Genomic DNA, 44,177 nt, shown 5'->3' with positions numbered 1-44,177 from the left:
TATTAAAAGAAGTTGAAATTATTCAACGATAATCTTTTTAGTAAAGGTTCTAGAACCGTCATTTACATTTAATAAATACATTCCAGATTCAACATTTCCTAAATTAATAGTTTCATTGAATGCTCCTGAGTTGTTATATCCTTTAGTGTAAATTGAACGTCCTCGAATATCAAATAACTCTAAAGTTACGTTATTAGATTCCGACTTAAATTTCACATTAAACTCACCATTGTTAGGGTTTGGATAGATAGAGAAACTGTTTTCTAAAGCGAAATCGTCAGTACCTAAAGTAGTTGTACATAATTCGATAGACCAGTCGTTTATTGTTCCTGTATTGCCTCCTGCAAAATCAACAGCAGCTATATTCCAATCTCCAGCTGTTGTTAAGTTGTTAAAGACACCTAAAGTGGCAGCTGGGGTATAAACACCAATTATATTATCACCACAAACAATAGGAGCTGCACCATCGACGAATGTTATATCGAAATTAGAATTTCCTGTACACTCTCCAACCCAAACATTAACAAAGGCATTATTTGTTTGTACATCTGGGTGTTGAATTTGTACTAAGACTTCTCCAAGTTCTGGGTGAGTAACATCAACATTAAATTTAATAACAGTTTCACCACCAATAGTAACATCTTCACTAACATTTATAGAATGAAAAACCGGTTGACCTTGTCCTCCTCCTTGAACACCATCTGGAATAGCTAAGGCTATTGCGCCTGATTCGTAAAGATTACAGGTTTCGCTAACTGTTGCATTTAAAGCAAAATCTTTAGTATTAATATTAAAGAATGAATGACCTACAGCCTCAACCATAACTCGGCAAAATGGTGCTACATCACCAGGAACTGTAACATCATAAGAACCATTATTTGGAACATTAGAAGCTAATACTGTATCAAAAGTAACTCCGCCATCTGTAGATAATAAAATATTTACATGCGAAACATTAATTCCTGCTCCTGTTGTGTTTGCAACATCCCAAGTAATTGTTTCAGTAGTTCCGTCGGTCCAACTAATTCCAGCTGAATCTTGCGAAGTTACAACAAATGGCCCTGCATTGTTTGTCCAACTTACAACCATATCATCAAAGTCGTTAGCAGCACCGCCTAGTTTATTATCTCTAACTGTTAATCTAAAGTCAGCTGTTCTCGCAACTGTTGGGACTTTTTCCCAAGTTCCCCCATTAAAACCTAAAGCCACTAAGTCTGATAACTTAGGGAACGTTCTTGTTGGACTAGATGTTGGAAGATAAGACCTAAATAACGGCTCATTGCTGTTCATAGTTGCAGGGTTTGGATAAGCATTAGCTGCATCATTTTCGTCGTATTGTTCCCAACAGTAGGTAAGAGAATCACCGGCATCTGCGTCTGTAGCAGAACCTGTTAATCTGAATGGTGTTCCTTTAGGAAGTAATAAATCGCCACCAGCATTAGCTACTGGAATATTATTTCCGGTTGGTGTTTCAATGTCACAAGATCTTGTTGATACATGAGCTGTAACTTGCTGAATAGAGATAGCGTGAAAATAAGGGTCTGAATGTGCTTGAACATCCGTAGCCCCAGTGATTCCTGCATATCCCATTATTGTAGATCCACTACCTGGTTCCATTTGAGCAATTCCATTTCCTTCTGATTGAAAAGTAAATGTATGACGTCCACCAAATTGGTGACCTAGTTCATGCGCAACATAATCGATGTCGAAACTTACACCTGTAGGGTTTGTACTTGTTGTATAACCACTACCTTTTTGACCAGAAACACACACACAACCAATACATCCTGCATTACCGTTGTTTCCAATACCTGCCATTAAGTGTCCCACATCATAGTTAGCATCTCCAATTTGTGCATCCAAAGCAGCCTGTAAATCACCATTATAATTCATATCAGAATTACCATTATATGGATCTGTATTCGGGTCTAGGTACACCACGTTATCATTATTTGCCACTAACACCATTGTAACGTTAAAATCATTTTCAAAAACAGCATTAACAGTAGTCATTGTATTTACAATAGCTGCATTTACTAATGGTAACGTACCACCATGAAAAGCTGAATACTCTGCACTTACAGACATAGCTAAGTCGAAAGTATGTAAAGTACCATCTGCCGAGGTACTAACTTTATCAGCTAACTCTTCGATACTACTCTCTAAATCCTCTGGAGTAGTACATTCAAAAGGTTGACCTTTGTGGTTGGCATCATTTTTCTTACTAATAGTAATTTTAGATACATCTTCCACACTTGGTTCAATAACTAAAGTTTTACCTTCTGCACCAGAAAGCACAATACCCGACAGGCCTTTGTAAGGAGAAATACTAAATCTTAAATACGCACTAGGTGTATCAATTCCGTATCCAACATATGATCTAATTTGTGGATACTGAGCTTGTAACTCAGGAGCCATAACCGAAGCCTCCTGAATAAAATAGCTTTCTAATTGTCCATCAAGGTTTGGTAATTCTAATACTAAATTGTTAGATAACGCTTTTGAGTTTCCTCTTTGCTCCGCTTTAGACAATTCGCCCATTAATTCGTTAACATCAAATGAATATGTTTGATGGGATTGTAGTGCGTTTTGCTGCCCTTTATTAGTCACTTTTTTAAAGTGATTAGTTTGAGCAACTACCGAAAAGCAAAGCATAAGCATTGCACACGATAAAACATAATGTAATTTTTTTTTCATGGTTTTATTTTCAATTAAATTAATACGGTCTAAATATACTTTGTAAATCGACGATTACAAAGTATAAATAGTTAAAGTACCAATTTCATAGATAAAACAAATCCTAGTAATTAAAGAAAACTGCTTAACAAGCCTAATTCTAATAAGCATTAATAAAAAAACTAAAACACACGAAATCAAAACATTATCATATAAAATTAAAGCTATAGCCTTATTAACACTGCGGTACAGTTATATCCAAAAAAAAAGCGACTTATAATTAAGTCGCTTTTTGGTTTTACTAGTCTAATTTTGGTTTTTCCATTACAAAATCTTCCATAAATTTAGTGGTATAGTTACCCGCTAAATAATCTGGATGATCCATTAATTGTCTATGGAAAGGAATTGTTGTTTTAATCCCTTCAATAACGAACTCATCCAAAGCTCGTTTCATTTTATTTATAGCCTCTTCACGAGTTTGCGCTGTTGTAATCAATTTCGCGATCATAGAGTCGTAATTTGGCGGAATTGAATAGCCAGCATAAACGTGTGTATCTAAACGTACACCGTGACCACCAGGAGCATGTAAGGTTGTTATTCTTCCTGGAGATGGTCTGAAGTCGTTATATGGATCTTCAGCATTGATACGACATTCTATAGAGTGTAATTGTGGTAAATAGTTTTTACCAGAAATTGGCACTCCTGCCGCTACCAATATTTGCTCTCTAATTAAATCAAAATCAATAACCTGCTCTGTAATAGGGTGCTCCACTTGAATACGCGTATTCATTTCCATAAAATAGAAGTTTCTATGCTTATCGACAAGAAACTCTACAGTTCCGGCACCTTCATATTTAATAAACTCGGCAGCTTTAACAGCAGCCTCACCCATTTTTTTACGTAATTTATCGGTCATAAAAGGAGAAGGCACTTCTTCAGTTAACTTTTGATGACGTCTTTGAATAGAACAATCTCTTTCGGATAAGTGACATGCTTTACCTTTAGAATCTCCAACGATTTGTATTTCGATATGTCTTGGCTCTTCTATAAGCTTTTCCATATACATATCGTCATTTCCAAAGGCTGCTTTAGATTCGTGACGAGCAGAATTCCATGCATCTTCTAAATCCTCAGGTTTCCAAACGGCACGCATACCTTTACCTCCACCACCAGCAGTAGCTTTTAGCATTACAGGATAACCTGTTTCTTTAGCGATTTTTTGGCAGTCTTTAAAGTCTTTAATAATCCCTTCACTTCCTGGTACACAAGGCACGCCAGCAGCTTTCATTGTTGCTTTTGCCGAAGACTTATCTCCCATACGTTCGATCATATCTGCAGAAGCACCAATAAATTTAATATTGTTTTCTTCACAGATTTTAGAAAATTTAGCATTTTCAGATAAAAACCCGTAACCAGGATGTATAGCATCTGCATTTGTAATTTCGGCAGCTGCTATAATATTAGACATTTTTAAATATGAATCTGCACTTGGTGGAGGACCAATACATACAGCTTCATCTGCAAATTTAACATGTAAACTTTCGGCGTCTGCAGTCGAATAAACGGCTACAGTTTTAATCCCCATTTCTTTACACGTTCTAATAACACGAAGGGCAATTTCCCCTCTGTTTGCAATTAGTATTTTTTTAAACATAACGTTTTGTTTTAAAAATTTCAAATTCCAATCTTGTTAACAACAAGATCTCATTCCAAAAACTAATTTGGACTTATGGATGTTGTATTGGAATTTTTAAATGGTTATGACGGATCTACTAAAAATAATGGTTGATCAAATTCTACTGGAGAAGAATCGTCTACTAATACTTTAACGATTTTACCTGAAACTTCAGATTCGATTTCGTTAAATAATTTCATCGCTTCAATAATACATAAAACATCACCTTCAGCAATAGTTTGACCTACCTCAACAAATAATGGCTTATCTGGTGATGGTTTTCTATAAAACGTACCGATGATTGGTGATTTTATAGTGATGTATTTAGAATCCTCAGCTGGAGCTGCCGGCGCTGCCTCTACAGGAGCTGCTGCCTGTTGTGGCTGCTGTCCCATGTTTGGCATTTGCATATGCGGCATCTGCGCTGCCATAGGCACTTGTTGTACTATTGTTGTTTCAGAATCAGAACCCGTTTTTATAGTGATTTTAACATCATCGGTTTCTAATTTAACTTCACTCGCACCAGATTTAGCAACAAATTTGATTAAGTTTTGAATATCTTTTAAATCCATAATATTTAGCTATTAAATTTCTTTAGTTGTTTATGTTAAGAATTGTAAGCCCATTTTAAATAAATAGAGCCCCAAGTAAATCCTCCTCCAAAAGCGGCAAACATTAAATTATCGCCTTTTTTAAGTTGTAGTTCGTAATCGTTTAAGAGTAATGGTAAAGTCGCCGAAGTGGTATTACCATACTTATGTATATTCATCATAACCCGTTCTGGGCTGATTTCCATTCTATTGGCAGTAGCATCAATAATACGTTTATTAGCTTGGTGAGCCACCAACCAATCGATGTCCTTTTTATCTAATTTTGTTTTAGCAAGCAGTTTCTCGGCTGCATCGGCCATATTAAAAACAGCGTTTTTAAATACTGTTCGTCCTTCTTGAAAAACAAAGTGTTGTCCTTTTTCTAAAGCTTCTGGAGTTATTGGATAAGACGAACCACCATATGTGGCTTGTAGGAAATTTCTTCCAGAACCATCGCTTCGTAAATATTCATCCTGAAAACCTAACCCTTCTTCATTAGGTTCGAATAATACAGCTCCCGCTCCGTCTCCGAAAATGATACAAGTTGCACGATCTTCATAATTAATCATAGAAGACATTTTATCGGCTCCTATTAATAAGACATTTTTATAGCGTCCTGATTCAATATATGCTGAGGCTGTAGACATACCGAATAAGAAGCTTGAACATGCGGCTTCTAAATCGTATGAAAACGCATTAACCGCTCCAATTTGAGAAGCAGTATAAGCGGCTGTAGAAGCGGCTTTCATGTCTGGTGTAGCTGTTGCAACTATAACCAATTCGATATCTTCAGGATTTATTCCCTTTTTATCAATAAGGTTTTGCGCTGCTTTTATAGCAAGATAAGAGGTTCCAAGTCCTTCGCCTTTAAGAATTCTACGTTCCTTTATTCCGGTTCTCGTAGTAATCCATTCATCGTTTGTGTCGACCATTGTTTCAAGGATTTGATTGGTCAATACATAGTCTGGCACATAGGCGCCTACAGCTGTAATTGCTGCCGATATTTTACTCATACTTTTTAAGTTAATTTGACCTAATGCGTTCAAAATCGTCTAAAAAAGGCGAAATCTTAATAAAATTAAGCTATTCGGGCCAATATTACACAAATAAAGTTGTTTTTAACGCAAAAAGAAAGCTAATAACAAAAAAAACGCTCACAAGTGAGCGTTTTTATGTATGCATGCATAATAAATTATGCCATATTCTCTTCAGACACTGAGTTGTCAATTAAAACTTGACCTCTGTGGTATAATTTACCTTCAAACCAGTGTGCTCTATGATATAAGTGAGCCTCACCTGTAGTTGGGCAAGTCGCAACCTGTGGCGCAGTTGCTTTGTAATGTGTTCTTCTTTTATCTCTTCTTGTTTTCGAGATTTTTCTTTTAGGATGTGCCATTTTCTATTTTATTTATCCGTTAATAGTTTCTTTAATGTATTCCATCGAGGATCTGATTCCTCTTGGTCTTTTTTTATGTCCTTCACTTTTGGACTTAATTCTTCTAATTTATTAAGTATGTCTGAATCTAATGTCCCGTCTTCAACCCCTGGATGAATGCGTTTTAGCGGCAAAGATAACACAATTAATTCGTAAATATATTGCTGAATATTAACCTCGTATTCTCCATGCGGAAGAATAAGAATATCAATATAGTCGTCGTTAAACGCTTCACCAAACTTAACTACTAAATCAAAACTGTTTTCGATTTCTTGGTCGTAAGGCTCGTTGGTAACATCACAATTAATATTTACTGTTCCTGTTACTTCAAAGTGCAATTCTAAAAGCGTCGATTTTTTTACAAAATCTACATCTATTTTTAGATCACTACTATTAAAGTCTTCGTACTCAAAATATTCAAAGAACTCGTTTTTAATTTCATAATCAAAATGATGTTTTCCTTCTTTTAAACCTACAAATGGAATTGTAAACTCTTTCAATGGCTTCATTTTCACATCTATTTTGAGCCTGCAAATATACAATTTTTTATTAATCTAGCAGACTTATAAACATTTTTTTGTTTATATCTTTCTTTTTTCGTTTTGCTAAGGTAATTAGTACCGTTCTTTACACTTAGTGTTTAGGGTTAAATCGTTTACGTTTAGAAACCGCTAACGGATTTTTAGTTAAGGTCGCATACTCACGTCTGTTTTTAAATATATCGATAGCTTTAAACACAGCCTCTTCAAAAGACCCTCCATCGGCCACGCCCTTCCCTGCAATCTCATAAGCCGTACCGTGATCTGGTGAGGTTCTCACCCTATTTAATCCGGCGGTATAATTTACACCTTGTCCGAAAGATAAGGTTTTAAAAGGAATTAATCCTTGATCGTGGTACGATGCAATAACGGCATCAAAACTCTTATAGTTAGAAGATCCGAAAAAACTATCGGCAGCGTACGGTCCGAATACCAATTTTCCACTTTCTTTAATCTTTTGAAGTGTTGGTCGCATTACCGTGTCATCTTCACTTCCAATAACACCATTATCTCCTGTATGCGGATTAATACCTAAGACCGCAATTTTTGGCTTACTGATTCTAAAATCTTGCTTTAACGATTGGTATACTGTTTCAATTTTGCTAGTAATTAGTTCTTCAGTAATATGTGAGGCCACATCTTTAACCGGCACATGGTCGGTTAACAAACCTACACGCAAAGTATCGGTGACCATAAACATAAGGCTATTACCTTCTAATTCTTGATTTAAATAATCGGTATGTCCAGGAAAATTAAATGTATCCGATTGGATGTTGTGTTTGTTTATTGGTGCGGTTACCAATACATCAATCGATTCGTTTTTTAAAGCGGCAGTGGCTTCTGCTAAAGATTTTATAGCATACTCCCCTATTTTTAAATCCTCCTTACCGAATTGAATGGTAACATTCTCTTTCCAACAATTTAAAACATTTAGCTTATTTGGGACTATTTGATCTAGAGAATTTATGCTATGCAGATGTGTTTCTAATTTAAAATGATTTTTCACAAAACTCATTGTTTTTATAGATGCAAATATGACAGGTGTACAAAAATCTAGCATTCTAGAATCTTCGAACATTTTTAAAACAACCTCAGAGCCTATACCATTTAAGTCACCTATAGATATCCCCACTATAATATTTTCTTCTTCCCTCATTAGATTTGATAAGTTTTGTTTGTAATTTTACAGTCGCAAATTTAACGAAATAATACTTTCATTACTATGTTTACCGGAATTATTGAAACCTTAGGGACGATTACAGATTTAAAAACCGACCAACAGAATTTACATATCACTGTGGATAGTGGTATAACTTCGGAATTAAAAATAGATCAAAGCGTGGCCCATAACGGGGTGTGTTTAACGGTGGTAAGCATTTTAGATTCAACCTATACGGTTACCGCTATTAAAGAAACCTTAGATAAAACCAATATTAGCAGTCTTAAAGTTAATGACTCGGTAAATTTGGAGCGCGCCATGAAATTGGGCGACCGATTGGATGGACATATCGTGCAGGGGCATGTCGATCAAACAGCTACTTGTGTAAGTATTGAAGAAACTGCAGGCAGCTGGTTGTTTACTTTTAAATATGATAGTAGCTTAAATAATATCACTATCGAAAAAGGTTCTATTACTGTTAATGGGGTTAGTTTAACGGTTGTAAACTCCAAAAAGGACGCCTTTAGTGTCGCTATAATTCCTTATACCTACGAGCATACTAATTTTAAAACGTTTAAAGAGGGAACGGTAGTAAATTTAGAATTCGATGTGATTGGTAAATACGTGTCACGACTACACAGCTTAAACCATTAAGCTTTTTTGCTTTAAAAAAAGAAATTACTATATAAAATTTTATTACAGCATAGGACACCTACCTGCCTTTAGCGGTGCATTTTATCTAGAATATCTAATACCTCAGCACGTTTTCTTACCGATACCGGTACATTCTCGCCATTTTTTAGCAATAGGTAACCGCCATCCGATTTTATAAACTCGGCGATACATTGCAAATTGATTAAATGACTTTGATGAATTCTTAAAAACTCGTAAGGTTTTAGTAAATCGGCAAAATATTTTAAGGTCTTCGTCACAAATATTTTCTTACCATTATCAAGATAAAATAGAGTATTATTACTATCGGACTCGCAACGTACAATAGTGTCGAGGTTTACAATTATTATTTTATCTAATGTATGTAGCGATATCTTGTCTGGCTTTTTATTTGGCGCTATCAAAGTATCTTTTAAAATAGAAAGCCGTTCTCTATTGGGTTGAATTTGCGAAACCGCGCGGGTAATGGCTTGATCTAAATCCTCGTGAGAATACGGTTTTAAAACGTAATCAATAGCAGCAAACTTAAACGCTTTAATAGCATACTCATCACTAGCAGTGACAAATATAATTTTAGATTTTAAGTCTGGAAAGATCTCTAAAATATCGAACCCCGTACCATCGCCCAACATAATATCTAAAAACAACACGTCGGGTTGTTTTTTTCGCAATACCTTCGCAGCTTCCACAACACTTTGTGCCGTATCGATAATCTCAATATCGGGGAATCGAGAGGTGATATCATGCTTTAAGAGTTGTAATGCATCGGTTAAATCTTCTACGATAATTGCTGTTAGTTTTGCCATATTAGTAATCAGTTTCTAATGGAATTTTAAATGTTATTGTCGTCCCTTTTACGGTACCATCATCATTTTTTACCTCTTCAATTAAAACGGCACCTTCACCCGAAAGTGATTCAATGCGTTCTTTAGTCACCTCGAGAGCCACCGATTGATGATCGGTTTTTGTTTTTTGCTGTTGCGATGTAAAAATACCAATACCATTATCTTCAATCTTACAGTAAAGAAAGTCCGCTGTACTATAAAATGAAATACTCAACTCTCCTGGTTTTTTTCCTTTTAATATACCATGGCGAATGGCGTTTTCAACAAATGGCTGCACCAGCATAGGCGGAATCAAAACCTCTTCAACAGCTATATCTTTATCAACCTTAATACTATATATAAACGGTTTTGAAGCCATAAGTTGCTCAACTTGAATATAATGGTTTAGCGTATTCAGCTCTTGCTCTAAACTTATTGTGTCCTTACGGCTGTTTAATAATGTTTCCCGTAATAAAGTGGCAAAACTATTTATAGTCGTATTCATTTTATCGGGTTGAGCTATAGCCATTGCTTTTATACCGTTAAGGACATTAAAAATAAAATGCGGATTCATTTGCAATCGCAATGCTTTTTGCTCTAGTTCTAACAGGTTGTTTTTTAACTCTAAACGCTCCCACTCCTCTTTATTTTGCTGCTGGAGTCTTTTTACGTATTGATAAGCAATCAGCACGACTATGAGTATTAAAATAGAAACCACCAACACAATAAACCAATTTTTTTTATACAACGGACTCTCTATAAAAAAGCGAAATGACTTGGGTTGACTCGTTATTCCACGTGCATTTCGGGATTGTACAGTAAACTCATAATCTCCATAAGCTAAACCAGAGAAATGTTGAGTATGTTCTTGAGTCCACGAACTGTACGGACTATCATTTAACTTAAACCGGTAATACACCTCTTTAGGATGATTTAAATCTACCGTTTTATAGTAAAAACTAATTTGCGTTTGATCTGGTGTTAACTGAAGGGTTTTATGCTCATTCGTAAACGGTAATCCCCACAAAGAATCTAAAGGTTTATAATTGACTTCGATATCGGTAATAAACAATTGTGGAACACGCTGTGCTGATGCTGTAGTCGAAGGCTGATATTGCGTCAGTCCGTAAATCGCACCAATCCATAAATTACCACTAGCATCTATATCTATAGCATTTAAACAGGTTTCTATTCCTAAAAAGCCATCGTCTCGACCAAAGTGAAAAACATCTTCGATAGTATGACTAGTACTTAATTTAACTTTATCAATGCCGCGTTCACTACCAACCCATAAATACCCTTGATTGTCAAAAATAAGTTGATATATATTTTGGGAATAAAGCGCTTTTTCTCCTTGAAGTTTTTTTAACACCAGGTTGTCATCAATTTCTGTCCACCAAACACCTTTTCCCGAGGTTCCTAGATACAGCGTGTTGCCACTAAACAACAGACTTACAATCTCCGCAGTAGTGTTTAAAACCTTACCTAGACTCGTTACCGTATCGTTTTCTATATAACCTAAATATCCATTTTTTGATGCAAACCACAACCTGTTATGCTCATCGACAGCGATGTCTTTTAAAAGTAGGTCGTTAATATTTTCTTGGATTCCAAAACGTTTTAAAATAGCTATGCCTTTTGTTTCGGGATTGTATTCTGCTTTTAAAATCCCACTAGAATAGGTCGCTATCCATAGCGTTTTATTAATTATTTCAATATCTTTTATCCAATCGTAAGGAAAACCAGTATCGGAATTAAACACGTGATTTTTAGTCCTAGTAATTTTAAGGGTATCGATTTTCACGGCATAGTTTGTCGACATTGTAAAAACCAAACTATCTTTGCTTACGGTTTCTCGATAGAGCAGACCTCTTCCATCAGACCCCGCCCATATATCTCCATTAGAATCGCTAGTTATGGTTTTGATTTTAACTCCGGAAAACAGTTTAGGAACATTAATATGGTGAATTCCTAAAGAATCGATAGCTACCAAACCTGCTTCGGCATTAGAATTCCATATGGCATTTTTAGTAGCATGTACTGCATATACCCGATTGTCTTTTAACCCTGAATTTTTATCGAAATGCTTAAAGTTATTCTGAAAATATTTATAAAAACCACCACCTGATGTTGCTATCCATAGGGCTGATTGTTTGTCGCGTATCACCTTTCTAACGTGAGGCACTGCCAACCCGTTAGTGGTATTTAGTCTAAACTTCTCCAAATGTGTTTCTATATCGATAACAGTGATTCCACTATTATCGGTAGCCACCCAAAGCTCGTTTTCATTTTGAATAGACAGTGCATTTATTCGCAAAGGTTCCTTAATTAAAAAAGAATCTTCTAAACCGCGCGTATCGATTACAAAGGTACCGTCATTAAACGTAGAGGCGTACACGTTATGTTTATACTGCGCTAAAGCCGAAAAATTACCTTTTTCTATTTGCGATATATTTTTATTTTTAAAGCTGGATGTTTTCCAGAGGCCGGACGATGTTGCTAGCCAGATTGCCTTGTCGCTAAAAACAATGTGATTTATAGAACTAGAATCTAAGGTTGGGTGTAACGAAACCGCTTTAACTGTCTTGTTATCTATAACTTTATAAACCCCTTTTACAGTAGCCAAATACACCGTATCATCACGATTTAAAATTTGAAGTACTTGTGGGCTTTCACTATTTAAAAACTGGTTGTTTATACGCATTGAAAGTCCGTTGCGCGTTCCAATATATAACACACCATTTGCGATATGCAAAGCGTGTATATAATTTGATAGCAGACCGTCCTTTTCATTCCATGACTTAAAGGACGCCCCATCAAAACGCGATAAACCACCACCCTGTGTACCTAGCCACAAATAGCCGATAGAATCTTGCACCATATCATAAACCTGAGATTGTGGTAAACCGTGCTCTAAGGTATAGCCACGCAATTGATCATGCTGCGCCTCTACAGTATTAATAAGAAAAGTGCACAGAGTAAGTAGAATATAAAGTGTTATAGATTTCAAATAAACGAAGAGATTGTATATATGGTTAACAAATATAGTTAAACGCTACTTTTTTTAGTTTTATTTCATAACTAAAGCGCTATACCGTAAATAGGTATAACGCTTTTAATACGGTTTATATTTTCTAATTCTCGGCCATATACGTATGAACTACATCTATAAACCGATCTGAAACCTCTGCTAATACATTAGTTTTTTTAAACGTATTATTTTTCCACACAACATATAATGTATCTAAGGTGACATCGCAACTATCTCCCGATCTCTCGGTTAACCCAATAATATCGTCGATATTTTCAAGACCTTTATTACCCAAGTTTATTACGTTTTCGAAATTTAATTCGCGATTTGATAGTGTTAATCTGTCGATTTCCTTTCCGTGTTTTACAGCGCGTATTTGATAGTGTTTTAACGTATCGCTGTCTGCGCTATGTTTCACTCCTTTTTCACCAAAAACAAATAAAACGGTCGGATCTGACTTACTTACCAAGGTTTTCTGTGCTATAAGTCCGCCCCAAATCCATCCCGAATCCGGTCCCACTTTTACGCGATAAAAGCGACTCGACACGCCATTTACAGTAATTATATTATCGCTCTTTTCTAATAACCGGACTTTTAAACCTATAGGTAAAGTGGTTAGTTTTTGACATTGTGTTGCAGGGCAATCGCGTAAGGCCACATTATCTGCTAATAAATATTTCGATGCTTTAGATGCTGAAACATTAGCATAGGTGTCGAATGTAATTTCTCTTGTTTGAGAAAAAGTGTTTGTAGTTACTAAAAGGACTACGGCTAGAATACTACTTTTTAGAATGTTCATATCGTTTAAATTTTAAAGTGTTATTATTAATTTACACTCTAAATGTAAGACGATACCACTGGGTAATAGGAGTGGTTTTAGTATCCGTAGACTTTCAATTAGAATTCGTCACCATAACAGGTGATTGGTAGGCATTTTTCAAGTTAAATCAACTATATACATCGTATTACACATACGTAAACCTGTATTAAATCGGTAAAATAAAGTCATGGCATTTGCTGTTTAGCGTTCTCGTAGAGCTCAACACAGCGTTCTTCAAACTTAAAATTGATAGCATCGCTAAAGCAATACAAATACGTTTCTGTAAATTCCATATAAGATTTAATTGTGGGTAGTTTTATTAATTGCCCATTAAACACCTGGTAAAAATCACCTATATAGATATGCTTTATTAAATCTACACTAGACTTCCCACTACCATAGCGCACCTCTTCTCCGAATTTAAAGCGGTCGATATCATAATCTGTACGGCGGATTTTAATAAGCTGCATTTTTTTCTCTATAGGATTGTATTGAAATTCGTTGATCCAGCCTGACCGTCCGTAATCATTCCAAAATTCAAATCCGTTAGGGGTTTCAACCAAAGTATTTCCAAAATTTAAGCTTCTTATTTCCAAACTGGATACGACTTGGAATGCATTTGAAGATAGCTTGTAGTTTAAGGTATTAGAGTCACTATCAATATACACCAAATCCATAATAGCATCCCCGTCAAAATCTTTTACGATCTCTCGTGTAGATTGCCCTTGCAGACTATTAACAATTACGAGTAATATTAAGGTTAATATCGGTCTCATGGTGTTTGTTTAAGGTTTAAAAAACAGTTAAGCTATATAACCAAGAAAAAAAATAGGGGTTATTAACACTTAGCCAAATAGTAAATCGTGCATGGTACGTGAAGACATCAATAGAATAATGACACTTAAAACCAGAATCTTTAAGACAGTAAGTAAGGGTATCTGTATCTCTTTTTTCCATAAAATGAAATAATCAAGAACAAGAAAAATTAGTGCACTTAGAATTCCTATAAGTGATCCACCAATAAAAACCCCAATACTTGTCCCCCAATGAGTCTCACCGCTTCCAGTAGTTTTTGCTTTAACATATTGATAAAATATAGACCCTAAAATACTAACCACCAACCATAGCAATGCGCGCTTTGTATATTTTTTTTTCATAGCTTGAATTACCCTTTAAACCCCGGATTTTTCCCTGAGCCAAAGCTCGTTTTTAAAGCCTCTTCTATTTCTGGAAATAACTGGGTATGACTTAAACCATGAGAGGTCATAGCTAAATAGCCTAAACTTCCAGGTTTATTTGTTAGGCTATTGTTTTCTAAATCAGCGTCTGTAATTAAGTTGGCATAAAATCGATTCACTAATGCACCATAAGTATTTAGATTATCCCTTGCTGCCGCCAATGCATTATCCATAGCATCATTAGTATAAAGATACATTAAGACATCTAATTTTTCAGCACTACTAGTAAAAGCATTTGCCGGAATTAACTGACTTAATAAGCGCATTAAGACTTCTCGTTTATCATCTCCATGCGTTTTCAAAGCGTTTTCTATACCTGAAATAAACCCATCATAATTTGATTTTTTATGTCTTGTATCATAAACATCTTTATTGGTAATATCAAGGTCTACAATTTCAAATTTAGAATTGACTTGCTTTTCAGGAGTCCATGAGGTATCATCAATCTTATCAACAATTCCAGACGCGTTCGTCTTAAAAACCGAATCCAAAAGGCCTAACAAATAACTATCTTCGATACCTTGATCGATGTCAAATATCGTATTTACAATAGTTAAAACTTGTAGTAAATCTAAATCCTCAAAAAACTCAGATCTACCATAACCTCCACTTCTTCCTGTTCGATTATTTTCAAAAACGCCACGTTGAGAGCGTGCCCAACGAGATATCGTATTAAAATGACCTAATAGCTCTGTTTTCTGAGAGACTAATAAATCAGTGGTTTTAAAAGCATTTAAGTTATCGATAATAACTTGTGCTAAGCGTTCAATACCACCTAATAATATAATGGTTTGCTCCCACATATAGGGCCCCTCGGTATGATTATTAATAATGGATAACCCGAGCTGTTCATAAGTTGAAAAATCGGTTTCCTTTATTCTATTTAAAGCCGTATCAAAATCACCTGCATTATAGTTCGCAATAAGAATTTCAAGGTTTTTTAATGAAAAATCGGCAACAAAACGTTGTGTTATGTCATAATCGTTATGAACATTAATAATTTTACAATCAGCATGCAGATGTGTATGATTGAGTTGATGCTGTTCTTGGAAAAAAGGTGTAGACAAATAGGTAATCGATTTAATTTTCCATTTTTCAGGAAACCCATCGTCCTTAACAATGACATTTGTAAATTCATTTATAACATTACCTCCGTGAGAATGACCTATAAAGTGAAAATAAACATCGACGTTTTTCCAATTTGGATACTGTCGGTAAATTAAATCTAAAAGTCGCTTGGCACCCGTAGTTCTATCGGCATTATTATTATCTCCAGACCAGCTAAAAAACTCGTCTTCGATATGAAGATCGTGAAACTGTGGTTTTAATGCCTTGACTCCTGCTCTAAGATTTTTAAACTCTTTTTCTTCATTGCGCCAATAGTTTTTATTGGCTTGGTGTTTTTCTCCCGTCACATTTAAAGGATCTTTTGTTCCTGCAACAAACATCACGACGTCTTTTGGTCCTATAATTTTTACCGAGGTGCTTTTGGTCTCACCGTCTTCGAATGTTAATGTAAATGTGTTTTTTGCCATCTTTAGGTCATTTGGAGCTTTTACTGCACTAAAAGCATTATGTACCACGTGATGGTTTCGCGCTCCTAATTACAATTCTGTTTCAATTTAGCTAAATATTTTGAAACCTACTAACCCTGTTAAAAGTTGTAATTAACTAAAAGCCAAATCTATTAGAATAGATATCTAATGGTTTTTGGGATTTATAGGGATAAAAACAAAAAAGCCTTACATTTCTGTAAGGCTTTGCAATTTCTAAGTGGTCCCACTTGGGCTCGAACCAAGGACTTTCTGATTATGAGTCAGATACTCTAACCAGCTGAGTTATGGGACCGAAATCGGGTGCAATATTACTACATCTTTTCTTTTCTAGCAAGAAATATTTCGCCTTTATTTATTCTTTTATCTCTTGGCACAACTCAATTAACACGCCGTTAGACGATTTTGGATGTAAAAAAGCCACCAATTTATTATCAGCACCTCGCTTAGGAGTATCATTCAAAACTATAAAGCCTTCTGCTTTAAGGCGCGTTATTTCAGAATCAATATCATCGACATCAAAAGCAATATGATGAATTCCTTCGCCTTTACGGTCAATAAATTTTGCTATAGGGCTATCGTCTTTAGTAGCTTCTAGTAGTTCTATTTTATTTTCACCCACTTGAAAAAAAGACGTATTAACACCTTCGCTTTCAACAGTTTCAACTTTATAATGTGGTTTTCCAAATAATTTTCCGAATAATATGTTTGATTCTTCAAGGTTTTTAACGGCAATACCAATATGTTCTATCTTATTCATTATTTACTATATTTATATTAAGGTACGAATTTTGCTTTCAAAAGTAAGATAATCTTTAAATATCAACTATTTTTGCACTATGGAAGAAAGTCAAAGACAAAAAAAAATAGGATCTGTTTTACAAAAGGATTTAGTAGAAATCCTTCAAGGCGCTGCGACCCAGGGTGGTATGCGTGGCGTTATTATATCTGTATCTAAAGTAAAAGTAACTGTCGATTTATTATCGGCGAAAGTGTATTTAAGCATTTTCCCTAACGAAAAAGCAAAAGAATTAGTAACGGGTATACGCTCGAATCAACCGTTTATAAAGCACGAATTAGCAAAACGAACTAAAAACCAATTGCGCCGTGTACCAAGTTTAGAGTTTTATATAGACGACTCTTTAGAGCATATAGATAAAATCGAACAGTCACTAAAAAGAACGGACAACCCATTAAACGACCCGGATCTTTTAGGTTCTCACAAAAAATCTTAAGAGGTAATTTAAGGCTCTTTGCTAATGGTTTCACCCTTTAATGTTTTAATCTGCTAGTATAATTTATGAACTTTTCTTTATACATAGCAAAACGTTATTTACGCTCTAAAAGCAGCAATAATGCAATAAACTTTATTACAATACTAGCCGTTATAGGTATTGTTTTAGGAGCAGCTTCTTTGTTTATTGTATTGTCTGGTTTTGCGGGATTAAAGAATTTTACTTTAGAGTATACCACTATTATAGATCCCGATTTAAAAGCAGAAACCACCATTGGTAAGTCGTTTATTTTAAATGAAAATATAGAAGCCAAACTGCAAGCTATTCCTGGTATAGCCATGTATTCTAAAGTCATTGAAGAACGTGTGTTCTCATCTTTTGACGGCAAGCCTTACCCGGCTTATATTAAGGGTGTCGATGAGAATTATGAACGTGTTAACACCGTCGATTCGATTTTAATTCAAGGCAGTTGGGTGACTCAAAAAACAAGCCAGATTGTTGTTGGCCGAGGTATTGCAAATAGCCTATCCTTAGGAGTTTTAGACTATGGAAAACGCGTGTCGCTATTTGTTCCTAAACCAGGGAAAGGACAAATCACTTCTACCAAAGATGCTTTTAAACAGGTGCAATCGGTTAACGTGGGTATTTTCTTTATCAACGAAAAGCTAAATGATAGTTATATTTTTTCTTCAATTGATTTGGCTCGGGAATTATTAGACTATTCTAAAAATCAAATTTCAAGTGTAGAGTTTAAACTGCATCCTGATGCCGATGAAGCTCAAGTTAAAGCCGAAATCCAATCGGTTTTAGGAGATAAAATTAGCGTAAAAAACAGAGCTCAACTTAACGATGCGCTATATAAAATGCTAAATACGGAAAACCTAGTCGTATATTTAATTTTTACTTTGGTTTTAATTATCGCCTTATTTAATGTGATAGGTTCTATAATTATGATGATTTTAGACAAAAAAGCCACATTAAACACCTTATTTAATTTGGGAGCGACTGTAAAAGATATCCGTCGTATTTTCTTTTTACAAGGGACGCTTATGACCTTGGTTGGGGGGACTATTGGTTTAGGTATTGGCCTTATAGTTATTGTATTACAAAGTCAGTTTTCTTTGGTTATGCTTACCCCAAGCTTACCTTACCCTGTCGATATTAGGTTAGACAACCTCATCATCGTTTTTCTAACCATTACGGTATTGGGCATATTGGCATCTAAAATAGCGTCGGTACGAATTTCAAAAAACTTAGTAAAAACAAGCTAATTATTTTAGTCAGTCCTCTAAAGTTTCGGAAATAAAAAATTACTTTTTAGGTCGTTTAAGGTATTTAAAAACCACATAACTGATAAGAAGAGACCAGAAAATAATACAAGCCCATCCTATTATTCTACCTAAAGTTGTTTCGGTGCTTTGAAGAATATAAACACCTAAGGCAATAAAAAATACAGGACCTATTAGCCCTAAAATTCATTTTAATTTATCTACCATAAATACTGTATTACACTGTAAACTGATAATCTGAAAATTCCTTTAACACATCATCTAGAGCATTAAAAACGTCTTTAGAATCATCACTAGTTACCATTCGTGTACGGTATTCTTTAAAATGCGGAATACCTTTAAAATAATTAGTATAATGTCTGCGTGTTTCAAGCACACCTAAAGTTTCTCCTTTCCAATCAATCGCCATTTGTAAATGACGTTTCGCCGCTTCTACACGCTCCGGAATAGAAATTGGAGCTAAGTGTTCACCGGTATTAAAAAAATGCTTTACCTGCTTAAAAAACCAAGGATTACCTATACTAGCACGTCCGATCATACAACCATCTAATCCGTATTCATCTCGCATTTTCATGGCGAGCTCTGGAGTGGTTACATCACCATTTCCAAAAACAGGAATGTGCATTCTCGGATTGTTTTTTACTTCAGCAATAGGTGCCCAATTGGCATCACCTTTATACATTTGTGCACGAGTTCTACCGTGAATTGCTATAGCCTTACAGCCTACATCTTGCAAACGTTCGGCAACTTCAAGGATACGAATAGAATCGTGATCCCATCCTAGACGGGTTTTAACAGTAATAGGAATATTGGTGCGTTTTACCATTTCGGCAGTCAGTTGCTCCATTAAACAAATATCTTTTAAGATTCCTGCTCCTGCGCCTTTAGACACCACTTTTTTCACAGGACAACCAAAATTGATATCTATAATATCCGGTTGTGATTTTTCGACAATATCTATGGTTTGAAGCATGCTTTCTAAGTTCGCTCCAAAAATTTGAATCCCAACAGGGCGTTCCTTTTCATAGATGTCTAATTTCATTACGCTTTTTGCAGCGTCCCGAATTAGTCCTTCACTCGAAATAAATTCGGTATACACCACATCGGCGCCCTGTTCTTTACATAATGCTCTAAACGGCGGATCACTAACATCTTCCATCGGTGCTAAAAGCAATGGAAAGTCAGGAAGTTCTATGTTACCTATTTTTACCAAGTTCTTTGTTTTTGTGCAAAATTACAGTTTTTTAAACAAACGTTTCATTTCCAATGAAATTATTGTCTGTTATGGCTGTTATTTCCTTAAAGACCACCGTATTCAACATAAAAAAACCGCTAGACGACCTGCTGTCTAACGGTGATTATTTTTTAAGATTATAGTAACTAGCAACGCTCTAAACTACGGCAAGTAGCTGCTCTTTAATCCTTAATTACTCTTTTTCTAGCCTATCCTTTTCTTTGTGTACTTTAGTCCGTGCATTCGTGTTCAAGGTTGTATTTCCAAAAGCATAACTAAACCCTAATTTTATATAGCGATTATCTACTTTTATAATACTTCGGTTATTCTGATTATTAAACTTAAACGTTGTTTCATAATCGTTTAAATTAAAGATATCAGAAACCGCTAACGATACAGTTCCTTTTTTTTTAAGTATACTTTTTTTAATCGATAAATCTGAAGTTAAAATAGTCTCCGATAGTCTAAACCCTTGTAGGTTACGTCCCACATAAACAAAAGACAAATTCGCGTTTAAACTGCGATCTTTTAAAAAGGTAATATCGTTACTAATCGCTGCATAAGTAGACCAATGACTTTGTGTGACTTGATTGTTTTCTATAAATGATTCGTCTTTTATATTGTATACTGAACCAACAAAATATAGAAACCAACGGTCAGTGACATTGAAATGAGTCACAAAATCAAAACCAATTTCACTAGTAGCTTCTACATTTACTGGGGTATACACAATAATATTTTCGGTATTATTTTGAATTGGAAGTTCGTAGAAACTATCTTTTGTTTTTTTATAATAGGCTTCAAAGGTATAATTTCCATTTACAGTTGTTCCTAATACATAATGATTTGTAAATGCCGGTTGTAGTGTTGGATTCCCTGTAACAATAGTATTGTCATTTAAAAAGAAATTAAACGGATTTAAGATTTGGTAACTTGGTCGCTCTACACTACGTTTAAAATTATAATACAAACTCAGATTCTCTAAGGGGTTAACATTTAAACTAAGCGTTGGAAAAATTTTAAAATAATCTTGAGTTACTTGGGTGTTTGCCGAAAGTGAATGTCCGTCGATAACCGTATGTTCTGCACGTAAACCACCAGAAAAACTCCACTTATCCCAACTGGTTTCAACATTTAAATAACCTGAAGCAATAGACTCATCATATTTATAAAAATCAGAGTAACCACCTGACGGTATAGTGGCGTTCGTATTTGGATTTAAGTTGGTTTGCAATACATCACTTTCAGTTTTCGTGCGCGATACTTTCATTCCTGAAGAAACGGCTGTTTGCTCTGAAATAGGTAAGTTAAAATCTAATTTAGAAATAAAAATACTTGTGTTTTGACTGTTAGCTGTATTAAAAGCCGTTTGAAAATTATAAGGAAACTCAGAACCAAAAACATCGGCAGTATCAAAATAATCACTACGTACATTTTGCGTACGGTTATAATCGTAATTGGTATAATGCGAATTCAACTTTAATGTCGCCGAATTATTAAAGCTGTGTAAATAATCTATATCTAAAGAAATATGTTCTTTTTTTCCGTCAGAAATAATAAGAGAACCATAATTATACAAAGGCGAGTTATTAACATCGGTAATTCTTGCGTCACTAAACACCCTATTATCGTATACGGGATTTAATAAAACAATTGATGATAAGCTGAGTTCGTTATTATCATCAATAGCATAATCCATATTAAAGTTAATATTATGAATTTTAGACCATTCGTCACGGTCTAATTCAGTATTCCAAACCTCATCGATCGTATTACCGTCGTAGTAATTTATGGTTTCGAAGTTATAGCGATCTTTTTTAGAATCGGTATAGCTATAATTCACATTAAAATCAAGCTTATCTTTTTTATAAAACTGATTTAATCCGCCCGTAAATTTCGGGTAAACCCCTTGCGTGTAATTGGTAAAGTATTTACCTCGGTAACCTGTGGCTAAATTTTTAGTCATTATAATGTTAATAACCGCCCCGCTCTCTGCATCGTATTTTGCTGGTGGATTGGTAATGACTTCAATTTTTTGAATATTATTGGCTGTCGAACTTTCTAATAACTGTGTAATTTCGCTGGCCGATAAATGAATTTTCTTTCCATTAATATACACCGTTGGTGTACTATTTTTTACCGAAATGGCATCATCTATAATCAAAACCCCAGGTGTATTTTTCAGCGCACTTAATACAGAACCTTCACTCAACGACGAATTTTCTATATTAAAAACCAATCTGTCTACCTCTTTTTTTAATGTCGGTTTACGATTGGTAATAATGACTTCTGAAAGGGTTTCAGAGTCTTCTTTTAAAACGATGATAGGTAAAGTTTGCTCCTGCGATATATGCAATTCTTGTTCATACGATTTATAACCTAAAAATGATACTTTCAAATAATAACGATCTGCCATTAAGTTATCTATGGTAAAACTACCATTTTCTAATGAACTCACTCCCGTTATCAATTCTGAATCGGACGTCATTAAAATAACATTTGCAAAGGCTATTGGCTGGTTAAGCTCATCTACGATTTTTCCTGAAATACTATAATTTGCTTGTGCTAAAGCACTAATGGATGCAAATAAAATAGCTATACTGATTAATTGCTTCAAAAATTAAAATTTTATTTATGTGCAATATACCAATGTTTTATAAAAATAATTACGTCAAAAGCCGTAATTTTAAGAGAATACAATAGAATAAAGAAAATAAAGAAATCATAATAAATACTTTATATTTGCAACCATCGCCGATAAGGTGAATATTTTAGATTATGAAGAACATTAGAAATTTTTGTATTATAGCTCATATTGATCACGGTAAAAGTACACTTGCCGATCGATTATTAGATTTTACAGGTAGTGTTACCGATCGTGAAAAACAAGATCAGCTATTAGATAGTATGGATTTAGAGCGCGAACGTGGTATTACTATTAAATCGCACGCTATACAAATGAATTACACGTACGAAGGTGAAGATTATATTTTAAATTTAATTGATACTCCCGGCCACGTGGATTTCTCCTACGAAGTATCGCGATCTATCGCAGCCTGTGAAGGGGCTTTACTTATCGTAGATGCTGCACAAAGTATACAAGCGCAAACCATATCGAATTTATATTTAGCCTTAGAGAATGACCTAGAGATTATTCCTGTATTGAATAAAGTCGATTTACCAAGTGCTAATCCAGAAGAAGTTACCGATGATATTGTAGATTTATTAGGCTGTGACCCATCTGAAGTAATTCCAGCAAGTGCGAAAACAGGCTTAGGTATTGAAGCCATTTTAAAAGCAATTATCGAGCGTATTCCTGCACCAAAAGGAACTATTGATGAGCCTTTACAAGCCTTAATCTTCGATTCTGTATACAACCCGTTTAGAGGAGTTGAAACCTATTTTAGAGTCATAAACGGATCGATTAAAAAAGGTCAAAATATTAAGTTTATTGCTACTGGTAAAAACTATTTTGCCGACGAAGTAGGGACTTTAAGACTTACTCAATTTCCTAGAAAGGAAATTAATGCTGGTGATGTAGGGTATGTAATTACCGGAATTAAAGAAGCTAAAGAAGTAAAAGTTGGTGACACCATTACCGATGCCAAAGTACCAACTACCAATCCTATTGCAGGATTCGAGGACGTAAAACCTATGGTATTTGCGGGTATTTACCCTGTAGACACTGAAGATTATGAGGACTTAAGAACGTCTATGGAAAAATTACAACTTAATGATGCCTCGTTAGTATTTTCTCCAGAAAGTTCGGCAGCCTTAGGTTTTGGTTTCCGTTGTGGATTCTTAGGTATGTTACACATGGAGATTATTCAAGAACGTTTAGAACGTGAGTTTAATATGACGGTAATTACTACCGTTCCCAACGTAAGTTATAATGCCTTTACAAGAAAAGACCCAGACGTTCCAATTATTGTTAATAACCCTACAGATTTACCAGATCCTTCTGGATTAGATCGTGTAGAAGAACCTTATATTAAAGCCACTATTATTACCAAAGCAGATTTTGTTGGTAATGTCATGTCTTTATGTATTGAAAAACGTGGTATTATTACACACCAAACGTATTTAACTACCGAGCGTGTTGAGTTGGTTTTCGATATGCCATTAGCCGAAATTGTATTCGACTTTTACGATCGTTTAAAAACGGTTTCTAAAGGATATGCTTCTTTCGATTATTCGCCAATAGGAATGCGAGTATCTAAATTAGTACGTGTAGATATCTTATTAAATGCACAGCCTGTAGATGCTCTTTCTGCATTAATACATGCCGATAATGCACAGCATATTGGTAAAAAAATGTGTGAGAAATTAAAAGAATTAATACCAAGACAACAGTTCGATATTCCTATTCAAGCGGCAATTGGTGCTAAAATTATTTCTCGTGAAACAACCAAAGCTTTACGTAAAGATGTAACTGCTAAATGTTATGGTGGTGATATCTCTCGTAAACGTAAGTTATTAGAAAAGCAGAAAAAAGGAAAGAAACGTATGCGCCAAGTAGGTAACGTAGAAATTCCTCAAGAAGCATTTATGGCTGTATTAAAATTAAATGATTAATACCCCATATTTTCGCTTAATACACATTAAAAAGCCCCTCTATTACTTTAAATAGAGGGGCTTTTTTATATGGTAATAGACTTTAAACCGTTTCTGTATTTTCTACATCAAAAGGTTTCCCTAGGTAAACTAAATACCATCCCGGGCCTTCAATTTTCATTTTCTTATTATCTGATGGGATAATTTGTAAATCACCTTTATTGTCTTTAATAAACAAAGGTATAATATCTTTATCTGCAGTCGTAATCTCAATTAAGCTTTCGTAGTGTGATTGATCTTTTAATTCAATCTCTTGAATACTTGGGTATTTACGTGTTACCGTTGTAAGAGAATTATAATCATCAAAATTAGAAAATAAGCCTTCTTTTGGGAAGACGCCATCATCCTTCATTTCATCGATTGTTAATAATCTAAAGGCACCATTTTCTCCAAACTGCTTTGAATACTTGTTAATTGCATACTTATTAATTTCAGCACTACCGGTTAAAGCCATGATATAACCAATATCGTTTAACTCAATATTATCTCCTAAATTATCAGAGTAAATATTAGTAGTAATAGCTTCTAACCTTAATTCTTTTGCCTTGGCAATATTAGAGGGGTTACTATCAATTAAAACAACATGTCTTCCGTGCGTTTCTAGATAATGACCTAATAAACGCGACACTTTAGACGCACCGACGATTAAAATACCACGAGAATCATTTAAAAATACACCTACGACTTTAGCGAATAATCGGGCTGTAGTCGCATTTAATAATACCGTTCCTAAAACAATTACAAATACTAATGGGGTAATATATTCGGCATATTCTACACCATCTTTAGCTAATTTTAAACCAAATAAAGAAGCGATACCAGCAGCAACAATACCACGTGGTCCAACCCAACTTATAAACAGTTTTTCGTTAAGTTTTAGTGAAGAGCCAAACGTACTTATAAACACACCTAAAGGTCTTATAACAAATACGATAATTGCAAATAAGGCTAAAGTTTCCCATCGATAGATAAGATACAAATCTTCCATGTTAATATTGGCAGCCAATAAAATAAACAAGATGGAAATTAATAAAACACTTAGCGATTCTTTAAAATATAATAACTCTTTTAAATAGGGTGATTTAGAGTTTCCTAATACCATACCCATAATAACAACAGCTAATAAACCAGACTCATGAGCAAACACATCAGATAAAATAAACACGCCTAAAACTGAGGCTAATGCAAATACATTTAATAAATAATGAGGAACCCATTGCTTGTTAATAATAATGTTTAAAGCGTGAGCAAAAGTATACCCAAAGGTAGAGCCAAAAAGCACAATTTTACCAAATTCTATAAATGCCGTTTTTGTAAATTCTCCACCAGTTTCTAGGGTAATAAATTCGAAAACTAAGACCGCTACTAAAGCCCCTATAGGATCGATTAAAATACCTTCCCATTTTAAAACCGTAGACACATCTTTGTTTAAAGGAATGTTTCTAAGAATAGGCGTAATCACCGTTGGTCCTGTTACAATAATCAGTCCTGCGAATAAAAAAGAAATCTCCCAAGACAACTCAAATATAAAATAAGCAGCTACCGCAGAGCCAATAAAAGTAATCAGGGACCCGACCGAAATTAACTTGGTTATCACTGGTCCTACATTTTTTATTTCTCCCATTCTTAAGGTTAATCCACCTTCAAATAGAATAATACTAATGGCTAAGGAGACAAAATAAAACAGACTTTCTCCGGGAAAAAGACCTTTATCGCCAGTCCAAATAGGTTCTATCCATTTTGTGCCATCCGAAGATAAAAACTCTGCAGCGATGGGGCCGACTAACAATCCAATAAGAATTAAGGGTAAAATTGCAGGTATTTTAAATTTCCATGCAACCCATTGTGCCAATATTCCTAAAATAATGATCCCTCCTAATTCTACCATACTTTAAATTTTGGCGTGAAATTAATAATTTAATTTTTAAGGATGGACTATTTTTTAAGTAAATAGGTAGCATTCAGAGCTCAAAACACTGATTACAATCTATAAAAAAGCTGTAAAACTTGTTTCTTAATAAAAACTTAACGTTTGGTATGATGTAACACATATTTCCTATTTTGCAAGCTACTATGAAACTATATCCAATACAAGCAGGAAACTTTAAGTTAGATGGTGGCGCCATGTTTGGCGTGGTACCAAAATCATTATGGACGCGAACCAACCCAGCAGATGCTAACAATATGATAGATATTGCTGCACGCTGTTTATTAATTGAAGATGGCAAGCGTCTTATTTTAATCGATACGGGGATGGGTGATAAACAAAGTGATAAATTCTTTGGTTATTACAACCTATGGGGAGATGATAATATTGATAAATCTCTAGCAAAATACGGTTTTCATCGCGATGATATTACCGATGTGTTTATGACTCATTTACATTTTGACCACTGCGGTGGTTGTGTAAAATGGAATGCCGATAGAACACTTCTAGAACCCGCATTTAAAAATGCTCACTTTTGGAGTAATCAAAAGCATTGGGACTGGGCTACAAAACCAAATAGGAGAGAAGTTGCTTCTTTTTTAGAGGAAAACATTTTACCCATGCAAGAAAGCGGTCAGCTTAAATTTACTGGTTTACCAGAATCTGACTTATTAGAAAACTCTGATCTTGGTTTTGATATCTTTTTTGCCAACGGTCACACCGAAAAGCAAATGATTCCCATTATTAATTACAAAGGGAAAAAAATCTGTTTTATGGCCGATTTATTACCTACAGCAGGACATTTACCTCTGCCTTTTGTTATGGGCTATGATACAAGGCCTTTGCTAACCTTAGATGAGAAAGAAAAATTCTTGAATCTGGCAGCAGATAATAATTATTACTTATTTTTGGAGCACGATGCACATAACGAAATAATAACAGTAAAACACACCGATAAAGGCGTGCGATTAAACGAAACGTTTTCGTGTGAATCCATATTAAATTAACATAAAACCAAAAGAATACTCTTATGAAAATGATTAACAAATCACTAATTTTTTCTGCAGTTGCTGCAGTTTTATTATCAAGTTGTGGTGGTGGGTCTGCGATTTTATCGACACCTATCGATAACATAGATAATACACCTATTAAAGAAACAGAGCTTACACTTGCTGAAAAACAAAACTGGGGTCACTTAGATTTAGTTACCGATACCATCCCAGGAATGAGTGTTGATAAAGCGTATTCTGAAATTATTAAAGATAAAAAAGGAAAAACTATAATCGTTGCAGTTATCGATTCTGGTATAGATATTAACCACGAAGATTTAAATGGTGTTCTGTGGACAAACAAAAAAGAGATTCCTGGAAACGGAATTGACGATGACAACAACGGTTATGTCGATGATATTCACGGATGGAACTTTTTAGGTGATGCTTACGACGAGCAATTAGAATACATTCGTTTAGTAGCAAGTGGTGATACAAGCGCACCAAGATATCAAGAAGCTTTAGCGAAATACGAAGAAGATTACAAAGCGGCTTTAAGTGGTAAAGAACGTTACGACCAAATTTACCAAAAGTTATCTGAAGCTCATGAGGCATTAACAAACCACTTCAATACTGAAGACTATACGCCAGCACAAGTTAATGCTATCGAAACTGATAATGCAGAATTAACAGAAGCTATTAAATCAGCAAAATTTTTCTATGCTAACGGTATGACTTCTTTAGCCGATGCTAAAAAACAAATAAAAGGAGGTGTAGAGTATTTTACTGCACAGGTAAACTACAACCTTAACAAAGACTTTAGAGGAAGATTAACAGGTGATAACCCTGATGATTTTAATGACAAGCCAGGTTATGGTAACGGAAACGTTTTACCTGTTAAAAAATCTGAAAGCCACGGTACTCACGTAGCAGGTATTATTGCTGCAGAACGCAACAATGGTTTAGGTGCTAATGGTGTTGCTAACAACGTAGAAATTATGAGTATCCGTGCGGTTCCTAATGGAGATGAGTACGACAAAGATATCGCAAAAGCGATTCGTTACGCTGTAGATAACGGTGCAAAAGTAATTAACGGTAGTTTTGGAAAGAGTTTCTCTCCACATGCTGACTGGGTTAGAGATGCCATAAAATACGCAAGTGATAATGATGTGATTTTTGTACACGCTGCCGGAAACGATAGTAAAGATGTTGATACAGAACCTAACTTCCCAGATGATAATGTTGATTTCGTAGAAATTAGTAATACATACATTAGAGTAGGTGCATTAGCTCCAGAATACGGAACTAAACTTCTTGCAGGATTCTCTAACTACGGTAAGAAAAATGTAGATGTTTTTGCTCCAGGTGCAAAAATATATTCTACAACTCCAGAAAATGAATACGATACTAAAGGAGGTACGTCTATGGCTGCTCCTGCTGTGGCTGGTGTTGCTGCTTTAGTTTGGTCTCAATACCCGAAATTATCAGCTGCTCAAGTAAAACAAATTATTATGACTTCTGGTTTAGCTGTTCCTTCTAAAGTAATTGTTGGAGGAGATGCAAAAGATATCAGACCATTTTCTGAAGTTTCAAAATCAGGAAAAATGGTAAATGCTTACAATGCTTTAATTATGGCATCACAATTATCTAAATAATTATTAATCCTATATTAAAAGCCTCAATATCCTTATATTGAGGCTTTTTTATATCTAAATTTTACACCATGAAAAACTATTTTTTATTTGGTTTAGCCTTGTCATTAGTCTTAACCTCTTGTAAATCGACACAAGAACTTAGCGCTACATCTGCGGTTTCACCAATGCCATCTCAACACTCTTCATCAATGTATTGGCAACAACATGTTGATTATAAAATGGAAATTGATATGGATGTTAACACCTATCAATACGATGGTAAACAAAACTTAGTCTATACCAACAACTCACCAGATGTATTAGACAAAGTATATTACCATTTATTTTTTAATGCCTTCCAACCAGGAAGTGATATGGATGCACGCTTACAAAGTATAGAAGATCCAGACCGTAGAATGACCAATAATTTAGGGACTAAAGAAAATCCTATTTACGAAAGTAGAATTAGTAAATTACAACCTGATGAAATTGGTTTTATCAAAGTAAACGGCTTAAAACAAGATGGTAAAGCTGTACAATATCATACCGCAGGAACAATTTTAGAAGTCACCTTAGCACATCCTATTCAACCAGGAGAGCGTACTACTTTAGATATGGAATTTAAAGCTCAAGTTCCGGTACAAATCCGTCGTTCGGGACGTAATAGTGCTGAAGGTGTTGTCTTATCTATGGCACAATGGTATCCTAAATTAGCCGAATATGATTTTGAAGGATGGCATGCAGATCCTTACATAGGAAGAGAATTTCACGGCGTTTGGGGTGATTTTGATGTTAAACTAACAATTGATAGAAACTATATCGTTGGTGGTACTGGATACCTTCAAAACCCAAATCAAATTGGTTATGGCTATGAAACAGGTACGGTTAACCGACCAAATACGGATAAATTAACATGGCACTTTGTAGCACCAAATGTACATGACTTTACTTGGGCAGCCGATCCGGAATATATTCACGATACCCTACAAGTAGAAAACGGACCGTTATTGCATTTCTTATACAAAAACAATCCGGAAATTAAAGAAAACTGGAAAAACCTTCAGCCAAAAACAGCGGGTTTAATGACTTATTTTAGCGAAAACCTAGGGAAGTATCCATACGAGCAATATTCTGTAATACAAGGAGGCGATGGTGGTATGGAGTACGCTATGTCTACTTTAATTACAGGAGAACGTAGTTTTGGTAGCTTAGTTGGTGTAACAGCTCACGAATTAGCACATACATGGTTCCAATTTTTATTGGCAACTAACGAAAGTAAACACGAGTGGATGGACGAAGGCTTTACGAGTTATATTAGTGAATATGCTGTAGATGCAGTAAATAATACACCAAGAGAAAACCCAATAGAACGTGCTTATCAAGGGTACGTATATTTAGCTAAATCTGGTAAAGAAAAACCACAAACAACACATTCTGATCGTTTTGAAACGAATTTCGCTTATGGTATAGCTGCTTATAATAAAGGCGCTGTATTTTTAGCACAATTAGGTTATGTTATTGGTGAAGACAACTTAAAGAAAACTTTAAAACAATATTATAAAGATTGGGCCTTTAAACACCCAACACCAAACGATTTTATTCGCGTGGCTGAAAAAGTATCTGGATTGCATTTAGGATGGTATTTAACCGATTGGACACAAACGACAAATACAATAGATTACGCTGTGAAATCGATTGATAATAACACGGTTAATTTAGAACGTATTGGGCTTATGCCAATGCCATTAGATCTAGAAGTAACCTATACTGATGGTACAACTGAAGCCTTTTACATTCCTCTACAAATGATGCGCGGCGAAAAACCAACCACAGCTACTATTATTAACGACTGGTCTTGGGCTCACCCTAACTACTCGTTTACAACGACAAAACCTGTGCAATCTGTGGTTATCGATCCAAAAGGATTTATGGCCGATGTAGATCGTTCTAACAATAAAAAATAAGACGCATTCATTTCTTGTAAATTTTAAAACCTCATCGTACAGATGAGGTTTTTTTATTGGCTTAGCATTATTACCTTTGAAGTCTTATGGAAAACGAAAGATACACTTACAATAAGGCCGAAAAATTAAAGAGCCAAAAAGCAATAGAACAACTATTTACCGAAGGTAGATCGGTGTCTGCTTATCCCTTACGCTTAGTGTATTTAAAAACGGATAGCAATCTAAAAGCAGGAGTTTCTGTAAGTAAACGTAATTTTAAACGTGCTGTAGATCGTATTCGAATAAAACGCTTAATGCGTGAAGCCTACCGCCTTAATAAAAACATGTTGCTCAATAACAATAGGTCTAACTATTCGTTTATGATTTTATATAACAGTAAAGACATGCCCGATTTTAATTTTATGGATACAAAAATGAAGGCCTTATTCACTAAATTTTTAGCGCAATAAGTTAGTATCTTGCTCTAAATTATTTAGAACAAAATAGTAAAACAGATAGGGCAAAATTTTAGTTTTATTTATCGCATTTCAAAGGTGAGAGCATCACAATTTAAATAGCGATTTAGAGTAAATACCTAAAACTATGAGGTGGTTTACATTAAGATTTATGAGGTCTTTTAATTATTGAATGCGCTTAAAATCTGTTAATAAACACGTATCTTTATTTTTATTAGGTTTGTTTTAATATCGCGATGGTGTATAGAAGGCGAAAAAATTCATATCTATTTTAAAATACTGAAGTTATAAAAAAGTAAAAATGAAAGCACTATTAAAAAGAAAAATTCTTATCCCCATTATAGCCATCTTACTATTTATTGGGACCACAGGTTTTAAAACATACCAAAGTGATTTTTTTGAAATAGCGAAACAAATAGAAATATTTACCACGCTTTTTAAAGAATTAAATATGAATTATGTGGATAAAACCAATCCTGGGGACTTAATGGATAATGCCATTAAAAGTATGCTTACAGAATTGGATCCGTATACCATATTTTACAACGAACAGGATGTAGAAGCAGCCCGAATAAAGCAAACCGGAGATTATACTGGTGTAGGAGCAAGTATAAAAACTTTTAAAGATAAATTATTAGTCATCGAACCCTATAAAGGTTACCCAGCCGATCTTGCTGGTTTAAAAGCTGGAGATGAAATAACTATTGTCGATGGTGTTGCTGTTAAGGATTATGACGATGATGCCTCAAACCTGCTTAAAGGCTCTCCAAACTCGAGTTTAGAAATAACTTATGTCCGCCAAGGTAAAACTAAAACAACGTCCATTAAACGCTCGGAAATAGAGATTGACGCCGTTCCTCATTTTTCAATGATTGATGAAAATACCGGGTATATCGTGTTAAAAAAGTTTAATTCTAAAGCATCTTCACAAACAGGATATGCTTTAAAAGATTTAAAAGCACAAGGTGCAAAATCTATAATTTTAGATCTCCGTGGTAACCCAGGAGGCTTATTAAACGAAGCGGTTAACGTTGTTAATTTATTTGTTCCTAAAGAACAATTAGTGGTGAGTACAAAATCTAAAGTAAAAAAATACAACCGTACCTATTACACAAAAAATGAACCTATAGACACCGAAATTCCTTTAGTGGTACTCATTAATGGTAAAAGTGCCTCGGCAAGTGAAATTGTTGCAGGAACTCTTCAAGATATAGATCGCGCAGTGATTGTAGGCTCACGTAGTTTTGGAAAAGGTCTCGTTCAGCGTCCAAAAAAATTAACTTATGGAACACAAATCAAATTAACTATTTCGCGTTATTACACACCTTCTGGACGTTGTATTCAAGCTTTAGACTATTGGAATAAAGACGAAAAAGGAAACGCTGTTCGTGTAAAACAAAAAGATTATAATGTCTTTAAAACTAAAAATGGTAGAAAAGTATTTGATGGTGGTGGGGTTTTTCCAGATGAAATTTTAGAACATTCTAAGAATTCAGCGATTACAAACGCTATTTTGAGTACACAGAGTATTTTTGATTTTGCAACGAATTACTATTACAGCCATCCTATAAAAGATATATCGGATTTTAAGTTAACAGATGCCGATTTTAAAAGCTTTAAAAATTACCTTAAAGAAACCAATTTCTCTTTCGAAACCGAAACTGAAAAATCGTTTGCTAAAGCGTTCGAAATTTCTAAAACTGAAAACCTAACCGATAATATAAAAAAGGATTACAGTACACTTATTGCAAACTTAAACCAATATAAGCAAGATGCTCTAGACGAAAATAAAACGCAATTATTGGACTTATTAACAGACGAAATCGTTAAGCGTTATGTATACAGAGAAGGATTATACGAGTATTATAAAGTACATAATAGCGAAATAAAAAAAGCAACAGATATTTTAAAAAGTCCGTCGAAATACAAAAAGTATTTAAACTAATTAAAGTGTTTATCGGTTTAAAAAAGCCTTATGAATAAAGTACTTTTTATACTACTATTACTATCTAATATCGTGTATTCTCAAAAAGAAATCACACACGATGTTTACTTTGATACCGATAAATACAATGTGCCTTTAACCGAAGAAAACAGACTCTTATTGTTTATCTCGGAATTGGACACGATTGATATTGCTAAGGTTTCTATATATGGATTTACAGACGATAGAGGCACTAGCGCATATAATTTAGAACTCTCCCAAAACCGTGCTGATGCTATAAAAGACATGTTTTCAGGCTACGGAATAGATCCTGATTTAATAACTAATGTAGATGGAAAAGGGATTATACTTTTAAAGGTTTTAAATGAAAAAGAAATTAGTAAAATTAGAGGCTTAAATCGTAAAGTAGAAATTATAGTTACACCTAAACAGCCCCAGAAAACGCCAACGAAATCTGATAGTAAAGCGGACGATAAACCAAAAGATAAGTTAGAAAAATCCATTGATGATTTGTCAAAAGGAGAACTTAAAAAAGGAGATAAAATTAGATTGGATAATATTTATTTTAAAACCAATTACAGTTATATCACTGCCGAATCACGTAAAACTTTAGAGCATCTTGCTAAGGTTTTAGTACAACACGACAACATTTATTTTACCATTCAGGGTCATGTGTGTTGCACTCAAATGAGTAGAGATGCTATCGATAAAAGAACAAAAAAGCGGAATTTATCGGTTGCACGAGCACAGTATATTTATGATTATTTAGCCCGTAAAGGCGTTGATAAAAGACGTATGAAATACGTTGGTTTAAGACGAAAATTTCCTTTAGGTGGTGATCCGAAATTTGATCGTCGTGTTGAAATTTTAGTTACTTATATTGGGAAATCTACCAAATAATTACTGCTTATACACCATGGCCATATGCGGTATTCCATCTTCTAAATACTCGTCTCCCGTAGCTTTAAACCCAAGATTATTATAGAACTTTTTTAGGTAGCATTGTGCCGAAATATGAATGTGAGACGTTTTAAAGTGAATTCGTAAAGCTTCAATAGATGCTGTCATAATATCGTAACCATAGTTGTGATTACGCTCGCTTTTAGCAACAACTACACGACCTATACTGGCTAAATCAAAATAATCTCCTGGAGCAAAAACACGTGTATACCCTATAATTTTATTATTTTTATACCCTATAATATGAAGTGCTTTATGGTCTTTACCATCGATATCTTGATACACGCAATCCTGTTCTACAACAAACACTTCACTTCGTAATTGTAAAATAGAATACAACTCATTAAGAGTTAATGCATCAAAAGGTTTGACTTGAATTTTTATCATAATTTTAATCTTGAACAATAATTTCTTTCGGGTCTTCTTTCTTGTATTCGGGTTGAATAGTAATATGATTAATGCTAAATTCTTGATATAAAAGCGATTCTATTTGACCTAGTAACACATTAAATTCTGAAGTCGTAATATCTTCTTCTAAGTCTAAATGTGCTTCCAAATGCACTTCAGTATCACTTAAATGCCAAATATGAACATGGTGTAACATTCTTACTTTAGCTAAGCTATTAACAGTGGTAACGACATCTTCTAAATTAATAGCTTCGGGTGTAAAAAGCATCAGCATTTTAGTTGACGTTTTTAATAAATCGAATCCGACCCAAATAAGATATAAGGCGATTAAAAAAGTGAGCACACTATCTATCCAATACCACTCAAAATACTTCATTAACAGTCCGCCAATTAAAACGGCAACACTTGCTAACATATCTGTTAATAAGTGTAAATAGGCACTACGCATATTAATATTATGCTTGGCATCCTTTTTTAAAAGCAAGACACTCAAACCATTAGCTACAATTCCTAAAATGGATAACCAGATAACTAAATCCGATCCTATAACTTCGGGTACTTTAAAACGTTTTACAGCTTCTATTATTAACAAAATAGCAACTATAATTAAGGTAAAGGCATTAATAAAAGCAGCTAATATTTCGGCTCTCTTGTATCCGAAGGTTTTATCAACAGAGGCTTTTTGTTTACTTAATTTTGTCGCTATAAAACTCACTATTAGCGATAAAACATCACTAAAATTATGCAAGGCATCACTTAACAAACTTAAACTTCCAGAAACTAACCCACCAACAACTTGAGCAGCCGTAATTCCTATATTTAAAATTATAGAAATTAAAAGATTGTTTCCTGTTAATACTGGAAGCGTTTGTTTTGGTGATTCACTCATATTAACAAGAAGACGCAGGTATTTTATCTACTCTACTTTGGTGTCTACCACCTTCAAATTCAGTCTCTAAAAAGGTATCAACCATAGTCAACACCTGTTGAATAGCTGTATAACGTGCAGGAATACACATTATGTTAGCATTGTTATGCTGACGGGTTAAGGCGGTAATTTCGTTAATCCAACAAATCCCAGCACGTACATGTTGATATTTGTTAGCTGTAATAGCCACACCATTTGCGCTACCACAAATTAAAATACCAAAATCCACAGTCTTATTATTTACATCTTGAGCTACGGGGTGAACGTAATCTGGGTAATCTACACTATCACTAGCATCGGTACCATAGTTTTTTACCGTGAAGCCCTTAGATTCTAAATGCTTGATAATAGCATACTTATACTCGGTTCCCGCGTGGTCATTTCCAATTGAAATAGTCATTATTTAATAGTATTTAATGTTGTTGTGTTTTTAAGCTATAAAGTTAATATATAGAATACTAAAACTGATGTTAAAATGAGCTAACTTCAAAATTATCTGTTATAAAAGAGGAAATAGGTCGTTTATAAACAAAATTAATCCATTGTTAACTTCTCTTGGTTTTAATCTTCATTACTTGTTAATATCTTCTTATTCTTTTTTAAAACTTTAATTAGGATTCTATCAAAAATTTTACAAACCAAAATCAACATGAATATACCAAAAAAGTTAGCACTTTTTTTTAGCTTAATTATTCAATGAAAATTTACAGATACCAACATCAAAAATTACAATACTTATTAAAACACTCAGGGAGTTTTAGGTTATCAACAGTTGTTAACAACAGTTTTAATTCCCTTTAAAATTAAGACATTAACACTGTAATAACATGTTAATAATGTACTCGAGATTACAAATCAAAAAAAATAACTAAAAAGTTATACCGCTATTAACAGACTATAATAAGCATTATTTTTTTTTTAAAATTTTAAAAGAAATAAATGATATATATAATAAATGTTTACAAACTATTTTTTTAATTAACGTTCTCTTAAAATTGATTTAATTTATAAAACGTAACTTTGCAGTAATCTTAATAGATTGATAGTATAAATAAATTCATCTTTGCTACATTAGGTAGAAAAGCTCTTCTTCTGAATTTAGTATTTGCTAGAATACAATTAATCAATATCTTTAAGAAGAATTAACGAATCAATTACATGACAAAAAAGAAAAAAAGGAAACCTTCAAATAATAAGATTTCCGACCTTACAAATACTATTATAAGTATTTTAAAAGATGATAGAACCAAATCATTCAACTATAAACAAATAGCTTCAAAATTACAACTTAACGACGCTAGTAGTCGTAACCAAATCATAAAAACCCTTGCCAAATTAAAAGCGAAAGAAGAGATTAAAGAAGTCGATCGTGGCAAGTTTCAAATAATAAATAATACAGAATACCATACTGGAATTTTCGATGCTGCCCAACGTGGTAACGGTTACGTTATTTGCGATGATTTTGAAGATGATATTTACATCGCTTCAAACAATGTTAACAAAGCATTAAACGGTGATGAAGTAGAATTATACGTTTATAAACGAAGAAAGCGAGGTAAACTCGAAGGCGAAATTACCAAGATTATAAAACGTGCTAAAACCGATTATGTAGGAGTTATACAAATTCATAAAGGAAAAAACTTTGCATTTGTAGTAGTTGATGGTAACAAAATGAAAACAGATATTTTTGTGCCTATTAACAAAACGATGAATGCCAACGATGGCGATAAAGTTTTAGTTACTATGGAAGAATGGCCAGAGAAAGCCGATTCTCCAAATGGAAAAGTGATAAAAGTACTGGGTAAAGCAGGAGAACATAATACCGAAATTCATGCTATTTTGGCCGATTATGGATTGCCTTACGACTTTCCAAAAGAAATAGAAGATTATGCTAGCAATATCAACTTAGATATTTTACCTGAGGAAATAGCTAAGCGCCGTGATATGCGTAAAGATTTAACTTTTACCATTGATCCTAAAGATGCGAAAGATTTTGATGATGCCTTATCTTTTACCGTTTTAGAAAATGGTAATTATGAAATAGGAATTCACATTGCAGACGTTTCACATTATTTAGAAGAAGGAAGCATTCTAGACGATGAAGCTTACGAACGTGCAACCTCTGTTTATTTAGTAGATCGCGTGGTACCCATGTTACCAGAAATTCTTTCAAATGGTGCATGTTCACTGAGACCGCACGAAGAAAAATACACTTTTTCAGCTGTTTTTGAACTTAATAATAAAGCTGAAATTAAAAATGAATGGTTTGGCCGAACGGTAACTTACAGTGATGCTCGATTTGCTTATGAAGAAGCCCAAGCTATTATAGAAAGTAAAAGCACTCAAATTCCCGCTGACGTTTCGTTAACCGGAGAAGCTTATAATACTGATCAATCCATTGCCGATGCGGTTTTAAAAATGGATGAATTGGCGAAAATTATGCGTGCAAAACGTATGGATTCTGGAGCCTTATCTTTTGATAAATTGGAAGTAAAATTTGATTTAGATGAAGAGGCAAATCCTGTTGGCGTGTTTTTTAAAACAAGTAAGGATGCCAATAAATTAATTGAAGAATTTATGCTTTTAGCAAATCGTAAAGTTTCAGAATTTATAGGGAAACAAAAACCAGAAAAAACCTTTATTTATCGTGTGCATGACGAGCCAGACGAAAGTAAATTAATGGCACTTCAAGGGGTCGTTTCTAAATTCGGACATAAATTAAATTTTAAAGATCGCAAGAGTATCGCCTCGTCTTTAAACACTTTATTGTCTGATGTACAAGGTAAAAAAGAACAAAATTTAGTCGATACTTTAACCATTCGTACTATGAGTAAAGCCGAGTATACTACCGATAATATTGGTCATTACGGTTTGGCTTTCGATTATTACAGTCACTTTACATCGCCAATTCGTCGTTATCCAGATGTGATGGCTCACCGTTTACTACAGCGGTATTTAGATGGCGAGAAATCTGCTAGTGCAGAAGTGTACGAAGAGAAGTGTAAACACGCTAGTAATATGGAATACTTAGCGACCAAAGCCGAAAGAGATTCTATTAAATACATGCAAATCCGCTTTATGCAAGATCATAAAGATGAAGAATTTGTAGGTGTTATTTCTGGGGTTACCGATTGGGGAATTTATGTAGAAATTATTTCTAATAAATGTGAAGGTATGGTAAGAACCAGAGATATTAAAGGCGATTACTATGAATTTGATCAAGATCAATTTGCACTTATTGGCCGAGAGTCTAAAATCATGTACCAATTGGGTGACGAAGTGGTAGTAAAAGTAAAACAAGCTGATTTAGAGAAACGTCACCTAGATTTTGAGTTAATTGGTAAAGCACCAGAATAGGCTATTTTAAGATCCTAAAATAGTTTAAATAAAGTCGTAATCGTAAGCAATTGCTTTTGGTTACGGCTACTTTTATTTAAATTGCTATATAAAATATAAATATCACATCTTATGATTATTACAACAACACCATCGGTGGAAGGATATAAAATAATTTCTTACAAAGGTCTTATTTCGGCTGTAGGCGTTAATACTAGAAAACTATCTTTTTCTTTTAATACAGAAAAATTTATCCAGGCGATGGAGGAGAGTATCGATGCCGTAAAACAAGATGCATTTAATGCGTTAGAGGATAAAGCAAAAGCCTTAAATTGTAATGCTATTGTTGGTGTTTCTGTAGACTTAGAAACAGATCCTAGCACTACTTTTATTTTAGTTTCTGTAACCGGAACAGCTGTTAATATTGTATAATATTTTTTAAAAAGTGTAACACTTTAAAAATGTGGCACTCTTTAATTTAAACAACATTTTTTATGAAATTTATAGTTGGTTTAGTCGTATTGTTGATAAGTGCAGTCGGTCTTGCACAAGAACCTAAAGAATTACAGGTTGGTACATTTTCAACCGTAAAAGTCTACGATTTAATACATATCAAGTTGGTTAAGTCTACCGAAAATAAAGTTATAATTTCTGGTGATGATATCGACGATGTTAACATTGTTAATACCGGTGGTACATTAAAAATAAAAATGGCTTTCGATAAAGTGTTTAATGGAACCAATACGTTTGTTGCGGTATATTATACGCATTTAAAAAGTATAGATGGTAACGAAGGAGCTTATATTGTTGGAAACGAACTAATAACTCAAGATAAGATTGAATTAAGGGCTCAGGAGGGCGCAAAATTAAAAATAGGTCTAGATGTAAAGGAGGTCTCAATTCGAGCTGTTTCTGGCGGTAGAATTAAGACAAAAGGAAAAGCGGATGAGCAAATGGTTATTATAAATACAGGAGGAGTTTATGAAGGAGAAGCCTTTCCAACTTTACGAACAACGGTTAGTATTCGTGCTGGTGGAGAAGCCGATGTAAATGCTTCTGATTTTGTAGATGCAAAAATAACGGCGGGTGGTGATATTTATATTTACGGTAATCCGTTGCAAGTCAATAAAAAAACAACGTTTGGTGGTGATATTACCATTCGAAAACAACAATAAGCCTTAATACTTCTTTAGGTTTATCATATATTATCGTATTTTAGTACAGTGAAAGCTTCAGTTAAATTAAAACTGAAGCTTTTTCTTGTGATAAGAAACTTTCTATAAATAATTTCTTTACTTTGTATTAAACCCTTATAAATACTATGATCGAAGATATCCAGGCAGCAATTCCATTAGGCTTTTTTTTAAGTTTTATGATTGGCCCTGTATTTTTTGTACTCCTTGAAACTAGCGTTATTAAAGGGTTTAGAGCGGCTGTTGCTTTCGATTTAGGAGTGATTATCGCCGATGTTTTGTTTATTGCTTTAGCCTATTTTTCGAGTTATCAGTTACTTGAAAATTTAAGTAATCAACCCGGTCTATACGTTTTTGGGGGTACTATTTTAGCTATTTATGGTTCAATTATCTTCTTTAAAAAACCAAAGAAAGAAATTGAGACGCATACAGAAATTGTTATTAAGCGCACGAATTACTACAAATTGTTTTTAAAAGGTTTCTTCTTAAACTTTATAAACATTGGTGTTCTCGTCTTTTGGTTAGGAGTTATTATTGTCGTGAGTCCCAATTTAGACAACGATGTTAATAGGTTTATAACTTTTTTTGGTGCTATGCTTGGTGCCTATTTTGTTACCGATATTTTTAAAATATTATTAGCGAAACAATTAAAAAGTAAATTAACACCCGAATTAATTATTAGAATTAAAAAGCTTCTGGGACTGATTTTGGTGGTTTGTGGTATTATTTTAATAACTAAAGGGTTTCTTCCGAAGGATCAATTTGATCCACAAGATCTTATCGAAGGTATCGAACACAACCGCTAATTGGTGGATAATTAGGTACTGATTCTTTTAGTGTCTTTCATTTTTATTACAAAATTGAAGTATTAGTCTATAAACAGTCTAGTTATTAGAGCTAGTAATTCATAAAAAATAGATATATAATAAGGGTATAAAAAAAGAGCTACTTAGATTATAAGTAACTCTTTTTGAGGTGTCGAGCGGATTCGAACCGCTGTAGATGGTGTTGCAGACCACTGCCTAGCCACTCGGCCACGACACCTTTTGTGACCGCAAATGTAAAAAAAAATCTTATTCTTTACTACTTACTTTATGCTTTTCTTTTTTCCGACATTTCAATGGTTACCATTTCCACATCACCACCAATTGGAGGATTAACTTTACTTACGGCAACTGTTGCAACGGTAACTAATTGTTCTTCAGAAAAAATACGATTTATAATACGTTTTGCTACGTTTTCTAAAAGGGCACTTGGTTTAGCCATTTCTTCAACGACAATTCTGTTTAATAAAACATAATCTACAGTATCTTTTAACGCATCGCTTTGCGCACTTTTTTGTAAATCGGCTTTTACTTTTAAATCCACACGGTAATCACTACCAATTTTCGTTTCCTCTTTAAGGCATCCGTGGTTTGCAAACACACGAATATTTTCAACTTTAATTATTCCCAAAATATATATTTTTTACGAAAATAGTAAAATCATATCAGTTTAATCCATAATTAATAAATTAAGACCAAGCCTCAAATCGAATGTGTGTTTAACCTCTTATTTAATTGTTTAAAAAGCATTTCCCACAGGGGGTAAACTATAAATTAAGAGCACGGGGATATATATTAAATAGTTAATGAATAAAAGTAACTTGAATTTCCTTAATTTTGTTCTACTTTAAAAATCAGTTTAAAGTCGCAAATGATCCTTTCATTTTCAAACGAAATATATGTCTGAAGAAAAAAAACCGCTTAATTTTATTGAGCATATTATAGAAGAAGATTTAAAAAACGGATTAGATCCTAAGGATTTAAAATTCCGTTTTCCACCAGAACCTAATGGGTATTTACATATTGGGCATACTAAAGCTATTGGAATCAGTTTTGGTTTAGGTGAAAAATATAAGGCACCGGTAAATCTGCGTTTTGACGATACGAACCCAGCAAAAGAAGAGCAGGAATATGTAGATGCGATAAAAGAAGATGTCTCTTGGTTAGGCTATGAATGGGCAGAGGAGTGCTACTCGTCAGATTACTTTCAACAGTTGTACGATTGGGCAGTATTACTAATTAAACAAGGTAAAGCCTATGTCGATTCGCAATCTAGTGAGGCTATGGCCGAACAAAAAGGAACGCCTACACAGCCAGGTGTCGATGGTCCTTATCGCAATAGAAGCGTTGAAGAGAACTTGGATTTGTTTGAAAGAATGAAAAAAGGTGAATTTAACGAAGGTGAACATATCTTACGTGCCAAAATAGACATGCAACATCCCAACATGTTAATGCGTGATCCATTAATCTATCGTATACTTAAAAAACACCACCACCGTACAGCAAATGATTGGTGCATTTACCCTATGTACGACTGGACTCATGGTGAAAGTGATTATATAGAACAAATAACACACTCGTTATGTTCGCTTGAATTTAAGCCACACAGAGAGCTTTACGATTGGTTTTTAGACCAAGTGGTCGACGCTAATAAAATACGCCCTAAACAACGCGAATTTGCACGTTTAAACTTGAGTTACACCATTATGAGTAAGCGTAAACTTCTAAAGTTAGTAGAGGAGGGCGTGGTTTCTGGATGGGATGACCCGCGTATGCCAACTATTTCTGGTTTACGCCGTCGTGGTTATACACCTTCTTCAATTAGGAAGTTTGTAGAAACGGTTGGTGTTGCAAAACGTGAAAACGTAATCGATGTATCGCTTTTAGAATTCTGTATTCGCGAAGATTTAAACAAAAGTGCACCGCGTGTTATGGCTGTTTTAAATCCGTTAAAAGTGGTTATTACTAATTACGATGCGGATAAGGAAGACTGGTTAGAAGCTGAGAACAATCAAGAAGATTCGCAAGCAGGATTTAGAAAAGTGCCATTTTCTAATGAAATTTATATTGAAAAAGACGATTTTAAGGAAGAAGCATCGGATAAGTTTTTTAGATTAAAACTTGGCGGTGAAGTTCGACTTAAAAATGCCTATATCATTAAAGCGGAATCTGTAGTTAAAGATGCTAATGGAGAGATTACAGAAGTGCATTGTACCTATAGTGAAGATACGTCTAAAAAAGTAAAAGGAACATTACACTGGGTATCTATAAAACATGCCGTTAAAGCAGAAGTGAGAGAATATGATCGCTTGTTTAACGACGAAGCGCCAGATAGCCATAATGACAAAGATTTTATGGAATTTATTAATCCCAATTCTCTTAAAATTATAGAAGCCTTTGTAGAGCCTAGTTTAGCTGATGCTGAAATAGGACAGCAATTCCAATTTCAACGTTTAGGATATTTTAATGTTGATAAAGATTCTAAAACAGGGCAGTTGGTCTTTAACAAAACGGTAGGATTAAAAGATTCATGGTCTAAGCAAAAACCTAAAACGGAAGCTAATCAGCCAAAACCACAGCAAAAACGCCCTGCAATCGAACTTATAAAACAGTATGGTAAAAAGTACGATCGTTTACCTGATGATAAACGTGAAGCTGCCAAAGCAGACATTCAAGAATTAGCTAAGCAAATTAGTTATGAGGATTTAGAACCTTTGTTTAATACCTCGGTAAAGAAGTCTGGAACGCGAATTATTACTATGATAAGTTTAGGCGTGTTACTAAATAATGGCTTAGAAAAAAATGAGGCTATACATGCTTTTATTGAGAAAGCATTAGAAGATAAAAATAAACTGCTAGTAGAAGAGGCTAGCGCATTATAATAACAATCCACAAGCTTTTAAACTTGTGGATTTTTTTTGTTACTAAATGTGGTCTTTAAACTAGTGGTTAGGGTGCTGTTTAAAGACGTAGTATTAAGTTTTAGCAAATAATTAATAGTTTATTTTTGATAGGGCGATATAAAATCCT

The 44,177-nt window shown here is 34.3% G+C and carries 36 protein-coding genes and 2 tRNA genes; 15 read left to right on the top strand and 23 right to left on the bottom strand.

Annotation, left to right across the window (positions count from 1 at the left end; all coding sequences use genetic code 11):
- Positions 1–18: 18 nt before the first annotated feature.
- The 7 genes from BLV64_RS02445 to pdxA form a co-directional block, all read right to left on the bottom strand.
- Positions 19–2,697 (bottom strand): zinc-dependent metalloprotease, encoded by a 2,679-nt coding sequence (locus BLV64_RS02445; protein WP_092131962.1) that lies wholly within the window; start codon positions 2,695–2,697, stop codon positions 19–21.
- Between the two features lie 280 nt (positions 2,698–2,977).
- Positions 2,978–4,330: an acetyl-CoA carboxylase biotin carboxylase subunit gene (gene accC, locus BLV64_RS02440; protein WP_092131960.1), complete on the bottom strand. Its 1,353-nt coding sequence runs from the start codon at positions 4,328–4,330 to the stop codon at positions 2,978–2,980.
- Positions 4,331–4,434: 104 nt separating this feature from the next.
- Positions 4,435–4,923, bottom strand: a complete 489-nt coding sequence (gene accB, locus BLV64_RS02435) for an acetyl-CoA carboxylase biotin carboxyl carrier protein (protein ID WP_092131957.1) — start codon at positions 4,921–4,923, stop codon at positions 4,435–4,437.
- A 35-nt stretch (positions 4,924–4,958) separates the two neighbouring features.
- A complete protein-coding gene (locus BLV64_RS02430; protein WP_092131954.1) occupies positions 4,959–5,954 on the bottom strand; it encodes a beta-ketoacyl-ACP synthase III in 996 nt (331 codons plus the stop codon).
- 179 nt (positions 5,955–6,133) lie between these two features.
- Positions 6,134–6,337: a 50S ribosomal protein L32 gene (gene rpmF, locus BLV64_RS02425; RefSeq protein WP_092131952.1), complete on the bottom strand. Its 204-nt coding sequence runs from the start codon at positions 6,335–6,337 to the stop codon at positions 6,134–6,136.
- Between the two features lie 8 nt (positions 6,338–6,345).
- Complete coding sequence (locus tag BLV64_RS02420) at positions 6,346–6,885, bottom strand: YceD family protein (protein ID WP_092131950.1); 540 nt, start codon at positions 6,883–6,885, stop codon at positions 6,346–6,348.
- 124 nt (positions 6,886–7,009) lie between these two features.
- Positions 7,010–8,071: a 4-hydroxythreonine-4-phosphate dehydrogenase PdxA gene (gene pdxA / locus BLV64_RS02415; RefSeq protein WP_092131947.1), complete on the bottom strand. Its 1,062-nt coding sequence runs from the start codon at positions 8,069–8,071 to the stop codon at positions 7,010–7,012.
- Between the two features lie 66 nt (positions 8,072–8,137).
- Between pdxA and BLV64_RS02410 the strand changes: the two genes are divergently transcribed.
- Complete coding sequence (locus tag BLV64_RS02410) at positions 8,138–8,728, top strand: riboflavin synthase (protein ID WP_092131945.1); 591 nt, start codon at positions 8,138–8,140, stop codon at positions 8,726–8,728.
- A 68-nt stretch (positions 8,729–8,796) separates the two neighbouring features.
- On the opposite strand, the gene BLV64_RS02405 is transcribed toward BLV64_RS02410, so the two are convergent.
- From BLV64_RS02405 to mce, 8 genes are all read right to left on the bottom strand, one after another.
- Positions 8,797–9,552 carry a LytR/AlgR family response regulator transcription factor gene (locus BLV64_RS02405; RefSeq protein ID WP_092131942.1) on the bottom strand — a complete coding sequence of 252 codons (756 nt, stop codon included), beginning with the start codon at positions 9,550–9,552 and terminating at the stop codon, positions 8,797–8,799.
- A 1-nt stretch (position 9,553) separates the two neighbouring features.
- On the bottom strand, positions 9,554–12,580 hold the full coding sequence (locus BLV64_RS02400) for a sensor histidine kinase (protein ID WP_143034123.1): 3,027 nt from the start codon (positions 12,578–12,580) through the stop codon (positions 9,554–9,556).
- A gap of 124 nt (positions 12,581–12,704) precedes the next feature.
- Entirely contained in the window at positions 12,705–13,400 is a 696-nt protein-coding gene (locus BLV64_RS02395) for an SH3 domain-containing protein (RefSeq protein ID WP_092131936.1), read from the bottom strand.
- 206 nt (positions 13,401–13,606) lie between these two features.
- Positions 13,607–14,197 (bottom strand): hypothetical protein, encoded by a 591-nt coding sequence (locus tag BLV64_RS02390; RefSeq protein ID WP_092131933.1) that lies wholly within the window; start codon positions 14,195–14,197, stop codon positions 13,607–13,609.
- Between the two features lie 69 nt (positions 14,198–14,266).
- Positions 14,267–14,578 carry a hypothetical protein gene (locus BLV64_RS02385; protein WP_092131930.1) on the bottom strand — a complete coding sequence of 104 codons (312 nt, stop codon included), beginning with the start codon at positions 14,576–14,578 and terminating at the stop codon, positions 14,267–14,269.
- A gap of 8 nt (positions 14,579–14,586) precedes the next feature.
- Entirely contained in the window at positions 14,587–16,194 is a 1,608-nt protein-coding gene (locus BLV64_RS02380; RefSeq protein WP_092131927.1) for a hypothetical protein, read from the bottom strand.
- Between the two features lie 239 nt (positions 16,195–16,433).
- Positions 16,434–16,507: transfer RNA gene (locus tag BLV64_RS02375), tRNA-Ile, on the bottom strand.
- A gap of 60 nt (positions 16,508–16,567) precedes the next feature.
- The gene (gene mce / locus BLV64_RS02370) at positions 16,568–16,972 is read right to left on the bottom strand and encodes a methylmalonyl-CoA epimerase (RefSeq protein WP_177165285.1); all 405 of its coding nucleotides are present in this window, start codon (positions 16,970–16,972) and stop codon (positions 16,568–16,570) included.
- Positions 16,973–17,051: 79 nt separating this feature from the next.
- On the opposite strand from mce, the gene rbfA reads away from it, so the two are divergent.
- Positions 17,052–17,447, top strand: coding sequence for a 30S ribosome-binding factor RbfA (gene rbfA / locus BLV64_RS02365; protein ID WP_092131921.1), 396 nt, complete (start codon positions 17,052–17,054; stop codon positions 17,445–17,447).
- A gap of 65 nt (positions 17,448–17,512) precedes the next feature.
- Positions 17,513–18,718, top strand: a complete 1,206-nt coding sequence (locus BLV64_RS02360) for an ABC transporter permease (protein WP_092131918.1) — start codon at positions 17,513–17,515, stop codon at positions 18,716–18,718.
- 235 nt (positions 18,719–18,953) lie between these two features.
- On the opposite strand, the gene dusB is transcribed toward BLV64_RS02360, so the two are convergent.
- Both dusB and BLV64_RS02350 read right to left on the bottom strand, forming a co-directional pair.
- On the bottom strand, positions 18,954–19,949 hold the full coding sequence (dusB, locus tag BLV64_RS02355) for a tRNA dihydrouridine synthase DusB (RefSeq protein WP_092131915.1): 996 nt from the start codon (positions 19,947–19,949) through the stop codon (positions 18,954–18,956).
- 214 nt (positions 19,950–20,163) lie between these two features.
- Positions 20,164–22,587 carry an outer membrane beta-barrel protein gene (locus tag BLV64_RS02350; RefSeq protein WP_092131912.1) on the bottom strand — a complete coding sequence of 808 codons (2,424 nt, stop codon included), beginning with the start codon at positions 22,585–22,587 and terminating at the stop codon, positions 20,164–20,166.
- A gap of 161 nt (positions 22,588–22,748) precedes the next feature.
- Between BLV64_RS02350 and lepA the strand changes: the two genes are divergently transcribed.
- Complete coding sequence (gene lepA, locus BLV64_RS02345; RefSeq protein WP_092131909.1) at positions 22,749–24,545, top strand: translation elongation factor 4; 1,797 nt, start codon at positions 22,749–22,751, stop codon at positions 24,543–24,545.
- Between the two features lie 82 nt (positions 24,546–24,627).
- Here the strand turns inward: lepA and BLV64_RS02340 are convergent, their stop codons facing one another.
- Positions 24,628–26,472 (bottom strand): cation:proton antiporter, encoded by a 1,845-nt coding sequence (locus tag BLV64_RS02340; RefSeq protein WP_092131906.1) that lies wholly within the window; start codon positions 26,470–26,472, stop codon positions 24,628–24,630.
- A gap of 185 nt (positions 26,473–26,657) precedes the next feature.
- On the opposite strand from BLV64_RS02340, the gene BLV64_RS02335 reads away from it, so the two are divergent.
- From BLV64_RS02335 to BLV64_RS02310, 6 genes are all read left to right on the top strand, one after another.
- Positions 26,658–27,518, top strand: coding sequence for an MBL fold metallo-hydrolase (locus BLV64_RS02335; protein ID WP_092131903.1), 861 nt, complete (start codon positions 26,658–26,660; stop codon positions 27,516–27,518).
- 23 nt (positions 27,519–27,541) lie between these two features.
- Entirely contained in the window at positions 27,542–29,155 is a 1,614-nt protein-coding gene (locus BLV64_RS02330) for a S8 family peptidase (RefSeq protein WP_092131900.1), read from the top strand.
- A 68-nt stretch (positions 29,156–29,223) separates the two neighbouring features.
- On the top strand, positions 29,224–31,098 hold the full coding sequence (locus BLV64_RS02325) for a M1 family metallopeptidase (protein WP_092131898.1): 1,875 nt from the start codon (positions 29,224–29,226) through the stop codon (positions 31,096–31,098).
- An 86-nt stretch (positions 31,099–31,184) separates the two neighbouring features.
- Entirely contained in the window at positions 31,185–31,547 is a 363-nt protein-coding gene (rnpA, locus tag BLV64_RS02320; protein ID WP_092131895.1) for a ribonuclease P protein component, read from the top strand.
- 307 nt (positions 31,548–31,854) lie between these two features.
- Positions 31,855–33,498 (top strand): S41 family peptidase, encoded by a 1,644-nt coding sequence (locus BLV64_RS02315; RefSeq protein ID WP_092131892.1) that lies wholly within the window; start codon positions 31,855–31,857, stop codon positions 33,496–33,498.
- Between the two features lie 30 nt (positions 33,499–33,528).
- Positions 33,529–34,398 carry an OmpA family protein gene (locus BLV64_RS02310; protein WP_092131889.1) on the top strand — a complete coding sequence of 290 codons (870 nt, stop codon included), beginning with the start codon at positions 33,529–33,531 and terminating at the stop codon, positions 34,396–34,398.
- On the opposite strand, the gene BLV64_RS02305 is transcribed toward BLV64_RS02310, so the two are convergent.
- Genes BLV64_RS02305 through rpiB form a run of 3 tightly spaced genes read right to left on the bottom strand, consistent with a single transcriptional unit; the run spans position 34,399 to position 36,194 of the window.
- Positions 34,399–34,845 (bottom strand): GNAT family N-acetyltransferase, encoded by a 447-nt coding sequence (locus tag BLV64_RS02305; RefSeq protein WP_092131886.1) that lies wholly within the window; start codon positions 34,843–34,845, stop codon positions 34,399–34,401.
- Between the two features lie 4 nt (positions 34,846–34,849).
- Positions 34,850–35,755 (bottom strand): cation diffusion facilitator family transporter, encoded by a 906-nt coding sequence (locus tag BLV64_RS02300; RefSeq protein ID WP_092131884.1) that lies wholly within the window; start codon positions 35,753–35,755, stop codon positions 34,850–34,852.
- A 1-nt stretch (position 35,756) separates the two neighbouring features.
- Positions 35,757–36,194, bottom strand: a complete 438-nt coding sequence (gene rpiB, locus BLV64_RS02295; RefSeq protein ID WP_092131883.1) for a ribose 5-phosphate isomerase B — start codon at positions 36,192–36,194, stop codon at positions 35,757–35,759.
- Positions 36,195–36,952: 758 nt separating this feature from the next.
- Here rpiB and rnr point away from each other — a divergent pair.
- The 4 genes from rnr to BLV64_RS02275 all read left to right on the top strand — a co-directional run bounded on the left by rnr (position 36,953) and on the right by BLV64_RS02275 (position 41,129).
- Entirely contained in the window at positions 36,953–39,151 is a 2,199-nt protein-coding gene (gene rnr, locus BLV64_RS02290; RefSeq protein ID WP_092131880.1) for a ribonuclease R, read from the top strand.
- 111 nt (positions 39,152–39,262) lie between these two features.
- A complete protein-coding gene (locus tag BLV64_RS02285; protein WP_092131877.1) occupies positions 39,263–39,562 on the top strand; it encodes a heavy metal-binding domain-containing protein in 300 nt (99 codons plus the stop codon).
- A gap of 62 nt (positions 39,563–39,624) precedes the next feature.
- A complete protein-coding gene (locus BLV64_RS02280; RefSeq protein ID WP_092131874.1) occupies positions 39,625–40,305 on the top strand; it encodes a head GIN domain-containing protein in 681 nt (226 codons plus the stop codon).
- 146 nt (positions 40,306–40,451) lie between these two features.
- Positions 40,452–41,129 (top strand): LysE family translocator, encoded by a 678-nt coding sequence (locus tag BLV64_RS02275; protein ID WP_092131871.1) that lies wholly within the window; start codon positions 40,452–40,454, stop codon positions 41,127–41,129.
- Positions 41,130–41,296: 167 nt separating this feature from the next.
- On the opposite strand, the gene BLV64_RS02270 is transcribed toward BLV64_RS02275, so the two are convergent.
- Both BLV64_RS02270 and folB read right to left on the bottom strand, forming a co-directional pair.
- A tRNA-Cys gene (locus BLV64_RS02270) sits at positions 41,297–41,367 on the bottom strand.
- Positions 41,368–41,415: 48 nt separating this feature from the next.
- Positions 41,416–41,778 carry a dihydroneopterin aldolase gene (folB, locus tag BLV64_RS02265; protein ID WP_092131868.1) on the bottom strand — a complete coding sequence of 121 codons (363 nt, stop codon included), beginning with the start codon at positions 41,776–41,778 and terminating at the stop codon, positions 41,416–41,418.
- 268 nt (positions 41,779–42,046) lie between these two features.
- Here folB and BLV64_RS02260 point away from each other — a divergent pair, with 268 nt between their 5' ends.
- Positions 42,047–44,029, top strand: a complete 1,983-nt coding sequence (locus BLV64_RS02260) for a glutamine--tRNA ligase/YqeY domain fusion protein (RefSeq protein ID WP_092131865.1) — start codon at positions 42,047–42,049, stop codon at positions 44,027–44,029.
- Positions 44,030–44,177: the final 148 nt, after the last annotated feature.

The sequence above is a fragment of the Bizionia paragorgiae genome (assembly GCF_900107625.1).
GTDB classification, from domain to species: Bacteria; Bacteroidota; Bacteroidia; order Flavobacteriales; family Flavobacteriaceae; genus Bizionia; species Bizionia paragorgiae.
The sequence above is the reverse complement of the archived record's forward strand: the minus strand, read 5'-3'. Positions and strand labels throughout refer to the sequence as shown.

Coding starts and splice junctions, on each gene's coding strand:
- BLV64_RS02445 (WP_092131962.1), bottom strand. CDS start 2,697: ATGAAAAAAAAATTACATTATGTTTTATCGTGTGCAATGCTTATGCTT.
- accC (WP_092131960.1), bottom strand. CDS start 4,330: ATGTTTAAAAAAATACTAATTGCAAACAGAGGGGAAATTGCCCTTCGT.
- accB (WP_092131957.1), bottom strand. CDS start 4,923: ATGGATTTAAAAGATATTCAAAACTTAATCAAATTTGTTGCTAAATCT.
- BLV64_RS02430 (WP_092131954.1), bottom strand. CDS start 5,954: ATGAGTAAAATATCGGCAGCAATTACAGCTGTAGGCGCCTATGTGCCA.
- rpmF (WP_092131952.1), bottom strand. CDS start 6,337: ATGGCACATCCTAAAAGAAAAATCTCGAAAACAAGAAGAGATAAAAGA.
- BLV64_RS02420 (WP_092131950.1), bottom strand. CDS start 6,885: ATGAAGCCATTGAAAGAGTTTACAATTCCATTTGTAGGTTTAAAAGAA.
- pdxA (WP_092131947.1), bottom strand. CDS start 8,071: ATGAGGGAAGAAGAAAATATTATAGTGGGGATATCTATAGGTGACTTA.
- BLV64_RS02410 (WP_092131945.1), top strand. CDS start 8,138: ATGTTTACCGGAATTATTGAAACCTTAGGGACGATTACAGATTTAAAA.
- BLV64_RS02405 (WP_092131942.1), bottom strand. CDS start 9,552: ATGGCAAAACTAACAGCAATTATCGTAGAAGATTTAACCGATGCATTA.
- BLV64_RS02395 (WP_092131936.1), bottom strand. CDS start 13,400: ATGAACATTCTAAAAAGTAGTATTCTAGCCGTAGTCCTTTTAGTAACT.
- BLV64_RS02390 (WP_092131933.1), bottom strand. CDS start 14,197: ATGAGACCGATATTAACCTTAATATTACTCGTAATTGTTAATAGTCTG.
- BLV64_RS02385 (WP_092131930.1), bottom strand. CDS start 14,578: ATGAAAAAAAAATATACAAAGCGCGCATTGCTATGGTTGGTGGTTAGT.
- BLV64_RS02380 (WP_092131927.1), bottom strand. CDS start 16,194: ATGGCAAAAAACACATTTACATTAACATTCGAAGACGGTGAGACCAAA.
- mce (WP_177165285.1), bottom strand. CDS start 16,972: ATGAATAAGATAGAACATATTGGTATTGCCGTTAAAAACCTTGAAGAA.
- rbfA (WP_092131921.1), top strand. CDS start 17,052: ATGGAAGAAAGTCAAAGACAAAAAAAAATAGGATCTGTTTTACAAAAG.
- BLV64_RS02360 (WP_092131918.1), top strand. CDS start 17,513: ATGAACTTTTCTTTATACATAGCAAAACGTTATTTACGCTCTAAAAGC.
- lepA (WP_092131909.1), top strand. CDS start 22,749: ATGAAGAACATTAGAAATTTTTGTATTATAGCTCATATTGATCACGGT.
- BLV64_RS02340 (WP_092131906.1), bottom strand. CDS start 26,472: ATGGTAGAATTAGGAGGGATCATTATTTTAGGAATATTGGCACAATGG.
- BLV64_RS02335 (WP_092131903.1), top strand. CDS start 26,658: ATGAAACTATATCCAATACAAGCAGGAAACTTTAAGTTAGATGGTGGC.
- BLV64_RS02330 (WP_092131900.1), top strand. CDS start 27,542: ATGAAAATGATTAACAAATCACTAATTTTTTCTGCAGTTGCTGCAGTT.
- BLV64_RS02325 (WP_092131898.1), top strand. CDS start 29,224: ATGAAAAACTATTTTTTATTTGGTTTAGCCTTGTCATTAGTCTTAACC.
- rnpA (WP_092131895.1), top strand. CDS start 31,185: ATGGAAAACGAAAGATACACTTACAATAAGGCCGAAAAATTAAAGAGC.
- BLV64_RS02315 (WP_092131892.1), top strand. CDS start 31,855: ATGAAAGCACTATTAAAAAGAAAAATTCTTATCCCCATTATAGCCATC.
- BLV64_RS02310 (WP_092131889.1), top strand. CDS start 33,529: ATGAATAAAGTACTTTTTATACTACTATTACTATCTAATATCGTGTAT.
- BLV64_RS02305 (WP_092131886.1), bottom strand. CDS start 34,845: ATGATAAAAATTCAAGTCAAACCTTTTGATGCATTAACTCTTAATGAG.
- BLV64_RS02300 (WP_092131884.1), bottom strand. CDS start 35,755: ATGAGTGAATCACCAAAACAAACGCTTCCAGTATTAACAGGAAACAAT.
- rpiB (WP_092131883.1), bottom strand. CDS start 36,194: ATGACTATTTCAATTGGAAATGACCACGCGGGAACCGAGTATAAGTAT.
- rnr (WP_092131880.1), top strand. CDS start 36,953: ATGACAAAAAAGAAAAAAAGGAAACCTTCAAATAATAAGATTTCCGAC.
- BLV64_RS02285 (WP_092131877.1), top strand. CDS start 39,263: ATGATTATTACAACAACACCATCGGTGGAAGGATATAAAATAATTTCT.
- BLV64_RS02280 (WP_092131874.1), top strand. CDS start 39,625: ATGAAATTTATAGTTGGTTTAGTCGTATTGTTGATAAGTGCAGTCGGT.
- BLV64_RS02275 (WP_092131871.1), top strand. CDS start 40,452: ATGATCGAAGATATCCAGGCAGCAATTCCATTAGGCTTTTTTTTAAGT.
- BLV64_RS02260 (WP_092131865.1), top strand. CDS start 42,047: ATGTCTGAAGAAAAAAAACCGCTTAATTTTATTGAGCATATTATAGAA.